The following is a 55,228-nucleotide window of genomic DNA, read 5'->3' on the forward strand; positions in this document are numbered from 1 at the left end:
TCGGCGGGGACTGCACAGCCTCCGTCACGGAGGATGCCCCCATGAGGCGATCGCCCGACCAGCCCGCGACCTTGCGGGACGACGGCTCGCATGCGCAGCCGAAGCGCCGCTGGCTCGCGCTCGCCGTGCTGCTGCTGCCGACGGCGCTCACGCTCATGAGCGTCACGAGCATCAACGTGGCGCTGCCGTCGATCCGCGAGAGCCTCGGTGCCGGGCCGGTTGAGCAGACGCTCATCCTGACCTCCTACACGATCGCGTTCGCGCTCGTGCTGCTGCCAGCCGGGCGGCTCGGCGACCGCTACGGGCACAAGCGCGTCTTCATCGTCGGCGTCGCCGTCTTCACGCTCGCGAGCGCGTGGTGCGCGCTCGCGCCCGACCCGACGCAGCTCATCCTCGGCCGCGTGCTCTCGGGCGTCGCGGGCGGGCTCGTGCTCACGCCGCTCAACGCGCTCATCCAGCTGCTCTACTCGGGGCGGGAGCGGGCGCGGCCCTTCGCGATCATGGGCGCCGTCTTCGGCGCCGCGAGCGCGGTCGGCCCGATGCTCGGCGGGCTGCTGCTCGAGGTGGGCGGCGAATCGGGCTGGCACCTCGTCTTCTGGGTCAATGTGCCCTTCGGGGTCGTCGCGGCGATCGCGGCGGCGCTCGTCATCCCGCGCGGCACGCCGCTGGGCGTGCGCGGCCGGGACCCGCTCGGGCTGCTGCTGTTCAGTCTCGGCATCACTGCGCTCGTGCTGCCCTTCTCGCTCGGCAGCGGCGTGACGCCCGCGAACCTCGGCGTGCTCGCGACCGGGCTCGCACTGCTCGCGGGCTTCGCGCTGTGGGAGCGGGCGCGGGAGCGCGGCGAGCGCTTCGCGATCGTGCCGCTGCGGCTCTTCCGGCAGCGGGCGCTGCCGATCGGCATCATCACAACCTTCCTCGGCTTCGCGAGCTTCACCGCGTCGTTCCTCATGCTCGCGCTGCTGTGGATCGACGCGCTCCGCAACGCACCGCTCGAGGCGGGAATCGTCGTCACGCCGTTCGCGCTCGGCTCGGTGACCGGGGCGCTCGTCTCGCAGCGGCTGAGCCGGCGCTTCGGCGTGCGCACCGTCACCTTCGGGCTCGCGCTCGTCGGCGGCAGCCTCGCGGTCGTCGGAGTGCTCCTCGTCGCGCTGCCGCCCGCGGCCATCACGCTGCCGGTCATGGCAGCGCCGCTGCTCGCGATCGGACTCGGCGTCGGCCTCTTCGTCGGCCCCAACACCAACGCGGCGTTCGTGCAGACCGAGCCGCGCGACGCGGGCATCGCCTCCGCGCTCATCACCGCGGCGCAGCGCACCGGCACGGCCGTCGGCATCGGCGTCATCTCGGCGCTCTACGCGCTCGGTCCCGGCGGCTCGAGCGAGGTGGTGAACCACGCCGCCGCGACTTTCACGACTGCCGCGATCGCGGGTGCGGCCGTCGCCGTGATGGTCCTGAGTCGACGGAGTCGGCTCGAGGTGCCGGAGCGGCGCTGACGCGGACGCCCGTCAGCCGGCGTTGGGATCGAGCGCGTTCGCCCCGTACCGACTGAAGTCACGATCGCTCAGCCCGTCGACCTTGTGGCTCTGCAGCCCCGTGTCTAGGCGCGCTCGTCTCGGTACGAAGCCGCAGCCAGGAGAGGCGTGCACAAAGGCGTACGCATTCGCGCACGCATCGGTATGATTAAGCATGTCAAAATATGCGCCTCAGATCGTCAGGACGAGTCGCGAGGCTCGAGAAGAGCTCGGTGACTTGGTGCGTCAGTTCCGCGAGCGAGGGGCGGGCGCCGCGCCGCTGATCTTCGGAGCGCACCGTCGCCCAGAGGCGGCCATCATCCCGTTCGATCTGTACAGAGAGATCGTGCCGGTGCTCGAGGATCTCGAGATCGCGCGGATCGCACGAGCACGTCTGGCGAGCGGCGAGACGGAGTCGCTCGATGAGCTCGCCACGGAGCTCGGCGTGGCGCTGCCGCAATAGTGGCGCTCAAGCTCGTCGCGGCTCCTGGTTTTCAGCAGGACGTCTACGACCTTCCGACGCTCGCGTTGCGGAAACGAGTGACGGAGCTGTTGGCGAGCGTCGCGAACGGCGAGCTTCACGGCATGCCGCTCGATCGTCGAGTGGCGACCGGCGACCTCTCGGACTGCCGCAAGCTGTACTTCGACGAGGACCCTCGCAACCAGAAGTCGAACTACCGACTTGTGTACCGCTTGACCCCGGACGAGACGACAGCAGTCGCGGCGCAGGCGGTCGCCGTCGGCGAACGGTTCGAGCTCGACGCGTACCTGCCCGCCCAGCGCAACCTCGGGCGGGACGGCGCATAGCGAGCGATGAGATCCTGGGTTGGTGACCCCCGCGGAATCTGACATTGCCGCATCGACGGATCGCGACCTCTCGACCAACGATGCTGTGGCCGACGATGCCCCGGCCACGAGCGTCGACCCGTGGATCCTCGAGGCCGAGCGCAGCGCATCCGCACCCCGGTTCCGCCCGCCCGCGCTCGGTCCGGTACCGAAGGGGCCGGTCTACCTGCTGGGACTGCTCGCGGCCCTGCGTGCAGCCGGGCTCGTGCTCGTCGCCGAGGCGATCGCGCGCGGCATCGGCGCGCTCGCGGCGGGCGACCTCGCGGCCGAGACCACGCGGCTCATCGTCGTGCTCGGCATCGCCGGCGCGCTGCTGCGCGCGGGCGCCGAGTGGGCGACGTCGGTCGTCGCGCGGCGCATCGCGACGTCGGTGAAGCAGCGCATCCGCGGGCGGCTGTGGCGGCAGATCGCGGCGGGCGACGCCACGGGCGGCGGCACCGCCGTGCTCGCCGCCGACGGGCTCGACGACCTCGACGACTACTACGTGCAGTCGCTGCCGGCGACGATCGCGGCAGCCGTCGTGCCGCTGCTCGTCGGCGTGCGCGTGCTCGGCGCCGACTGGCTGAGCGCCGTCATCATCGTCGTGACGATCCCGCTCATCCCCTTCTTCATGATCCTCATCGGCCACCACACCCAGCAGCGCACCGACGAGGCGCTCACGGCGCTCACCCGCCTCGCCGACCACCTCGCCGAGCTCGCGCGCGGCCTGCCGGTGCTCGTCGGCCTCGGCCGCGTCGACGAGCAGGCGAAGGCGCTCGAGCAGCTGCAGGGCCGCTACCGCGAGCGCACGCAAGAGACGCTCCGCTGGGCTTTCCTCTCGGCGCTCGCGCTCGAGCTCGTCGCGACCATCTCGGTCGCGATCGTCGCCGTCTTCCTCGGCTTGCGGCTCCTCAACGGCACCATGGAGCTCGAGCCCGCCCTCGTCGCGCTCATCCTCGCCCCCGAGGCGTACGCGGCGCTGCGGCAGGTGGGCACCGCCTTCCACGCCTCGCAGGACGGCCTCTCGGCGCTCGACCGCTCGCGGGAGATCCTCGAACGGCCCGCGCCCGCCGACGTGCGTGCCGCATCCGACTCCGGCCCCATCCGCCTCGAGTCGCTCTCGGTGCAGTACGCCGGCCGCGACGCCCCGACCCTCGCGGGCATCAGCGCCGAGCTCACCGGCATCGTGTCCATCGCGGGACCCTCCGGCGCCGGCAAGTCGACCCTCCTCGGCGCGCTCGCGGGCGCGCTGCCCGCCGACGCCGTCGTCAGCGGCCGCGTGCACGGCGTGGGGGCGGATGCGGTGGGCTGGGCCCCGCAAGCACCTCGCGCGTTCGCCCGCTCGCCCCGCGCCGAGCTCGCGCTCTACGGCGCCGATCCGCTCGCCGCGCTCGACGAGCTGGGGCTGGGTCACGTCGCCGACGCGGCCGTCGCGGAGCTCAGCCCCGGCGAGCAACGGCGCCTCGCCGTCGCGCGGGCGCTCGCGCGAGTCGATGCCGGAGCCCGACTGCTCGTGCTCGACGAGCCGACCGCGCACCTCGACCGCGCCTCGGCCGAGCGGGTGCGCGCGGCGATCCTGCGACGCGCCGACCGCGCCGTCGTGGTGCTCGCGAGCCATGAGCCCGAGACGACGGCGCTCGCGACGATGACCGTGCCGGTCGGCGCCTCTCCGCTGGCTGTCCCTCCGCTCGCTGAGGAGCGGGCGGCCGCCCTCCCGCTGGCTGAGGAGCGCGCAGCCGCAGGCCGCGTGCGTCTCGAAGCCATTGCTGCCGCGGACGGTCTCGATACGCCCAGCGAGAAGCGTGGGCCGCGCCTCACCATCCGCTCCCTCATCCGCCCGCACTTCGCATCGTGGGCCGGCTCGATCGCGATGGCGGTCATCGCCGTCTCGATGGGTCTCGCGCTCACGGCCGTCTCGGGCTGGCTCATCGTGCGGGCGAGCATCGAGGAGCACATCATGATGCTGCTGCTCGCGATCGTGGGCGTGCGCGCGTTCGGCATCTTCCGCTCGGTCGGCCGCTACGCCGAGCGCCTCCTGACGCACGACGCCGCCTTCAAGGTCGTCGACCTGCTGCGCGTGCGGCTCTGGCGGTCGATCGCGGCGCGCGGCGCGGGCTCCCGGCGGCTGCTCGAGGGCGGCGCGCCGCTCGACTACCTCGTGACGCTCGCCGACGAGCTGCGCGACCAGCTGCCGCGCGTGCTGCCTCCCATCGCGGTCGGCGTGCTCGTGATCGCCGGCACCGGCGTGACGACGGCCTTCACCGCGCCGCAGCTCACGTGGATCGTCGTGGCGACGCTCGCGATCGCGACGACCGTGGCGTCGGCGCTCGCCATCTGGTCCGAGCGCGGCGCTGCCGCCGCTCGCGTCGGCGCCAAGTCGCGGATCGTGCGCGGCACCGCTGCGCTCGCCTCCGCCACCCCGGACTTGCGCGGCAACGGCGTCGAGGGCGCGGCGCTCGCGCAGCTCGACGACGCGAGCGCCGCGCTCTCGACCGCCGAGCGGCGCGGCGCGTGGGCCGCGGGCCTCGGCTCGGCCGTCGTCACCGCCGCGCTGGCGGCGCTCGCGTGCCTCGTGCCCGTGCTGGCTCCGACGTTGACGGCCGAAGCCGCATCCGTCATCGCCCTGCTCACGCTCGCGCTGCTCGAGCCGCTCGGCGACCTCGTCGCCGCCGCGCACCGCGTGCCGGCGCTGCGCGCCGCGCTCGCGCGACTCGCGCCCGTGCTTCGGCCCGCGCCGCAGCCGGAGTGGGGCGACGCCGAGCCGCCTTCGCCCATCGCCGCGGTCGAGCTCGACGAGGTGAGCGTGCGCTACCCCGGCATGTCGCACCCCGCCGTCGCCGACGTCTCGGGCCGCGCGGAGCGGGGCCGCTGGCTCGTGCTCGACGGCCCCTCGGGCTCGGGCAAGTCGACGCTGCTCTCGGCGATCATGGGTGCGCTGCCGGTGGAGCGCGGCGCCGTGCGCGCCGCTGCCACCGCCACCGCCTCCGCCACCGCCTCCGCCACCGCCTCCCCCGCCGCGCCCGCCACCGTCTCCCCCACCGCCTCCGCCTCCCCCACCGCAGATGTAGGGCGAGTCGCTGACATGGCGGACGCTTCGCAGCGACACGCCCTATACGCGGCTGCGAGCGCGGCGGGCGGCGTGCCGCTCACCGAGCTCGACGAGCGCGCGTGGCGCTCGCGCGTCAGCTGGTGCCCGCAGGACGCTTACGTCTTCGACTCGACGCTCCGCGGCAACCTGCTGCTCGCCCGCACGCGCGATGATGCGCCCGACGAGGCCGCGATGCGCGCGGCGCTCGAGCAGGCCGGGCTCACGCGGCTTGTCGACTCGCTCGGCGACGGCCTCGACACGCGCGTCGGCGCGGGCGGCTCGGCGCTCTCGGGCGGCGAGCGCCAGCGGCTCGCGGTCGCCCGGGCGCTGCTGACCCGCGCGGACGTCATCCTGCTCGACGAGCCGACCGCCCACCTCGACGCTCCGACGGCCGCGGCGATGATGGCCGACGTGCGCGAGGCGACCGCCGATCGCGTCGTGGTGCTCGTCTCGCACCGCCACGACGACCGCTCCCCGGTCGACGCGGTCGTCACGCTCGCGTGAAGCGTCGCCAGCGCGACGGGGTGCCTCAGAAGGGACGCAATCCGAACGCGTCAGCTACCGCCTGCAACTCGGGATCCTCCAGTCGGATCGGCTGGCGCTCCCGCTCCGCAATCGCAGTACCGTCGAAGATGGCGAAGCACTCTCCGCCGGCGATCCTCGACTCGTAGCGGATGCCGCCGTACAGCGGGCCTTCGTCGTCACTTGCGCCATAGGCCCACGCGGCAATGAGCCGCGTCACTCGACGGTCGCGCCCGCGCACAGTGCCGAGGTCGAGATCAGGCACGTCGAGGGCAGCCAGCTCTGTCGCGAGCTCGCGCTGCAGCGCCTGATGGGTCCTGATGGCATCCGCGTCGACGAACGGAAGCGGGTCGATCAGCTCGAACCTCACGATCGAGCGCTGTGCGCGCCAGTCTCCCGGGACTCCGCCGACAACCATGAAGCTCGCGTCCTCGCGCTGCATCCTGGCGAGGATGCCGGTGGAGGGCCTGAACCTCGCGAGCGTCTCTTCGAAGCAGGTTCGCAGTTCGGTCGATGCGTAGAGGACTCCGCCGCCGGGCACGTCGAATCGATTGCCGCTTGACGAGCTCAACGCGTCGATGGGATCGAGCCTCGAGAACCTGAGAGGGTCGGCGGACCGCCCGATCCTGACGAGCGCGCGGCTGGCGACTTCGACGAGCGCCGGCGCTGAGGGATCAGCCACCCTGCACGAAGGCTCGGGCTGCCGCGATGGCGTCGCGCGACCGATCGTCCGCAATGGCCTCGGCAGGCGACAGGTCGTCGAGCTGCGGGTTCATGCCCATGAACCACGCGCGCACGGTCGCCGGCGCCTCGACCTCCGCGACGACCTGCCAGACGGCGTAGGCGGCGAGAAGTCGACGCTCTGGGGCGAGCTGCGGCTTCGACGTGCCCCTCGCCCAGCGATCGACGCTGCTCGGGTCAGCGCCGACGGTGATTGCCAGCAATTGCCGCCCGAGGTGCTCCGCGAGGAACCCCGCCGCCTCCTGCGCCGTGACAGCTGCCGCTCGAGCCGCCGTCGACCGGTGCGTGGCCTTGATGTTCATCCTGACCCCCTCGTCGTCGTTCCCTCAGTCTACGTCTCTTCTGCGCGCTCGGTGCGCGTTTTTTGCCGCTATGAACGTCAACGCTGTTCGCGCGATGCAACTGCGCCGGACAACGTGCCGCGATACCGAGGTACCGAATTGTCACCTGCCGTCGCTCCGAGCGGCACATCGGTACTACCCAAGGGGATGGGTGGTACCAATCTGTCGCATGACGCGCCCGTCAAGCGACCATTCGGCGCCACCCTGCCGAGCGCAGCCGCCCTAGCGCATCCGTGGCCGATGTGCGCGAGGCGACCGCCGATCGCCTGGTCGTGCTCGTCTCGCACCGCCATGACGACCGCACCTCCGACCACACGGCGCTGCGCCTGCGCTGACCCGCGCGTCGCAACGATGTGCACGGTGCTGCGGTCGGCCCCGCCTCGAAGCCGCAAGAGCGTGCACATCGAAGTTCGAGGCTGGTCGCGAGCCGCAGCCATGTGCACCGACGTGCGGGCTGCGGCGCGTCCGAGCCGCAAGAGCCTGCACACGGATGCGCGGGCCGGTGCGCCGGCAGCTGGGCGCCCGCAGCTGCGCGGCAACGCCCTACGCGACGAGCCGCTTGAAGCGATCGCTCCCCCGCGACGAGCCGGTCGCATCGACCTCGGCGCCCGGCACGCCGCTCGCGCCGACGTGCAGGATCGCCCGCGCGAGCACCTCGTCGCGCACCTCGCGGCGCGCGTGGTCGTCGGCGAGCATCTCGACGAGCGCGGCGACCTCGGCGTCGGCGAGCGCCGCGACCGGGAACCACGGCAGCGCCGAGCGCCACGCGCGGAACGCGAGCAGCAGCAGGTCGTGCCGCTGCTCGACGTGCGCCCGCTCGTGCGCGATCACCGCGACGAGCTCGTCGGCGTCGAGCCGGTCGAGCAGCCCCTGCGAGAGCACCGTCACCGAGCCGGCGCCGCGCGGCAGGCAGTAGGCGACCGGCACCGCATCGTCGAGCACGCGGGTGCGCGCCCGGGTCGGGTGCGGCGACGAGAGCATGTCGAGCAGCTGCAGGTGGCGGCGGCGCTGCGCGGTGACCTGCACGATCGTCACCGCGAGGTGCGAGAGCAGGTAGATCGTGAAGACCGCCGCCGGGATCGCCGCGAACCACGGCTGCCCCGGCGCGATCGCGAAGCCGGTGAGCGCGAGCGCGCCGATCATCGACAGCCCTCCCGCGAGGCCCACGGCCTGCCACACGAGCAGCGCGATGACGGGCGCGCGCATCGGCCACGCCGCGCGCGAGAGCCACACCGGCACGGGCCACGCGAGCATGAGCGCGACGAGCCACAGCATCGCCGCACCCCAGACGATCGCGCCGTGCGGGATCACGAGGGCACCGCCGGGCACCGCGGCAGCGGCGATCGGCGGCACGGGCACGAGCGGTCCGCTCAGCTGTCGCCGCGGAGGAGCTTGCGCAGCACGGCCGCATCCTCTTCCGACACCGCGCCGACGAAGCGCTCGAGCACGGCCATCCGGTCGCGCGACTCGCCCAGCACCTCGTGCATGAGCTCGGCGACGTGGTCGGCGCGCGAGGCGACCGGCGAGTAGCGGTAGGGCCGCACCGTGCGGTCGGAGGCGACGAAGCCCTTCTTCTCGAGCCGCGAGAGCACCGTCAGCAGCGTCGTCGCCGCGAGCGGGCGGCCGGCAGCTTCGAGCTGCTGCTGCACGTCATACGCCGAGAGGGCCTCCGTCGAGTCCCAGACGGCGTCCATCACGACGCGCTCGAGCTCGCCGAGCGCGGGCATGTTCTTCCGCATCGTGCCTCCCGGCCCAGTGTGACGCATCCGTCGTGATTCCGATTCTACAACGAGTCGAACTTCTTCTATGCTGTGTAGAAGAGGTTCTACGCGCCGTAGAACCCAGCGCAGCAGAGGAGAGCCGGCGTGGAAGCGCTCGACATCGCCCGATGGCAGTTCGGCATCACGACCGTCTACCACTTCATGCTCGTGCCGCTCACCCTCGGGCTCGGCATGGCGATCGCCGTCATGCAGTCGATCTGGGTGCGCACCGGCGACGAGAAGTTCCTGCGCATGGTGAAGTTCTGGGGGAAGCTCTACCTCATCAACTTCATCCTCGGCGTAGCCACCGGCCTCGTGCAGGAGTTCCAGTTCGGCATGGCGTGGAGCGAGTACTCGCGCTTCGTCGGCGACGTCTTCGGCGCCCCGCTCGCGCTCGAGGGGCTGCTCGCGTTCTTCGCCGAGTCGACCTTCCTCGGCATCTGGATCTTCGGCTGGGGGCGCCTCCGCAAGGGCCTGCACCTCGCGGCGCTCTGGTGCGCGGTGATCGGCTCGTGGCTCTCGGCCTACTTCATCATCGTCGCGAACTCGTGGATGCAGCACCCCGTCGGCGTCGAGATGACCGCCGAGGGCCGCCCGGTCATGACCGACATCTGGGCGGTGCTGACGAACAACACGGCGATCGCCGCCTTCACCCACACCATCTTCGGCGCCCTCATCGTCGCCGGCATGTTCCTCATCGGCATCTCCTGGTACCACTTGTGGCGGCGCCGCCACGACGGGATCGACACGACGGATGCGTCGGGTCGCGTCATCGTCGGCGAGGCGGCCTCGGTGCCGGGTCGCGACCGCACCGACCACGGGGTGTGGCTCTGGTCGCTGCGCGCCGGCGCGGTCGTCGCGATCGTCGCCTTCGGCGGCACCGCGCTCACGGGCGACTGGCAGGGCAAGCTCATGTACGAGCAGCAGCCGATGAAGATGGCCTCCGCCGAGGCCGCCTGCCACACCGGCTCGTCGTTCTCGGTGCTCTCGATCGGCGACCCCGGCACGACCGATTGCCGCGACGTCATCACGCTCATCGAGATCCCCGGCGTGCTCGGCTTCCTCGGCACCGGCGAGTGGGGCGCCGACATGCCCGGCATCGTCGACCTCGAGCCGCAGTACATCGACCAGTACGGCGAGACGATCCCCGACGACGAGCTCTACGGCTCGTTCGCGGGCACCGAGGTGAAGTACGTGCCGCCGATGTGGGTGACCTACTGGGGCTTCCGGCTCATGATCGGGCTCGGCGGCATCACCGCCTTCGGCGCGCTCGTCGCCCTGTGGCTCACGCGCCGCGGCACCGTGCCGTCGTCGCCGTGGATCATGCGGCTCGCGATCCTCGGGATCCTCGCGCCGTTCGCCGGCAACATCGCCGGCTGGATCTTCACCGAGATCGGCCGCCAGCCGTTCGTCGTCGCGCCGAACCCCGACCCCTCGGGCATCGACGGGGTGTTCATGTTCACTGCCGCAGCTGTCTCCCCCGGCGTCACGGTCGGCGAGCTGCTCTTCTCCGTCATCACGCTCACCGCGGTCTACGCCGTGCTCATGGTGGTCGAGATCTTCCTGCTCGTGAAGTACGTGCGCGGCGGGGTCGCGAGCGCCATGCCCGAGCTCGCGCCGCGGCACGACCGCGGCGACGACCCGAGCGACCGACCTGGCGGCGAGCGGGACGACGTGCTCGCCTTCGCCTACTGACCGCCCGACCGCACTGGAGGCATCCGCCATGGAACCGCTCACCATCACCTGGTTCGTGCTCATCGCCGTGCTCTGGATCGGCTACCTGCTGCTCGAGGGCTTCGATCTCGGCGTCGGCATGCGCATGCTGTTCGCCTCGCGCGACGAGCGCGAGCGCCGCGTCATGCTCAACACCATCGGGCCCGTGTGGGACGGCAACGAGGTGTGGCTCATCACCGCCGGCGCCGGCACGTTCGCCGCCTTCCCGGAGTGGTACGCATCCCTCTTCTCGACGCTCTACGTGCCGCTCACGCTCGCGCTCGTCGGGCTCATCCTGCGCGCCGTGTCGATCGAGTGGCGCGGCAAGGTGCACACGCAGCGGTGGCGCTCGGCGTGGACGGCCGGCATCGGCATCGGCTCGCTCATCGCCGCCTTCTGCGTCGGCGCGATGCTCGCGCTCACGACGCTCGGGCTGCCGATCGACGGCAACGGCGACCGCGTCGGCGGGCCGTTCGTGTGGTTCGGCTGGCCGGCGATCGTCGGCGGCCTCGCGGTCGTGGGCTTCTCGCTCGCGCACGGCTCGACGTTCCTGGCGCTCAAGGCGGATGGGTCGGTGCGGTCGCGCGCGGCCGTGTTCGCCGAGCGGTGGTCACCCGTGTGCCTCGTGCCCGCGGCGATCTGGGCCGTCTGGGTGCAGCTCGAGCATGGCGGCAACCCGCTCTCGTGGGCGCTCGTGCTGCTCGCGGTGGTCGGCGGCGCGTGCGGCTGGGTGCAGGCGCGGGCGCGGCGCGAGGGACTCGCGTTCACGGGCTACGCGGCGTTCGGGCTCTTCGGGGTCGCGGCGATCTTCGCGGGCGTCTTCCCGAAGGTGCTGCCCTCGACGATCGACCCGGCGTTCGACCTGACGCTCATGAACGCGTCGAGCAGCCCGTACACGCTCGGCGTCATGACGGTCATCACCGCGGTGAGCCTGCCGATCATCCTCGGCTACCAGGCGTGGAGCTACTGGGTGTTCCGGCGCCGCGTGACGCCCGGCATGATCCCCGACGCGCACATCGTGCTGCCGGCGATCCTGCGGGACCGCGACCAGGCGTCGCCGACGGCGTAGCCGCCCCTCCACCCGGCGGCCGTGCCGCAAAGTGCCAGCACTTTGCTGTTCTGAAGCGTCCAGACCGCAGAGTGTCGGCACTCTGCCGTGAGCGCGGCCGTTGATTCGAGCCGACACATTGCGTCTCAAGATCAGCGCGACGATGATCGACGCCGGAGGTGATCCATCCTGTCCACTTCGGAGGCGATAACGCTCCACGAAGCGATGCGGCTCGTGCTGGCGGCGGATGGACGCCCGATGAGCAGTCGTGAGATCGCGGACGCGGTCCACGCGCGCGGCCTCTCCTCGCGGCGAGACGGCAAGGCTATCGGCGCATCCCAGGTCAGCGCGCGTGCGCGCCAGTACTCAGACTTGGTCGCACGGAGCGGGGGTCTGCTCCGGTTGCGCTGAGGCGCCGGGAGCTCCGCGGTCGTCGCGCTCGCCGCGCCGCGCCGCGCCTGACCCGCCTCGCTACACGGACGTGTTCTCGGTAGCCGGACCCGATATCTCGGGTCCCGCTGCCGAGAAGGGGTCCGCTCCGCCTAGCAGCAAGAGCCGCAGCAGCCAGCACGAGCCGCCGCGTCAGGCCTGCGACGCCTCGGTCAGCTCTTCAGCTTGCGCAGCGCTGAGCCCTTGTGCGCCGCCAGGTGGTCGGTCTTGTCGCTCTTGATCTCGTACTGCGGCTCGTCGCTCGACGCGCGCCGCGTGCGCCCCATGAACTCGAAGTCGCGCTTGTGCACCTTCGTGATCGTGCCGCGCACGCGGCCCGCCTCGGAGTTCCAGCTGACGTGGTCGCCGACCTCGAAGTCGCTCATGCCGCCATGGTGCTCCGCGCGGCTGGGAGGGCGCCGTCAGTACGCGCGCACTGCTGCGCGTGCCGGCCGTGCGCCATGAGACGGCGGGCGACTCAGCGCTGCTCGAAGGGAAAGCCAGGAGCTTTGACGTGCTCGTTGAAGTAGCGGCCGACGCTCTCGCCCGCTTGCGCCGCCGCCATGAGCCCGGTGTAGACGCGCGCTGGCACGAGGAAGTAGCGGTAGACGTCGCCGTCCTCGAACTCGACCTCGAGCGTGCTCGAGCCCTTGTCGTAGCCGATCGAGCGCAGCACGCTGCTCGTCACCGGCGCTCGCTCCACCACGCCATCCTGCACCGCCCCGCGGGACGCGGAAAGCCCCGCCGAAGCGGGGCTCTCCAGGATGTGGACCCGGGGGGAATCGAACCCCCGACCTTCTCATTGCGAACGAGACGCGCTACCAACTGCGCCACGGGCCCGGACTGGAACAGCGTATAGGACGCTGGGCCGCTCGACGAAATCGAGCCGAGCGCGGCCCGGCTCGTCCTCGGGAAACGCTGAGCGCACCATTGTCGACCGGTGTTACCGAACACTGTTGCATGAGGCCATGGACCGAGCGATCCCTTTCGTCGTCAGCACCGTCGCGATCGTGAGCGGGCTCGCGCTCGCCGCGATCGTGCTCCTCGCGTGGCAGCCCTGCGCCGGCGTCGGCCTCCCGGCCACCGGTGAGAGCGCACCCGCGTGCGCGGCGATCGGCGACGCGGGCCCCACGGGATGGATCGGCGGGCTCTGGCCGTTCGCCCTGATCGTCGCGCTCTACGCCGCCTTCCGGGCGGTCGCGACCCACTGGACGGCGGGCACGATCGCCGCCGTGCCCGTGCTCGTGCTGCTCACGATCGCCGCGAACCCCGCGGTCGAGTCGACGCTGCTCGGCCTCCGGGCGACGTCGACCGGAGAGCCGCCCTGGACGGGCTCGCTCACCGCGCTCGTGCTGCTGCTCGCCGGGCTGCTGCTCTCGTCGACCGTGCCGCGCCACGTCGCCGCGCGCCGGCCCGGCGCCGCACGCGTGCAGCTCGTGCAGGCCTGAGCGACAGACCTCTCGCGTCAGCCCACGCGGCGCGCGAACGCCGCGTGCACGTCGACGCCCGCGAGGTCGTCGTCGATGAGGCCCATCGAGGCGAAGCGCGACCCGCTCGTCGCGGGTGCCCGGCGGACGGGCTGCTCGCGGCGGATGGGGTGCTCGTCCTGCTGCGTCTCGAGCGGCAGCTCGGCGCGCACGACGTCGAGCGCCTCGGCCTGCGCGACCGCCTCCTGCACCGGCAGCTCGCGGATCGGCACCGCGGGCTGCGTCGGCGCGAGCCGGCGCTCGGTCTCCGTCTGCGCGATCTCGCCCGTGACGATCTCCTCGAAGCTCGGCTCGAGCCTGGTGACGCGCGCGACCGGGCCCGAGAGGGCGCGACGGTCGGCGGCGAGCTGCTCGCGAGCGCGCTGCAGCAGGTCGTCGCTCGCCTTGTACTCGACGCGCACGCGCTGCTCGGGCACGGGCTGCGGCGACCACGAGCGCGACTCGAGCACCTCGGCGGTCGCGAGCCGCGCGATGCGCCCCGACTGGCGCGCGACGACCTGCTCGGCCATCCGCTCCTCCGCCGCGACCGCCTCGGCGGCCACCTTGCGCGCCTCGACGACCGTGCGCACCTGGGGCGCCGTCGACGCCGCGACCCGACGCATCCGCTGCGCCGACGCGTTGACCGCCACGAGCCCGACCACGCCGAGCACCGCGACCACGGCCCCGACCGCGACGAGCACCTGCATGCCGGGCAGCAGGGCGCCGGCGACGACGCCGAGCAGCGCGACGAGCACGAGCGCGAAGCACGCGAGGCGCGTGCGGCGCAGGCGCTGGGTGCGCGACATCGACGACTTCACGGCCGCGCGCACCTCGCGCTCGACCGCCTTGATCTGCTCGTCGAGCTCGCGGGCGCGAGCGACGGCCTTCGCGTGCTCGAGCGCCTGCTTGAGCCGCTGCTCCTTGGCGACGGCCTTCTGCTGCACCGCGACGGTGCGGGCGTCGACCTCGAGCCGCACCTCCTCGGGCGCCTCCTGCGACTCCGCCATGATGCGGAGCGTCTGCTGCAGCCGGATGGCGTTGCGCTCGGTCGCGAGGTACTCGCGCTTCCGCGTCCACACGGGCACGAGGTAGGCGACCCAGAGCACGACGGCGACGATGAGGACGAGTGACGTCCCGAGACCTGCGAACTCTGGCATGGCCAGCACGGTATCTTTCCGCGACCGCAAGACCGGGGAGGTCGCGCGGCGGTTCGCGACGCGTCGCGCGCGGATCTACGCGGAGCGGTCGGCGCGCGGGTCGCCGCCGACCTCGACCGGATACACCGAGCGGTCGAACGGCGGCACTCGGCCGGCGAGGAAGCGCTGCAGCACGGGCTCGGCGAGCTCCTCGCGCACGAGCGCGAAGCACAAGTGGTCGCGCCAGTCGCCGTCGATGTGGATGTAGCGGCGACGGCAGCCCTCGTAGCGGAAGCCGAGCTTCTCGACCACGCGGAGGCTCGCGAGGTTCTCGGGCCGGATGCACACCTCGACGCGGTGCAGGCCGAGGCCGAGCATGAGGTGGTCGGTGACGAGCGCGACCGCGATGGTCGTCGCGCCGCGGCCCGCGAAGCGGCGCGCGACCCAGTAGCCGAGGGTCGAGGAGGAGAGCGCGCCGCCCGAGATGTTCGCGACGTTCAGCTGCCCGGCGAACTCGCCGTCGACCTCGATCGCGAAGGCGAGCCCCGTGCCCTCGCGGTCGGATTCGAGCAGCGAGCGGATCGACGACTTCGTGTCGAAGCGGCCGCTCGGCCGCGAGCCCGGGAGCGTCGCCTCCCAGCGCTCGAGCCACGGGCGATTGGCGATGAGCTCGCCCTCGAGGGCCTTCGCGTCGCGCAAGCGGATGCCGCGCACGGTCACCGGCCCGTGCGAGAGGCGGGGCGCGCTGTCGAACACGAGACCGAGCCTAGACCGGCGCGGGCGGATCGGCGCTCGATCGACGGCGGCGCGGGTTGACCAAGCGGATAGGCTAACCACGGAGGTGGTCGCATGGCGACGGTCAACATGCACGAGGCCAAGACGCACCTGTCAGCGCTCGTCGCGCGCGCCGAGCGCGGCGAGGACGTCATCATCGCGAACGCCGGCACGCCCCGAGTGCGCCTGGTGCCCGTGCGACCGGCGGCGCGCGCCTTCGGGCGAGTCGCGCTCGACGTCCCGGACGACTTCGACGACCCGCTGCCCGAGGATGCGCTCACCGCATGGGAGTGAGGCGACTCCTCGACACGCATGTGCTGCTGTGGCTCGTGAGCACGCCCGGACGCGTGCCCGAGCCGCTGCGCACCGAGCTCGCGGAGCAGGAGGAGACGATCCTCGTCTCGTCGGCGAGCGCGTTCGAGATCGCGACGAAGCAGCGGATCGGCAAGCTCGACGCGAGCGCGCTGCTCGACCGGTGGGACGACGAGCTGCGCTCCGCAGGACTCGCCGCCCTGGCGATCACGTCGGAGCACGCGCTCGTCGCGGGGCGCCTCGAGTGGGAGCACCGCGATCCGTTCGACCGCCTGCTGGCAGCGCAGGCTCTCGTCGAGTGGCTCGAGCTCGTCACCGTCGACCCGGCGTTCCGCGCCGTGCCCGAGCTGCGGACGCGCGGGTGGTGAGCGCCGAGCATCTCGATGCGGCCCTGCTGGCCTACGCGATGACCGGGAGCACGCTGAAGTTGTCGCGGAAGAGGTTCTCGGGGTCGACCTCGGCCTTGAGCGCCCGCAAGCGCGCGAGCGTCGCGGGCGGGAACGCATCCTCGAGCCGTCCCGGGCGCTGATCCGTCTCGAACGAGAGGTAGAGCCCGGTTGCGTGGGGTGCGACGAGCGTGTCCCATGCGGCGTCGAGGCGCGTGCGGTCCGCCCCGAAGGCGATGACCGAGAACTTCGCGTCGCGGTGCGCGAACGCCGTGGCATCCGCCGGCACGTCGGCGATCGCGCCGCCCATCGCGCGGATCTGGAAGAAGTAGTGCGCGCCGGCTTCGAGGAAGCGCGCGAGCGCTCGCGCGACCTCCGGCGTGATCGAGCCGATGAGCGCCGAGCGTGTCGTCGGCTCCCCCTGCCCCCGGTGCGCGCCGACGGGGGCGTTGTCGATGACGCCCGCGTAGCTCGACCGCACGACCTGCTGGCCGACGAGCGGCGCGATCGCGGCGAAGGGCTGCAGGTGGCCGACGATCGACTCGGGGTCGGATGCGTCGACCGCGATCATCGCCTGCGCGATGCGCGGCTGCCGGGGCCGGTCGCCGCCGAGCAGCAGGAACGGCGTCACGATCCGGTCGCTCGCCTCCGTCACCGCGCCGAAGCGCTCGAGGAAGTCGGCCGTCTCGCTCGCGTCGAAGGCGAGCTGGGCGAAGCCGATCTCGCCGACCGGCTGCGCGACCATCTCGAAGGCGACCGCGACGCCGAGGTTCCCGCCCGCCCGCGCATCCCCCAGTAGAGCTCGGGGTGCTCGTCGCGGGACGCGCGCACGAGGCTGCCGTCGGCGAGCACGACCTCGACGGCCTCGATGTGGTCGATCGTGAGGCCGTGCTCGCGGCCGAGGAAGCCGACGCCGCCCGCGGTCGCGAGCCCGCCGACCCCGACCCCGCCGTAGTCGCCCGAGGAGATCGCCCAGCCGTGCTCGTCGAGCACCGTCGCGACCCGGCCCCACGTCGCGCCCGCGCCGATGCGCACGAGGCGACGCGACGCATCCACGACGTCGATGCGGTCGAGCGCGCTCAGCTCGATCACGATGCCGCCGTCGTTCGTCGAGCGGCCCGAGATGCCGTGCCCGGCCGAGCGGATGCTGAGCGGCACGCGCTCGCCCGCGCCCTGCTCGCGCGCCCAGGCAAGGGCCTCCGCGACCTGCGCGGGGCTCGTCGGGCGCAGCACGACGCCCGGCGCACCGCCGCGGAGGTAGGTGTTCTGCAGCTCGGGGTACTCCCACGAGCCCGGCTCGACCGCCGTCGCCGTGAGGCTCGCGGGGATCGACGCGTAGTCGAGCGCCTCGGAACGCAGCCGCAGCGCCGCCGCCGGGAGCGAGCCGGCCGGCTCGGTGCCGCGCTCGCGGCGCTCGGCGGCGACCGCCGCGCGCACCGCGGGCGCGACCTCCTCGATGAATCGCTGCATGAGCGCCGGGTCGTCGGCCATGACGATGAAGGTGCTCATGCCGTCCTCGAGCGCGAGGTCGGTGAGCTCGCGCACCCACTGCGAGGGCGGGCCCTGCAGCGGGCTGCCGGCCACGTCGCGGAACGCACCGCCGATGTTGAGCAGCCGCTTGATCTCGCGCGGGTCGCGGCCCGCCTTCTCAGCCGCCGCGTCGATCGTGGCGTTGCCGCGCGCGAGATCGCCGGGCTGCAGGTAGCCGAGGCTCGGCAGCCAGCCATCACCGAGCCTGCCGGTGAGGCGCAGCATGCGCGGCTTGTAGGCGCCGATGTGGATCGGCAGCCGGTGCGCGGGCCGCGGCCCGCGCTTCGCGCCCGCGACGCGGTGGTGCTCGCCGTCGATGCGGAGGCCGCCCCGCTCGGTCGTGTCCCAGATGCCGCGGATGATCGCGATCGCCTCCGCGAGCGCGTCGACGCCCTGCCCGGGCGTGAGCCTCTCGCCGCCCATCGCGGCGATCGCGTCCCAGAAGCCGCCGGAGCCCAGGCCGAGCTCGAAGCGACCGCCGGTGAGCAGGTCGAGGCTCGCGGCGCTGCGGGCGAGCACCGCCGGCTGCCGCAGCGGCAGGTTCGCGACGTTCGGGGCGAGGCGGATGCGCTCGGTCGCGGCACCGAGGTACGACAGCAGCGTCCACGTGTCGAGGAACGCCGGCTGGTACGGATGGTCCTGGAACGTCGCGAGGTCGTAGCCGAGCTGCTCCGCGAGCTGCGCGAGCCGCACGGGCTGCTCGGCGGGGGCGTTCGTCGGCGTGATGAAGACGCCGAACTCGATCTCGTGGCCGTAGTCCATGCAGGGTGCAACTCGGAGTGGGCCTGGAAGCATCCCGCGCTAGATTCACCGGCATGAGCGAGCACGATGACGAGACCGCGGTCGAGGACGCCAAGCGCGCGCTGCGCCGCCGGCTCCGCACCGAGCGGGCCGAGCGCGGCGAGGACTTCGCCGCCGAGCGCTCCCCCGGCCTGACGGCCAACCTGCAGCGCCTCACCGAGCAGCTCGGCGCCCGCACGATCTCCGCCTACCTGTCACTGCCGCAAGAGCCCGACACCCGCGAGTTCCTGCAGTGGGCGGCGAGCGCGGGCGTGCGCGTGCTGCTGCCGGTGATCCGCGCCGACGGGCTGCTCGACTGGGCCGAGCACGACGGGACCGAGACGGTGGAGGCGACCCTCGGCATCCCCGAGCCGACGTCGCAGTCGCTCCCGCCGACCGCCGTGGAGTCGATCGACCTCATGCTCATCCCCGCGACGGCGGTGGGTCGCGACGGCTCGCGGCTCGGCGGCGGGCGCGGATTCTTCGACAAGACCATCGCCGCCATGGCAGAATGTCCCCCGGTCTATGCGGTCGTGCACGATGAGGAGCTCTTCGACAGCGTTCCCCACGCGGCGTACGACCAACCTGTCGACGGCGTGGTCACGCAGTCCGGGATATTCACCACTTCGAGGAGCTGAGCCTTGCCCGTCTACGCCTACGCCTGTGCCGCTTGCGGCCACGCCTTCGACGCACGCCAGAGCTTCGACGAGCCCGCCCTCACCGTCTGCGAGCGGTGCGGCGGCGCGCTGCGGAAGCAGTACGGCTCGATCGGCGTGACCTTCAACGGCCCCGGCTTCTACCGCACCGACTCGCGCTCGACGGGCTCGTCGACCTCCCCCGCACCCGCCGCGACTGGCGCATCCAGCAAGAGTGCGTCAGGCTCGACGGCATCGAGCACCGCGTCCAGCGGCTCGAGCGGTGCGGGCACCGCTGCCTGAGCGCCGCCACTCACGAAGAGGAGGACCCCTTGGAGGGCTTCAAGAAGTTCCTGCTGCAGGGCAACGTCGTCGAGCTCGCGGTCGCGGTCGTCATCGGCACCGCGTTCACCGCGATCGTCGCAGCATTCACCGAGGCGATCATCACGCCGCTGCTCGCCCAGGCGTTCAACGCCGACGCGATCGCCGACGCGACGATCGGCCCGTTCAAGATCGGCCTGCTCATCGCGGCGATCATCAACTTCGTCATCATCGCGGCGATCGTCTACTTCGTGCTCATCCTGCCGATGGCCAAGCTCAAGGAGCGCATGGACCGTCGCAAGGGCATCACGCCCGACGAGCCGGTCGAGACCGACGTCGAGATCCTGCACGACATCCGCGAGCTGCTGCGCGCGCAGCAGGCAGGCCCGCCGCGCACCTGACCCGGCGAGTCGACCAGGGCGGTCCCCGACGGGGCCGCCCTGCGTCGTCCCCGGATGCGTCAGCCCCAGTGCGGGGGGACGTCGCCCTTGAGCCGCGCGTCGTTCTCGCTCGAGGACTGCTGCCGCTCGGGCTCCGGCTCCCCCGTCCAGCCCGGCACCGGCTCGGTCGTCACGCGCCGGCCGCGCTTGCGGATGACCAGGCGCGCGGGCTCCGCGCGCTCGGCAGGCGCCGCGGGCGTCGCCTCGGCGCGCTCTGCCGGCTCGGCTTCCCGCTCCGGGCCGTCAGCGGTCGGGCCGTCGGCGGTCACGACCGCGACGCATCCGCCCCGACGAGCTCGGCGATGCGGTCGGCGACGCCCTCGGGATCGGTGAAGAGCTCGAAGGCGTGCACGCGCATCGTGTGCCAGCCGAAGCGGCGGAGGATCTCGGGTCGCAGGCGCAGCGCCTCGCGCAGCGTGCGATCGCCGTCGTCGTGGTCGGCCTCGATCGCCGCGCACACGCCGCCGTTCGCGACCACGAGCGGCAGCTGGCCGTCGTAGGAGACGTCGGCGCGCAGCCCGCGGCGGCGCAGCCGCGTCGCGAGGTCGATCATGAGCGGATCGCCGCCGAAGAACGACTTCCGCGGCGCCTCGGCGGCCGCGTCGAGCAGGATCTCGCGCAGCATCGCCGCGCCGTGGTCGAGCCGGTCGGGGTCGAGCTCGGCGGCGTCGAAGGCGGTGACGATCTGCAGCGCCTTCCGCGCGCGCGTCATCGCGACCGCGAGCAGCCGCTCGCCGCCCGGCTGGCCGAGCGTGCCGAAGTCGACGTTGCGGCCGTGCTTCGTGTGCCCGTAGCCGACCGAGAAGATGACCCGGTCGCGGCTGAGCGCTGCCGCGTGCGTGATGTCGACGATGACGAACTGCTCTTCGCGGTCGGCGACGACGAAGTCGGTCAGCTGGCTCGAGCCCGCGAGCGCCGCCATCACGGCCTGCTGCACCCGCACGGCGTGCCGCTCGTTCGCCGTCACGACCATGAGCGACTCCTGCGGCCGCGAGCGCGCGTGCTGCGTGACGAGCTGCACGACGCGGTCGACCTCGCCGTCGGGGCTCTCGACCGTCGCCGCGCCCTGCTGCGGCAAGCCGTGCGCGCCGTGCACGATCGAGGTGGTGAGCGAGCGGTGCCCGAGGTAGGCGCCGGCCCACGGCAGCGCCTCGATGCGGCTCTCGTAGAAGCGCTCGTTCACGGCCGTCACGAGGTCGGCGCCGCCCGTGCGGTACGAGCGGGTGAGGCGCAGCATCGGCAGCACGGCGCCGAGCCGTGACAGCGCCGACTCGGCGTGGAGCTCGTCGGGGGTCGCGAGCTCCTCGCTCGGTCGCACGCCGAGCGTCGAGATGCCGACGTCGAACGGGGACGGCGTCTGCGTCACCGAGTCGCCGACCGCGATCACCTGCCGTGCGCGGCTGATCGCGCCTGCCGCCTCGGCGATCGTGATCGCGCCCGCATCGGCGATCACCACGGCGTCGAAGGGGATGCGCTTGGGCACCCGGTGCAGGTCGTAGGGCGACGAGAGCCATACGGGCGCGACCGAGCGGGTGAGGTGCGGCGCGAGCCGCTGCAGCTCGTCGGCGTCGACCGGGCCCGCCTTGATGAGGCGACGCAGCGCATCCGCCTCGTCCGCGTGGTCGTCGACCGCGAGCCGCCAGCCGCGCGCGATCTGGTGCGCGAGCCGGGCGCTCGAGGCGTCGACGTGCGCCTCGTCGACGAGCGCGAAGTCCTGCTCGAGCCGCCGCAGCACGTCGGTGTTGCCGCGCAGGAGCGCCCGCTCCTTCGCGATCATCGACTGCAGCGCCGACTGCCACCACGCGAGGTCGAGCTCGTGCTCGACCTGGTCGTCGGCGACGTGCCGGTCGGCGAAGTCGGCGAGCAGCGCGTCGAGCCCGAGCCGCTCGATGCCCGTCATGAGCTCGGCGCGCTCGGTGATGTTCTGCAGCGCGTCGCTCGGGGCGGCGAGCTCGGCGATGCGCTGCTCGAGGTCGGGCAGCGGCAGGTCGACGCTCTTGGTCTCGGGGCTGAGCGCCGCGTCGAGCCGCGCGAGCTTGCCCTCGACCTCGCGGAGCGTCGCGTCGAGCGCGCCGAGGCCCGCCGGCACCGTGGGGATCGAGCCGTCGGGCGCGAACTTCGCCCAGAGCCGCCGCTGCTGCTGCGCGGCGATGAGCACGTCGTGCAGGTCGGGCACGTGCGCGCCGGGCCGCACGTACTCCTCGGCGAGCTTCTTGAGCCTGCGCCGCTGCATGCCGCCGAGCGACTGGATGGCCTCGCGCCGCGGGCCGGTCGCCGCGATGAGCTCGCCGAGCGGGCGGTCGTAGATCGACGGAGTCATGACGTCGAGCGTCGCGCGCACGTCGGTGAGCAGCGCGACCTGGATCGCGAGCTCGGCGAGCGTCGCCGCGGGCCGCAGCTTCGTGTCGCCGATCACCTTGCGGGCGCTCGCGACGAGGGCCGCGAGCTCGCCGTCGCCGGCGGTGCCGGCGAGCGCCTGCGCGTCGGCGAGGGCCGCGGATGCGTCGCTCGAGGTCTGGAAGGACGCCCCGTACCACGGCGTGTCGCTCGGCCCGTACTTGAACTGGCCGAGGGCCGCGGCCTTCCGCATCGTCGCCGCCACGCGCGGCCGGTCGGTCGCGAGCGTGCGGGTCGCCTGCTCGCTCAGCCGCGCGCGCGTCGAGGGCGGTGTCGGGAGCATCGCGAGCCGCGAGAGCTCCTTGAGCGCGTCGAGCACGCTCACCTGCAGCTGCGGATCGACGCGGCGGAGCGCGGCGCGGTAGTCGAGCAGCACCTTCCGCAAGCGCAGCATCGCCTCGTCGATCTCGGCCGTCTCGGGCCGCTGCGACTGCTCGATGCGGCGTATCGCGGCGATGAGGTCGCGGCGCAGCGTCGCCTCCGAGACCGCGAGCGCCTCGAGCTTCGTGCTCGCGAGCCGGTCGGCGATGTCGCGGAGCGTCGCGCGGCGGGGGCTCACGACGAGCACGCGCTTGTCGTCGCTCACGAGCGCGGCGAGCACGTTGACGACGGTCTGCGTGAGGCCCGTGCCGGGCAGCGCCTCGACGACGATCGAGTTGCCGGCGGCGGCCTCGGCGATCACGGCGTCCTGCTCGTGGTCGGCGTCGAGCACGAGCCGGTCGACCTCGGGGTCGCGCTGGTCCTGCGGCGTCTCGTCGATGCCGCTGCGGCCCTCGCGCACGCGCCAGCGGGCCTGCTCGTCGCCACGCACGGCGTCGAGCACGTCGTGCGGCGCCTGCTGCAGGTCGACGGCCATCGGCTCGCCGACGTCGGCGAAGGTCGAAGCGAGCAGCCGCGCCTCGACGGTGAAGCCCGGGACGTGGGCGGCTGCCTGCCGCACGGCGTCGAGCACCGCGTTGGGGGTGAAGGTGCCCTCGCCCGAGCCGAGCTCGATGAGGCGGCGCTCGTCGAGCTGCACACCGTGGTGGCCGCGCAGGATGCTCGCGAGCCGCGGGTTGACGAAGGGCTGGCCGAGCAGCTGCAGCTCGAAGTCGCGGCCGCGCCGGCGCACGATGAGCGGGCGCAGCAGCACCGGCCCGTAGACCTCGCGGCTCTGCCCATCGGCAGTGGCGTGCGGGAAGCGCGCCATGCCGATGCCGAGGTGCACGGCGTCGATCGAGCGGGCGGCGGCGAGCTCGATGCCCTTCGAGGCGATCGCGGCGGCGGCCGAGCGGGCGGCGCGGAGCGCGAGGTCGTCGCGGATGAGGCTCGAGAGCGCCGTCGGGCGCCCGGTGATGAACTGTGCGAGGCCGCCCGGATGCGTCGCGGAGAGCTCGATGCGCGTCGCGGTCGTGTCGATGAAGTCGGTCAGCGGGCTCCGCCCGCCCACGCGCCGCAGCGCATCTGCCCACCCGGCCCACTCGCCATCGCGACGGCTGACGACGGGCTCGGGCGCGGCGACGGGCGCCTCGCCCGTCAGCGAGCGGTCGGGGCCGGTCGCCGGCTCGTCGGCCGGCTCCGGCGTCGCGGCGTCGACGGGCTCGTCGCCCCGGATCTCGATCTCGTCTTCGCGCACGCAGTCACGATAGCCGCGGGGTCCGCACCCGCCCGGGTGACACTGCGGCGAACCGCAGAATCGCGCCGCCGCGCGCCCGCCACGAGCGAGCGGGGGAACCCTTGTCACATCGTTATCAGATCGTTATGATTGATGCTTCGACGTGCCGCGAGCGCACCTCCGCCCGGGATCGCCCGGGAGCGCTCGGACCTTCGCGCGCTCGAGCGGAGGGCCGCCCGCGCCCCTGGTCTCGACCCCGAAGGATGACGCTCCGCGTGATGCAGCACCCCGCCCGCACCCGATCGACGCGCCTCGGCGAGCCGGCCCCCGGAACGGCGGTCCGCCTCGCGCGGAGGATCAGCGCGGGCGCATCGCTGCTGCTCACCGGCGCCCTGTTCGTCACGTCGGCGCTGCCCGCCGCGGCCGTGCCGGCGCAGGGCGACCTCGACGCCGCCGCCCACGCGCAGCTGAGCGCGCAAGCGCTCGAGCCGGTGTCGGCCGAGCCGACGAGCATCCTCGCGCGAGAGGACGTCTCCGCCGCCCGCAAGGCCGAGCGCGTGCCCGCCGAGACCGGCGCGGCAGGCATGTCGCCCGAGCGGCTCGCCGAGCTGCAGGCGGTCGCCGACGCCGAGCCGGCCGGCTGGTCCTACGGCGGCACCCCCGCCTTCCCGCGCGTCTGGAGCATGCTCGAGACCGGCTACACCCAGACCCGGTTCCCGAGCGTCGCGCAGCTGCCGCTCTCGAGCGGGTTCGGCTACCGCACCGGCGGCTTCCACGGCGGCACCGACGTGCCGCTCCCGGCCGGGGAGGACATCCGGCCGATCGCCGAGGGCGTCGTCTCCGAGGTGTTCCACGGCGACAACCCGGGCGGCGGCGGCTACTCGGTCTTCATCGACCACAACGTCGACGGGCAGTTCGTGCAGTCCTGGTACGGGCACATGCTGCCCGGCTCGATCGCGGTCGAGGTGGGCCAGGTGGTCGACGCCACGACGGTGATCGGGCAGCTCGGCAGCAGCGGCCGCTCGACCGGCCCGCACCTGCACCTCGAGCTGAAGAACAGCGACTACGTGTCGTTCGACCCGGTGCTGTGGCTGCAGACGCGCCAGATGGACCTCGAGACCAGCTACTAGCGACCTCGCACAGGCTCAATCGAGCCGGGTGACCGTCCCGGCCGCGGCGATCAGCTGCGGGTCATGCGCGGCGACGAGCACCGCGACCCCGTGATCCGCGAGCCCCGCGAGCAGCGCGATGACGACGTCGGCGCTCTCCCGGTCGAGGCTCGCGGTCGGCTCGTCGGCGACCACGACCGCCGGTGACATCAGGAGCGCGCGGGCGAGCGCGACCCGCTGCCGCTCGCCGCCGGAGAGCCGATCCGGAGTGTGCTGCATGCGGTGGTCGACCCCGACGTGCTCGAGCAGCTCGACTGCGCGCGGCACGAGGCGCTTGGCAGAGCGGGTGGGCACGGCCGGCAGCAGGACGTTCTCGAGGGCCGTGAGGCCCGGCAGCAGCTCGCCGCCCTGGTCGAGGTAGCCGAGGAAGGTGTTGCGGCGGTCAGCGAGCTCGGCAGGCGAGAGTGCGGCGAGAGGGTCGCCGGCCCAGCGCACGCTGCCCGCGGACGGCGTCGCGAGCCCGGCGGCGACCCGGAGCAGGCTCGTCTTGCCCGAACCCGAACGGCCGGCGAGGCAGTGGAAGCCGCCCGGCTCGAGCTCGAGGTCGTAGTCCTCGGCAACCGTCACGGTGCGGTCGCTCGAGACGCGGTAGCTGATGGTGACGCCTGCGAGCGCGAGCACCGGCGGCGTCGGCTCCACGAGCTCGGGCGCCTCGAAGACCTCGGTGGTGGTCATGCGCGTCCCTTCGATGCGGTGCGCTGCAGCGCGAGCAGCAGCAGGAGCGCGGCCGCGGCGGCGCCGCCCGCGATGAGGGTGACCGTCCGCGGCTCGGCCCCGTCGACGAGCGCGGCGCCGAACCAGCCGAGCGCGGCCGCGATCGCGATCGCCGGCACCGCGACGGTGACGAGCTCGACCGCTCGCGCCGCCCAGATGCGGCGGCTGCTCCAGCCCATCGCGCCGAGCGCCCGCCACTGCCCGGCGCGCACGCGCGCGTCGAGGCGGCGGGCGAGCACCACGAGCACGACGCCGGAGACGACGCCGATCGCGGCCAGGAGCGCCTGCACGCCGATCGACTGCAGCGTGGCGGCGTTCGCGAGCAGGGTCGCCCCGGCAGCGGCGATGCCCTGCTCGACGACGAGCCAGGCGCCGGCCGTCGCGAGGCCGATGAGCGCGATCGCGAGAGCCACGGTGATCGCGTGCCCGGGGTGCAGGCTCGCCTGGCCGATGCCGAAGCCGACCGTGGATCGCGCGAGCAGACGCGCCCGCGGTGCGGCTGCGTGGCGCCCACCTCGGAGCGCCCGTGGCGCCGCCGACACCACTCGCGACCGCGGCACGGAGGCGGTCAGCGCCGCGGCCGCGAGCACGAGGGCCGTGAGCACCGCGGCCCCGACGATCATCGGCGTCGACTCGTGCACGCGGCCGACCGTCTGCGTCGCCATGAGGGCGATCGCGCCCGACGCGGCGACTGCGAGCACGCCGAGCACGAGGGCGTCCTCGGCGGCGAAGCGCCGCAGCACCCGCGAGCGGCGCCAGCCGAGGCGCGACAGGAGCGCAGCGTCCCGACGCCGGGGCGCGATGCCGGCGAACTGCACGACCCCGAACAGCAGCGTCGCCGCGCCCACCGCGAGCGCGAGCACACCGGTCGTCGCGCCGGCGACGGCGCCCTCGACCCGCTGGGCGGCGCCGAGCGAGGGCCACTGCTGCCGCACCGTGCCGAGCGGTCCGACGGTTTGCGTCGCCGACGCATCCGTCACGCCGAAGGCGTAGCCGTCGAGGAAGACGCCCACGTCCTGCCTGGATGAGCCGGCCGCCATGGTCACCGTGAAGCCGGCGTCGACGAGCGACTGCGCGACGGCGGTGACGCGCGCGACGTTCTCTGGGCTGTAGCCCCCGTCGACGCCCTCGACCTTCACGCGGATCGACGAGATCGGATCGGTGACGCGCAGCCGCGGCGCGTTCGCGACATCGGCGACGATCGTGGGCACGGCGCTCGCGAACCCGAAGCCGGTGACCGACGGCGCGAGCTCGACCGGCTCGAGGGCAGCGCCATCGCCGTCCGCGACGAGCGTCGTGTCGACGGTGTCGAACGAGCCGAGCGGCGCGTAGCCGAGCGACGAGTCGTCGACGGCGATGGCGGATGCGTCGAAGTCGTCGATCGGGACGAGCGTCGGCAGCATCGCGGTCATGCCGCCGGTGACCTGATCGTCGAGCAGCCGGTACATGGCCTCGGCGCCCGGCACGGTGCCGTTGTCGGCAGGACGGAACGGGTCGCGGGTGGGATCGTGGTCGTGCCAGTCCTGCCGCACCCGGAGGTATTCCTCCGCCGTCAGCGCGATCCCGTCCCCGCGCTCCGTGAACGGCAGCGACTCAGGGATCGCCACGCCCATGGGATGGAGCTGCGGGCTCGGCGGGTAGCCGATCGAGGTGAAGTCCGGCACGGGGCCGTCGCCGAGCAGGGGCAGCACGATGCCGCTGCCGTCGCTCACGGGATCGAGCAGCAGCGACACGTCGGCGCTCGCCTCGTGCACGAGCGTGCCGGGCGCATCGCCGAAGACCTCGGGCGTGACGGTCGTCCAGCCGAACTCGGTCGTCGGTGCGGGGAAGCCACCCTCGACCGTCACCGTGAGCGTGAGCGAGCCAGGGCGCTGCGGCGAGACGAGCACCGGCACGACCGGCTGCGGCTCGACCTCGCCCATCGTCGCGCCCGCCCCTGCCTCCTCGAGCGCCCGCCGCACGAGCTCGTTCTCTGCTTCGTGCTCGGCGAGCGCCCGCTCCCACTGCTCGTGCACGGCGCGCAAGTGCTCGAGCCGCCGGGTGGGTGCGGTCTCGGCGAGGGCGAGCAGCGACTCGTCCGTCTGCTCGGTGCCCGCGAGGGCGACGAGCGGGGCGAGGAACGCGCCGCTCTCGCCGAGGAGCGCCTGCTCGGCGACCGGGTCGATCAGCAGCGCGGTCGGGGGCGTCGCCGGCTGCCCGTCGATGTAGCCGACGGCGAAGCCGTCGACGATCTCGGCGCCCGACATCCCCGAGCCGTTCGACATCGACACGCCGATGGGCTGCCGCTGCTCGGTGCGGCAGACCGCCGACGCCGGATGGTCGAGCGCGAAGTCGATGCCGTTGATGTTGCAGCTCGTCTGGCCGCGCTCGGCGAGCTCGGCCGCGGTGAGCTCGCGCTCGAGCGGCAGATCGGCGTCGTCGACGACGACGCCGAGCACCTCGCGGTTGACGATGCGCTCGCCGATCCCGTCGTGAGACGTGTACGTGAGCGTCACCCTGTAGCTCTGCGGGTCGGGTTCGACCTTCGACGCGTCGAGCGGCACCGCGAACTGCAGCCGCGAGGTGGAGCCGCCGCCCGCGACGACCATCGTGCCCAAGGGCGCCGCGACCGCGACCCCGTCGACGGCGCGCACCGCATCCAGATTGCGGAGCGTCATGCGCGAGCCGAGCGAGGCGAGCGCGGTCGGGGCGATGAGCCCGTCGAGCTCCGCCTCGGTGCCGGGCGCGGTGACGAGCAGGTCGTAGAGGCCGCGCCAATTGGCGTCGAGCGTGTGCTGCAGCTGTGCCGAGGCACCCGCGCCGGTGCCCGCGCTCGCGAGCAGGCTCAGCGCGAGGAGCGCGGTGGATGCGGTAGTGAGGCGGGAGCGCAGCACCCGGCGCAGGGCGCCGGGCGTCGTCGTCGGCGGCACGCCTGCATCCTCACACGCGCGTCACCCCGCCGCGCGCGGCGTGACCGAAACGTTATCGAGCGACGCTCAGAACCACGCGTCGCCCGTCCGGCGCGTGTAGACGGCGCGCAGCCAGCGGCCCGCCTTGTGCCAGAGCTTGTAGCGGCCGTTCAGCGGCAGCTCGAAGGTGGGCATGTACTTGACGGGCTCGGGCGCCCACGCGGTCTTGAACGTGTAGAGCCCGCGGATGTCGCTCGTCTCCCACTCCGCCGGGTCGGGGATGTTCGCGAGCTCGTAGAGCGTCACGCCCTGCGCGTGGAGGTCCTGCATGATCTTCCACTGCATGAGGTAGGGCGCGAAGATCTTCGCGTTCTCGCGGATCGAGCCCGCGTCCTTGTACCAGGCGGTGTCGCCGAAGCGGATGACGAACGCCATCGACTGCACCTCGCCCTCGTACTCGGCGACGTAGAAGTGGCCCTGCCCGACGGTCTTGTAGACGTCCCAGATGCGCTGGAAGTACTCGGGGTGGCGGAAGTAGCCGCCCGAGCGCTCCTTCGTCTCGCCGATGAGGCGGTGCATCTCCGCCTCGTTCTCGGCGGTCATCTCGGTCTTGCGCACGGTGACGCCGAACTTGTTCTCGGCCGCGCGGTAGCTGTTGCGGGCGCGCTTCTTGAAGCGCGCGGCGACCTCGTCGAGCGAGCCCGACAGGTCGACCGCGACCGCGTGCTGGTACTGGCTCGAGGCGGCGCGCACCCAGCCGTTGCGCTCGAAGGCGGCGATGAGCTCGGGATCCTCGGTCTGGAAGGTCTCCATCTTGAGGCCGAACCAGCGCTTCGGGTAGGCCTTCGCGCGCGCCGTGATCGCGTCGACCGCGGCGGCGTCGATGCCGCTCACGCGCGGGAGGAAGAGGATGCGACCGGCGAGCGGCGCGGAGCGCTCGAACAGCTGGATCGGCAGCTCGCGCGTGCCGCCGCCCGTCGTCGGCACCGTCACGACGTCGCGCAGCGCCCTCCAGGGGCTCTCCTCACGGGTGCGCGCCCACGCATCCGACTGCATGTAGTGCGCGCGCGGCTGCCCCTCGAGCACCTGCGCGTCCCACGCGACCCCGTCGGTGGCCTTCGCGGGCGTGGGCTCGGTCGCGGAGATGCTCATGCGCTCGCTCTCGGGTCGATGGGGGCGGATGCGGTGGGGCGCTCGGGCGGATGGCCCCGGCGCGCTCGCACCGCCCTCGATGGTACCCGCGCCGAGCGCGGGCGCCCGGCTCACGCGGGCTTCGTCGCCTTGCCGTCGAGCCAGAGCACGTCGCTCTCGTCGCGGTGCGAGCCGGTGGAGCCGACGTGCTTCGCGTCGATCTGCGGGCCCTTCTTGATGACGTGCACGAGCGCCATCCCGTGCCCGCGGCCGAGGCCGTAATCGGCCTGCAGCCACTCGAGGATCTGGCCCGCCTTGACGTCGGGGGCGTCGAAGCCGCGCTCCTTCGCGAGCTCGACGAGCTCGCGGGGCGTGAGGCCGGTCTTGTCCTCGATCGCGTCGAGGTACGCCTGGAAGGACATGCCGGCATTCTGCACGCCGCAGGCCCGCGCGTCACGCCCCGTCTCGCTGCGCGCTCAAGGGCAACATCGTTGTACCTCAAGGACCGCGCGCACCGCACCGCGAGCGGGCCGCGCTCGCTGGGCTCCATGACGATCGCGCAGGGCATGGAGGGCGGCGCTGGAGACGAGGGCGTGCGACTGCGCAGCCTGCTCGAGGAGCCCCAGCACCTGGGACCTCGACCGCGATCCGGCCCGATCGCCGAGCTCCACCAGCAGCTCTGCGCCGAGGTCGAGGCGATGCTGCACACCCGGCGAGACGCTCGCGACACGCGCCGCTCGGCTTGATGCGGCGCGCGGCCGTCGACGGCCGCGCCTTCGCGGGCGGACATTCGGTCGCCGACATGCGCATCCGCCCGCTCTCGGGTCGATGGAAGCGGATGCGGTGGGCACCCGAGTCGCGACCGCACCGCGCCCGGTGGTCCCATGGTCTGGTCGCCGCGATTGCGGGCCTTGCACACGACCTGCCGGGCAATGGTCAGCGGACGAGCCGCTGGATGGCCTGCGATGCCTCTCTGATCTTCTCGTCGGCCACGTCGCCACCCGAGCGAGCGGCATCGGCGATGCAGTGCCGGAGATGATCCTCGAGCAGCCCCACGGCGACGTTCTCCAGGGCGCCCGTCAGGGCGGAGATCTGCGTGAGGATGTCGATGCAGTACCGCTCCTCGTCGACCATCCGGTGGATGCCTCGAGCCTGCCCCTCGATCCGCCTGAGCCGAGCGAGGTATCGATCCTTGTCGGTGATGTAGCCGTGCTCTCCCTCGTCGCACTGCGAGAGGCCCTGACCGGGTTCCTTCATGTTCGCCTCTCGCTCTGTCGTGCTCATCGCTGGAGCACTGCGCGCGCAGTGGACTCGGGCCGCAGGTCCAGGCGGCGCAGGAGCTGCGCGTTGAGCGCGACGATGATCGTGGAGAGCGACATCAGGATGGCGCCCACTGACATGGGCAGCACGAATCCGATGGGGGCGAGCACGCCCGCCGCGAGCGGAACGGAGATGAGGTTGTAGCCCGCCGCCCACCAGAGGTTCTGCTTCATCTTCCGGTACGCGGCGCGCGACAGCTCGATCACGGAGAGCACGGAGCGCGGATCATCGCTGGCCAGGATCACACCGGCTGACGCGATCGCGACATCGGTGCCGGCGCCGATCGCGAGTCCGACGTCGGCCTGCGCGAGTGCCGGAGCGTCGTTCACACCGTCACCGACCATCGCCACCTTCCGCCCCTCGTGCTGCAGCTCCTGCACCTTCGCCGCCTTGTCCTCCGGGCGCACACCCGCGAAGACCCGGTCGATGCCGAGCTCTTGCGCCACCGATTGCGCGACCGCCTCGGCGTCGCCCGTGATCATGACCACCTGGGCGCCGAGCGCGTGCAGCGCGTCGATGGCCTGTCGGGATTCCGAGCGGATCTCATCCGCGAGCCGCAGCGCACCGATGACCGCGCCGTCCTGGACGACGTGCAGGATGATCGCCCCCTGGGTGCGCCACTCGTCGGCGATGCCGAGCTCGCTCGCGGATTCCTCGGCGAGCATGTAGGGACCGCCGACGCGGACGGTCGTCCCGTCGACCCTCGCGGTGACGCCCACTGCCGCGGAGGAGGAGAAGTCGCTGCTGCGCGGCACCGCGAGCTCTTTCGTGGCGGCGGCTCCGACGATGGCCTTGGCCAGCGGGTGCTCGCTGTCGGACTCCGCGGCCGCCGCGAGCGCGAGCACGCGATCCGCGTCCTGTCCATCGACGACGGCGACCTCGGTGACCGTCGGCTCGCCCTTCGTGAGGGTGCCGGTCTTGTCGAACAGCACGGTGTCGACCATCCGCATGCTCTCGAGCGAGAGGCGGTCCTTCACGAGCACGCCGCCTCGCGCCGCTCGCTCCGTCGCGATCGAGACCACCAGCGGGATGGCGAGGCCGAGCGCGTGGGGGCAGGCGATGACGAGCACGGTGATGGTGCGGATCACGGCCGCATCCGGGAGCCCCACGACCGACCAGACGAACGCCGTGATCGCTGCCGCTGCGATCGCGAACCAGAACAGCCAACCCGCAGCGGTGTCCGCGAGGCGCTGCGCGCGGGAGGTGGAGTTCTGCGCCTCCGTGACGAGGCGCTGGATGCCTGCGAGCGCGGTGTCGTCGCCGGTCGCGGTCACCTCGACGCGGATGCCTGAATCCGTGGCGACCGTACCCGCGGTGACCGGATCGCCGACCGCGCGAGTGACGGTGCGGGACTCTCCGGTGACCATCGACTCGTCCATGGCGGCTCGGCCATCGACGATCTTGCCGTCGGCCGGCACGCTGCCGCCCGGGCGGACCACGACGACGTCGCCGACGACGAGCTCGGAGGGGGACACCACGACGACGCTGTCGCCGTCGACGCGGTGCGCCTCGTCCGGCAGCAGGGCGGCGAGCGAGTCGAGAGCGGAAGTGGTCTGCGCTAGGGAGCGCATCTCGATCCAGTGCCCCAGCAGCATGATGACGATCAGCAGCGCGAGCTCCCACCAGAAGTCGAGCTCGTGGTGCAGCACGCCGAGGCTCGCGCCCCAGGAAGCGACGAACGCCACCGTGATCGCGAGCCCGATCAGCAGCATCATCCCCGGCTTGCGCGCGCGGATCTCGCTCAGCGCACCGACGAGGAACGGCTTGCCGCCCCACACGTACATCACCGTGCCGAGCACCGGGGAGACCCACGCGAGCCAGGAGACGTCCGGCAGCTCGTAGCCGAGCACGATGGCGAACATCCCAGAGAGCGCCACGGTCGGGATCGCCAGGGCGAGCATGATCCAGAACAGCCGGCGGAACTGCCCGACGTGATCACCGTGATCGCCATGATCACCGTGGCCGCGGTGCTGCTCGTGCCCGCTGTGCCGCTCGTGGCCACCGTGGCCGGCGTGCGACTCGTCGCCGTGAGCCTCGCGGACCACAGCACCGTCGGTCGCTGCCGACGCGTGCCCACCCATCCGATCGTGCGCACCATGGGACTGATGCTTGGGGTGCGCGGTGCCCTCCGAGGGATCCGTCGGGTGGCCTTGATGCGCGTGCGGGTGGGTCATGGTCTCATCCTCTCGAGTTCGAGGAAGCCGTGCCGGACCTCTCTCGCAACAGGTCCGGCACGACGCGGCTCAGGCTACGGAAGCGTACTTCGCGGGATCGGCGTCGAAGAGCGGTCCGCAAGCGGCGCAGCACAGGTAGTAGCGCTCGCCGTCGTGGTCGCGGACGAGGCCGGCGGCCTCGGCGTCGCCCTTCAGGATCGTGCTGCCGGGCATGACCGGGCACTCGGCGATGTCACCGGCCGCGGCACCTTGCCCGTGCGCATCGGCGCTGTGGCTGTGGCTGTGAGCCGCGTGGTCGCCGGCGTGGTCATGGTTGCCGTGGCTGTGAGCCTCGTGGTCGCCGGCGTGGTCATGGCTGCCGTGGCTGTGGTCGTGACCGGTGTCGCACATGGAGTTCCTCTCAGTGATGGGTGGTGACGGCTGCCGACCGAGCTGCAGGCTCCGGCTCGGTCGTGGCTGTCGGTGTGGGGTCCACCGCCTCGCTCTTGAAGCGGCGGAGGCGGAGGCTGTTGCCGACGACGAAGACGCTGGAGAACGCCATCGCCGCGCCGGCGAGCATGGGGTTGAGCAGGCCGAGCGCCGCGAGCGGGATCGCCGCGACGTTGTAGGCGAAGGCCCAGAACAGGTTGCCCTTGATGGTGGCGAGCGTCTTCCGGGAGAGCCGGATGGCGTCGGCGGCGCTGCGCAGGTCGGCGCGGACGAGCGTGAGGTCGGATGCTTCGATCGCGGCATCGGTACCGGTGCCCATCGCGAGACCGAGGTCGGCCTGGGCGAGGGCAGCGGCGTCATTGACGCCATCGCCGACCATCGCGACGGACTTGCCCTCTCGCTGCAGCTGCGTGATGACGTCGACCTTGTCCTGCGGCAGCACCTCCGCGATCACCGAGGTGATGCCGACCTCGGCCGCGATCCGCTCGGCGACCGCCTGGTTGTCGCCGGTGAGCAGCACCGGCGTGAGCTCGAGGCGCTTGAACTGCGCCACGGCGGCCGCGCTCGTCGGCCTGACGGTGTCTGCGACGACCAGCACGCCGCGCGCCTGACCGTCCCAGCCGGCGGCGATCGCGGTCTTCCCCTGCTGCTCGGCGGCGTCCTTCGCCTCAGCGAGATCGGCAGGCAGATGCATGGACCAGTCGGCTAGCAGCGAGGGGCGTCCGACGATCACCGCATGTCCATCGACGACGCCCTGCACGCCCTTGCCCTCGATGTTCGTGAAGCCTTCCGGGGTGGACAGTGCGCCGAGCTCCTGCGTGGCGGCCTTCGCGATGGCCTGCGCGATCGGGTGCTCGGAGGCGTCCTCCAGCGCGCCGGCGAGACGCAGCAGCTCGCTCCGGTCGGTGCCGACGGCGGTGTGCACATCGGTGAGCGTCATCTTGCCCGCGGTCACGGTGCCGGTCTTGTCGAGCACGATGGTGTCGATGCGGCGCGTGGACTCGAGCACTTCGGGTCCCTTGATGAGGATCCCCATCTGCGCGCCGCGGCCGGTCCCGACCAGCAGCGCGGTCGGGGTCGCGAGCCCGAGGGCACATGGGCAGGCGATGATGAGCACGGCGACGGCGGCGGTGAAGGCGGCCGCCGCGGGGAACCCCGCCCCGAGCCAGGCGCCCAGTGTGCCCACGGCGATGACGATCACGATCGGCACGAAGATGCCGGAGATCTTGTCGGCCAGGCGCTGCACCTCGGCCTTCCCGGACTGCGCGTCCTCCACGAGCTTCGCCATCTGGGCCAGCTGCGTGTCGGAGCCGACGCGCGTCGCGCGCACGACGAGTCGGCCGCCGGCGTTGACGGTGGCTCCCGTGACGGTGTCGCCCTCCCCGACCTCGACAGGCACGGATTCGCCGGTCAGCATGGAGGCATCGACGGCCGACGTGCCGGAGATGATGGTGCCATCGGTGGCGATCTTCTCGCCCGGCCGGACGACGAACTCGTCGCCGACCACGAGATCCCTGGTCGGGATCCGGATCTCCACGCCATCGCGGAGCACTGCGACGTCCTTCGCGCCCAGGTCGAGCAGCGCGCGCAGCGCGGCGCCGGCCTGCCGCTTCGAGCGCTTCTCGAAGTAGCGGCCAGCCAGGATGAACATCGTCACCCCCGCGCCGACCTCGAGGTAGATATTCGCGGCACCATCACTGGGTGCGACGGTGAGCTCGAACGGGTGCGTCATGCCGGGTATGCCCGCGGTGCCGAAGAACAAGGCGTAGACCGACCACAGCAGTGCGGCGCTCGTCCCCATCGAGATGAGCGTGTCCATCGTCGCGGCTCCGTGCCGCAGGTTCGTCCACGCCGCCTTGTGGAACGGCCATGCTCCCCACACGATGACCGGCGCCGCCAGCGCGAGCGACAGCCACTGCCAGTAAGTGAACTGCAGCACCGGCAGCATCGCCATCGCGATCACCGGGACGGTGAGCACAACCGACCCGATCAGCCGGTGCCGCAGGCTCATCAGCTCCGCATCCGGCGTCTCGCCGTCGTCGTCTGACGCGGCGGGCTGCTCAGGGGTGGGAAGCGCTGCGGTGTAGCCGGTCTTCTCCACCTCTGCGATCAGCACCGCAGGGTCGAAGTCGGCGGGCGCCGAGACCTTCGCCTTCTCCGTCGCGTAGTTCACGGTCGCGGTGACACCCTCGAGCTTGTTCAGCTTCTTCTCGATCCGCATCGCGCAGGACGCGCATGTCATCCCGCCGATCTCCAGCTCCACGCTGGAATCCGCGGCCGTCGGCTGCAAGTCGGTCATGAACGTCTCCTCGTCGGTGCACCGGGCGCAGCGCGCATCCGGAACGGATTCCTAGTCAGTGCTCGTCGTGCTCAGCGTCGCCGTCGGTGTCTTCCGGACCATCAGTGCCAACGGGTTCCTCCGTGGCGACCGCGGTGTCCGTCGAAGCGATCGCGTCGAGCACGAACTGCGCAGTGTGCACCTGTCCATCGACCTGGAAATCGAGATACAGCAGATACCGGCCGACGGTCGGCGTCTCTGCGGTGAACGCCACCTCCGGGCCCGCGACATCCCCGGGCTGCGGCTCGTCGCCGTGGGCATGCACGTGCAGATAGGCGAGGTCGCCCTGGCGGAGCGCCACCAGATGGCCAAACGCTCCGAGATACGGTTCGAGGTCGGTGACGGGATCACCGTCTCGGGTCACTTCGACGCTCAGGTCGCTCGCACCGCCCGCCGCGAGCTCGCCGGTGATCGTCACGTCGAAGCCGTCGACGGTGTCGCGCTTGCTGACGGCGGCCGCAGGCTGCGGCTCGAGGGTGCCTGCGACGTCGACCATGCGGGAGAGCGTGACGGCTGTGCTGTCAGCGGTGACGAAGTCCGCGTACACCCGATAGCTGCCAGCGCTGTCCCAGCCCCACGGCAACGACCAGGTCCCCGTCGTCCGATCGAGCTCCGGATGCACGTGACGGTACTCGCTGCCGTCGGCGCGGACCGTGATCAGATGCAGGTCCTTCCCGTGAGCGGTCTCGAACTCGGTCAGCGGTTCGCCGACGCGGTCGAGGATCTGGAACGAGAGCGAGCCCGTCTCGCCCGTCGCCGCAGGCGCTTCGATCGGCCCGATCGTGAAGCCCGATCGGGCAATGGTCGTGCCGGTCACGCCCTCCTCCTGCGCTTGCTGCGGGGCTCGCGACGGTGTCGCCACACCGGCGGCTGGATCACCGTGACCGGCCCGGCTGCCGTGTGACCAGCTCTCGACAGCGTCATCGGGAGCCAATGCGCCGGCGATGGTGAACGTCGCACCGAAGGCGAGCACGAGGCCAGCTCCGTACATGCCCAACCGGGCCGGTGCATTCATCGCAGCGGGGCTGCCTCATAGCCGGCCTCGTCGACCGCGGCGAGGATCGCTGCGTCGTCGATGGACTGCGAGCCGGTGACCACCAGCCGGCCGGTCTGCGCACTTACCTGGACGTTCTCGACCCCCGCGACCTGCTCGACTTCCCCACGGATCGCGACCTCGCAGTGGCCGCAGGTCATGCCGGTGACCTTGAACTCGGAGCTGCTCACGGTGTCTTCCCTCTCGCTTGACAAGATACCCCTAGGGGGTATTGATTCGTCTTGACCATATACCCGGTCGGAAATGCGGTCAAGGGGTGACCATGATGTCGATGCTCGAGCCTGACGTGCTGATCGTTGGAGCCGGGGCCGCCGGTCACTCGGCAGCGGTGATGTTGCGCGACCTCGGCTTCGCCGGCTCTGTGCACGTCGTCCATGGCGAGCCGCATCCGCCATACAACCGCACCCTGGTCGACAAGGGGATCTTGCCCGGCCTGCTCACCGTGGGACAGGCTGCGCTCAAGGATCTGTCACCGCTCGGTGTCGAGCTCGAGCACGGGCGCGCAACCGCAGTTGACGCAGGTCGGTGCGCCGTCCGCCTGCAGGACGGCCGGACGCCGACCTACCGCGCCCTGCTGCTCGCGATGGGAAGCACGCCACGACCGCTCCTCGACCGCGAACGGACAGGCGTCTTCCAACTGCAGAGCCCGGACGACGCCATGCGGATCCGCGACCACGTCGGCGGCGATCCAACCGGGCGCACCGTGACGGTGCTCGGCGCCGGGCTGGTGGGGTCGGAGGTCGCGAGCTACTTCGCCACGGCAGGAGCCGACCTGCATCTGGTGGCGCGATCCGACGTGCCACTCGCGCGCGTGCTCGGGCGCCCGATCGCGACGCGGCTCAGCGACCTGCACGCCGAGCACGTCACCACGCACTTCGGCCGTGCCGTGATCGTCCTGCAGCCGTCGGGGTCGCGAACCCGCGTGCGGCTCGACGATGGCAGCGAGCTGCGCTCTGAACTGGTGATCGTGGCCCAGGGGACAGTGCCCGATACGTCATGGGCGTCCAGCGACGCCGAGGGCATCAGGGTCGACGACCGCCTGCGGTCGATCACGATCCCCCGGGCGTACGCGGCCGGCGCGGCCTCGGCGCACACGATGCCGGACGGCACATTGCGCCGCATCGACCACTGGGACGACGCAGTTGCGCAGGGCGCGCATGCCGCGCGGACGATCATGCACGATCTCGGTGAAGGTGAGGACCCCGGCCCGTATCGCCCGGCATCCGGCTTCAGCTTGCAGGTGCACGGGCTGTCGATCATGGGTGTCGGCGCCGCGGCTCCGGATCCGGTCATCGATACGGCATCGTCCCCTGACGGCAGCCTCATCACGACCTTCCGTGACAGGCAGGGCAATCTGACGGGCGCGGTCGGGCTCTCGACCGCACCCGAGATCCTCGCCATCAAGACCCAGCTCGCGGGCGGCCGGTAGGCACCGACCGCACCGCGGCCTGCGCTCACGGGATGAGTGACTGCCAGGTCTGGCCGAGGTCACCGGTGCGCTGCAGTCCGGACTCGGTCGCCACGATCACCTCGCCGTCGGGCAGGAGCGTGAGGGCGTGGATCTGCTCTGGAGTCGTGCCCTCGGCCGTCCACCGCTGCGCAGGGCCGGATCGCCACAGCGTGCCGGCGAGGTCGACACCGATGACCGTGTCCTCGGAGTCGGCGAGCAGCACCAGGGGCGGGGCGCCCTCGACCGGCTGGAAGCTCTGACCCATGTCGGTGCTGACGCCGAGACCGGCGATGCTCGTCATCAGCAGTCCGTCGCTGGTGGCCAGCAGGTCGTAGGGTTCCTCGGCGGCGCCCTCGCGCCAGGACACGCCCATATCGTCGCTGATCAGGATCTGACCCGCGTGCGCACCGACGACCGCACCCGCGAACCGGTCGTACGTGAGCGCGTGGAAGTCAGCCACGCCCTCGAGCGCCACGGCCTCCCAGCGCTCGCCCTCGTCGGAGCTCCTGATCAAGCCGAGGTTCGGCCCCTGCAGATGCTGTGGCCCGGAGGCTCCGGGATGGCCGGAGGCGAGCAGTTCACCATTGGCGCGGGTCAGGCCCATGAGGTCGATGACGTGCTCGCCCATCGGGCCGACCACATCACCGGAACCGAGGTCGACGGTGAACAGTCCGTTGTGGGTGCCGACGAGCAATGACAACCCGTCCTCGCTCGGGATGAGCTTATGGATGTGGTTGTCCGTCGTGAGGGACGCCGCGGTCGCGCCCGTGGCGGCGCACGCAGTGGCGGCCAGCACGATCGCGGCGGAGAGCGCAGCGGCCGCACCGACGCGCCGGCGGCTCGGTGATCGATGATGCTGCACAGACCCATCCTTCTCGAAGCGGTTGCTGAAAGGGGCGGGGGCGCCGGCGCCCTACTCGGCATCAATGCCTGCATGGTGCAGGAGCAGAGCCTTGCGCCAACCACGCGGTCGATGCTGCAGTCAGCTCGCGCACTGGCGCTCTGCCGGCTCCTCATATGCCGGCACGGGACGAGCCTCGGCCTCTTCCTGCGTGCTCGCCACGCCATTGGTCTCGATGTCTCCGATGAGCCAGTCCATCTCGAAGATCTCCCGCCGCTGCGCCTCGCTGATCTCGACCGCCAGCTCGCACACCCGCACGTCTTCGATGCCGGCGCGCTCGGAGCGCGTGATGGCAAGGGAGTGGTGCGGGATCATCGCGCTCATGAAATCAGTGTCATCGACCGTGGCCTGCGTGCGGTCGAGGACGATGCCACCCCCGAGCAGCAGCACGCTGACCGCGATCACCGCGATGTTGCCCTTCGGGTTCTTGTACATCCGCAGCATCCACGCGAGCATGACGAGCGCCATCGCGCCGCCCATGGTCAATGCCATGAACAGGCGGCTCTCGCTCCAGCGGACGTCGCCCCACTCCCAGGAGCCGGCGTACATCGCCCCGTACATGATGACCATGCCGGTAAGGATCATGGCGGCGAAGCGGAGGTATGCCTTCGCACCGGTGCTGGACTGATGCTTGTCCTCGACGTGACCTCCTCGCTCATGCTGGTGCTCATCGTCGTGCTTCATCGTCGCCATGATCGGCACTCCCTTCTCGTCTTCGCACCGACGCCGAAGACTCCCGGTCTCCGGCTCATAGGCTGGAACCGGCGGTTCCTGGGCCATCGGAGCTCATGCCGTGGGCATGCCTCCACCATCCCACGGAACGAGCGACCCGCCAGCGCCGAGTGTTCGCGGTGCAGGCTCGCCGGTCGATGTCGCCGCAGCTGTTCGGACCGGGCTCCAGCATGGTGCTCTGGCTGCAGATAGGCGAGGTGAACCTCGAGTAGCACTCGACTGACAGCGTCGCCCTGGTCGCGCGGGGGCTTCACCAGCGTGCCCCAAGCGCATCTGCGAGGGCAGCTCGCTCTCGCGCGCCTCTTGCGCTTCGCGCTCATTTCGAAGCCGCTCCTGGTCGGCTCACCACGATCGCGCAGCGATCTACGACGAACACTGAGGCTGCGCTTCATTCCTGTGGGCGTCTGGGCTGTCGCACGGCTTGAATACCCGCCGTCTGGCTTCGATTCCGAAGCCCAGCAGCAGCCCGCCGCGACTCGTCGTCGGGAGCTCGCAACGCGCGATTCGATCAGATGCTTCGCATTCTTCGTGTTCCCGTGTACCGTCGTGGCATACCCCCGGGTGGTATCAAGCAAGCGGCTCGATGACGAACCGAATGTTCGCTGGACGAGCCGGCTCGACACGAGCCCGATCTTCGAGATGCAAAGGACTGCGATGCTGAACCCGGAAGCAGATGCGTACTCGACGACAGCGCTGGCTCACCGCCCCGTGGCGTTGGAGATCACTGGTTTGAGTGTTTCCTTCCACACCGGCGGCGAAGAGATCCACGCTGTGCGCGACATCAGCATCAACGTCCGTGCCGGCACGACGCATGCGATCGTCGGGGAGTCTGGATCCGGCAAGAGCGTCACGATGATGAGCGTGCTCGGACTGCTGCCGACTGAAGCGCGCGTCACCGGCTCGATCCGGTATCAGGGAGCGGAGCTGGTGAACGGCACCGATGCCGAGCTGCGAGCGGTGCGCGGCGCCGAGATCGGCGTGATCTTCCAGGATCCGCTCTCGTCCTTGAATCCGGTCAAGACCGTCGGAGCGCAGATCCTGGAATCCATGACCGCGCATCGTGGCACGGCGGCGCGGGCGACCTGGAAGCGGGCCGCTGAACTGTTGGCGGAGGTGGGCATCCCAGAGGCGGAGCGGCGCGTGAAGGAGTATCCGCACCAATTCTCTGGCGGCATGCGCCAGCGCGTCATGATCGCGATGGTCCTCGCCGCGGAACCGAAGGTGCTGATAGCCGATGAGGCAACGACAGCTCTGGACGTGACGGTTCAGGCGCAGATCCTCAAGCTGGTGCAACGCATCACAGCGGAGCGGTCCATGACGACCATCTGGATCAGCCACGACCTCGGCGTGGTGGCGCAGATCGCCGATGAGATCACCGTCATGCAGAGCGGGCGCGTCGTCGAGCACGGGACGTGCGTCGACATCTTCGCCAACCCACAGGAGCAGTACACGTCCGAATTGCTTCGGAGCATGCCGCGCCTGGACGCGCCGCTGCGCGAGCTGCCCACACCGAGCACGGCCGCCGCAGCCGCGTCAGTCGAGGTCCGAGATCTCGAGGTCGCCTACCAGATGAAGCGCAGCCTGCGCGGAGGCGATCGCGTCGTGCGAGCGGTCGACGGCGTCTCTCTCTCGATCGGGGCCGGTGAGACGTTGGGGCTCGTAGGAGAGAGCGGTTCCGGCAAGTCGACGTTCGCGCGAGCGCTCCTGGGCCTGGAGCCGACGCGTCATGGCACCGTGCGAGTCGCCGGGAACGACATCGTCGGCGCCAAGCGGGCGTCCCTGAGCGCCCTCCGGCGGAACGCGGGCGTTGATGGGCGCGGGGAACGCCTGCATCCTCACAGCCGCGCCCCGACTGGTTCGTCGCAACGCCTCGACGCCCGAACGTCCCGCAGCCTTCGCCGCTCAGTTCGCACTGTCGCACGCATGCTTCATCGCGACCTATCCCCTTGCGGGCTTCCTCGGCTCGGCGATCGGCGTAGGCTGGACGGCGCTCTTGCTCGGCATCGTCACCGCGGCCGCTACCGCCACCGCCGCGCTTCTCTGGCGCCGCCACTCCATCGTCCATCCGCAGGCCTGACCACCATGGTTCGCCGGTTCGGGCCGATGTTGCCGACCTGAGTGACCCATCGCCGGGCGTCGTGCGCTCGACGTCTGACTCTTGGCGGCTGCGCCGAGCAGGACGGAACTGGTGCAGCTCTATCCTGATCGCCAGCGCGGCGACTTCGGCGCACTTGAGCACATCAGCACGGGTTGCGCGCAACCGTTGGCGAGGCTCCCGCCTGCGTAGGCGATCGCGACATCGGTGCGTCGGCCCGCGCAAGCGGGGCGTCGTTGCCTCCTTCGCCGCCCTGCCCACTGCTGGGGCCTCCGCAACTCGTCCCTTCGCGTCAAGCCAGCGAGCGCAGTCACCTTCGTAGAACCATCGCTGCGAGCGGAGACGCTGGAGGGCGGTCGCTTCAGCCGAGCGCGGCCAAGAGATCGGCGCACGCGCGCTCACAGCGTCGGCACGCCTCCGCGCACACGCGGCAGTGCTCGTGCATCTGCGCGTGCTGCTCGCACTCATCCGCGCAAGCCTTGCACGCCGCCCGGCATGCCTCCAGGAGCGCGCGGATGACGGCTGCGTCGGAACCGGTCTGACGCGAGAGCACTCGGCCCGTCGTCTCACATACGTCAGCGCAGTCGAGGTTGATCCGGATGCACTTGGTGAGCTCAGCGACCATGTCCTCCGCCAAGCAGGCGTCAGCACATGCCGTGCATGTCTGTGCGCACTCGAAGCACGCCTCGATGCAGGCTGCGAGCGCTTGCTTGTCGATGCCGCCGAGATCGCTCGGGTAGGTGTCGAGCATCGCTTCTACGTGGTGAGTCATGGTTCTCTCCTTCTAGCGTGGTGAGTGATGCAATCCATCCAACCCACCGGGGCGGTGCTCGTCACCCCGTGAACTCACAGGGTCCGTTCCCACTCGGGCGCCCAAGCCACCCAGGTGGCGAAATCGTTACCCATCCGTTACATTTGAGCGGTTCGCGCGCTCTTCGACTGCCTGGAGCGTCGCATGCGCCGACAGCTCGTGCGGCTCGCGAACTCTGCCTGACGCCGATCGAGGACCCGCCCAGCGTGACCAACCCCGCCCCAGAACCGTCGGTCGAGTCGTGCGCTCCCGCCGAGGGCGCAACCACCCGCCGAGCGCTGCGCGAGCGCGAGCGTGCCGCCCAAGCCATCGCCATGACGGGCGCCGAGGCTCGCGCGAGTGCACGAGTCACCGTGCGTCACGGCGCTCCGCCCCTCTACACGACTCGTGCGGCGCTGCGAGCGCGAGCAACGCAGACCGCGCGTGAGCTGCACGTCACCATGGCGGAAGCCGTCCCGGCGCAACGGGCGGCATCGGCCCCGAACCCCGCTCTCGGCGCCGACGAAGCCCCGTCGGCGAGGGCGCCGGCCCGACGCCCCGTGCGGCTGACCGCGCGCGAGGTACGGCAGACGCCCCACGCGTCCCCACGCCCGCGGCGCATCGGGAGCGCTCGAGGAATCGCGAGGAAGGTCACCGCTGCGAGCGCGCTCGCGTTCATCGGAGCACTCGTCGTGGTGACGACGCTCCCGGCGCAAGCGATGCAGGCGCCCGACCGGCTCGATCCCCAGGTGGCATCGATCGAGCCGGAGTCGCAAGAGCTCGCACCGATCGATGCCGAGGGCGAGACCGTGTTCACGCGCGACGACATCATCGTCACCGATCCCGTCGCGGCCGCCACGATCTCCGACGACGAGCTCGCGCGGTACCAGTCGGTGGCCGATGCAGAGCCCCGCGGATCCTCCTACGGTGGCGACCCGGCGCTGCCCGACGTCTGGAGCATGCTCCAAACGGATTACGTGCAGAGCCCGTTCCCGGGCCTCGCGCAGCTGCGGATCACGAGCCCGTTCGGCAACCGGGCCGGTGGATTCCACGGAGGCACCGACATCGCGCCGGGACTCGGCACCGAGATCCGACCGATCGCGAACGGCGTCGTCTCCGAGGTCTGGCAGGGCGACAACCCCGGTGGCGGCGGATACGTCGTCTTCATCGATCACAACATCGACGGCCAGTTCGTGCAGTCCTGGTACGCGCACATGGTGCCCGGCTCGATCCAGGTCGAAGTGGGTCAGGTCGTCGACGTCACGACCGTCATCGGCCAGGTCGGGAACTCCGGCCGCTCCACCGGTCCCCATCTGCACCTCGAGCTGAAGAACGCGGACTACGTCTCCTTCGACCCGATCCTGTGGCTGCAGACTCGAGAGCTCAGCCTCGAGCGGCCCTGAGCGACCGCTGCCCCGGCTGGTCGTTGCACGTCAGGCGTCCGTGATCGACGTCTCGACGTCGAGCTCCTCGCGGTTTCGTCGCGTGGCGCGGAACTGGCGCAGCTCGAGCTCGATCGGGAGGTCGGCGATTCCTGGCCCTCCCGATCGGACGTACTCGCAGAGCGCCGCGTTGACATCCGAGTCGTTCACGTCCCCGATCCACACCGGCTCGCCCTCCGATGCCGCGGCCGCTGGGACGACGACCACGACGTTCGAGTGCTCGCAGGCATCCAAGCACTTGCTCGGCGCGACCTGCGCCGACCGCCCGACCAACTCCCTCGTCTCGCGCAGGAGTCCGACGTGGTCCACGCCGGGATGCTTCGCTCGACTTCCGCAGTCGCCGCCCCTGCACACCACCACGGTGAGTGCGTGCCCGTCAGCTGCACGCTGCCGCCGCTTGTTCCTCGCGCGTGTCATGACGACACCGTATTGGTCGTGGCTGGTCAGCGGCACGCTGGCGGACCTCATAGGCTCACCCGGTAGCGTCTCCGATGCAGATCGGAGGAGGTGGCCATGGATGCCTTGCGCAGCATGACCATGCCCGCTCCGATCCGAGCCCGCACGATGCTCGCCATGGCCGTCGCCGTGGCCGCGGTCATCGCGGGCCTCCTGGCCATGCACGTGCTCGGCGGTGGATCGCACCATTCCCCGCACGCGAGCGCGCCCGCGGTCGTGCACACGACGGCGGCGGCAGAACAACCTGCTCCCGTCGGGCTCGATTGCGGCATGGTGGCATGCGATGAGCTCGGTCTGATGGTGGTGACTTGCGTCATCGCCCTACTGGCCGTCGTGGCGCTACTTCCGCTGGCCCGCGTTCGATGGACGATCCGGGCTGGCGCGCCGCCTCTGCGAGCGACTGCTGCTGCAGCTCGTGCAGTGCCGGGACCGTCCCTCATCCTGCTCTCGATCAGTCGGACATGATCGCGCGACTCGGTTGCCCTGTGCATCCGAGCTCCGAACCGACCATGCTCCACCACTGAAAGAGATGCAAGACATGACCATGAAGTTCCGCGCGCTCGCACTGAGCGCCGTCGCGATCCCGCTGGTGCTCACCGGCTGCGCGACCAGCAGCAACCCGGCTCCGAGCAGCGAGCCGACGACCCCTTCCGCCTCCGCGACGGCGCAGGCGGCCTTCAACCAGGCCGACATCGTGTTCGCGAGCGGCATGATCGTGCACCACCAGCAGGCGATCAACATGTCAGAGATGGTGCTGGCGAAGGACGATGTCGATCAGGGCGTCCTCGAGCTGGCAGAGCGGATCCGAGCCGCGCAGCAGCCGGAGATCGAGACGCTCGAGGCGATGCTCGCCGAATGGGGAGTGGATTCGTCTGAGCACGCCGGCATGGATCACGGCGGTGACAGCGGGATGATGTCGGAATCCGACATGGCACTGCTGGAGGAAGCCCCGGGGCCCGAGGCGTCGCGGCTCTTCCTCGAGCAGATGATCATGCACCACGAGGGCGCCGTGGAGATGGCGCGCACCGAGGTGACCGACGGCCAGGACGCCGAGGCGGTCGAGATGGCCGAGCGGATCATCGCCGACCAGTCCTCCGAGATCGCCGAGATGGAGTCGATGCTCTCCGAGCTTTGACCCTTCGCTGATCGGGGCGGCGGGTGTCGCCGCCCCGATCAGTCGTGCGGGCGGTGACGCCTGCCGCCGCGCCGCCATGCGCGCTTCAGCTTCCGGATGCCACGAAGGACACATCATGCCCACCAATATTCGAATCGGTCGCCGCCTGCTCGCGGCCGCCGCCCTCTCGACCTCGATCGGCGCTCTCGCCTCCTGCGCCGCGCCCCCACCCTCGGTTGCCCTCACCGAGGACAATCACGTGCACGAGCTCGCCACCAGCCCTGACGGCCAGTCATTGCTGGTCGCGACGCACAACGGACTGTTCACCGTCGACCTCGCCGACGGTGATGTCCGCGGTCCCGCCGGGGACCTGAGGATCGACCTCATGGGGATGGCTGTCGCCGAGCACGCTCTCCTCGCGTCGGGCCACCCCGGCACGAGCGGACCTCAACCCCTCCGCGGCCCCAATGTGGGCCTCATCCGCAGCGACGACCTCGGCGAGAGCTGGGATGCCGTCTCGCTCGAGGGTGTGGCCGACTTCCACGCGCTGACCTACGATCCGAAGGCGGAGACGATCGTCGGATCGCACGCCGGACAGCTGCTGATCAGCGAAGACATGGGTGTCAGCTGGCGCGAGGGCGCTGCCGTCGACACGTACGACCTGCTCGCCGCCGACCGAGGCCTGCTGATGACGAGCTTCGCCGGGCTCTCGAGCAGCCTGGATGGAGGCGGGACCTTCGAGCCGGTTGCCGATGCCCCGGCGCTCGTGCTGCTGGGCGGCTCAGGCGACGCCATCGTGGGCGTCGACCAGCAGGGCGCGCTGTGGGAGTCCGGCCCTGACGAGGCGTGGCGCGCGATGGGAACAACGCCGGAGCAGGTTTCCGCGCTCACGCGACTGCCCGATGGCGACGTCGTGGTCGCCGGGGAGTCAGGACTTCAGCGGACGAGCGACCAGGGACAGACCTGGCGTCCGTTGCAGTCCTGACCGCTGCTGAGAGCCGATCGGAGGAAGCATGCTGGGTTCGATTCGTCGGGGTCTTGTCGCGGTCGGCGCAGCCGCCGCGCTGCTGCTCAGCGGCTGCGCGGAAGGGCCCGCGGGGCAAGCGGGCGACGCGGGCTACATCGCGGGCGACGGCATCGTCACGGAGATCCCGCTCGACGAGCGCACGAAGCCCGGATCGTTCAGCGGGCCGGTCGCGACCGGCGGCGAGTTCGACTCGGCGGAGCTCGACGGGGTCGCGCTCGTGAACTTCTGGTACGCCGCCTGTCCGCCCTGCCGCGTGGAGGCTCCCGTGCTGGCTGAGCTCCACGCCGAGTACGGCGACCAGGTGGACTTCATCGGCATCAACGTCCGGGACGGCGGCGCGCAGGCGACGGCGTTCGAGGAGGAGTTCGCGATCGAGTACCCGTCGGTCCTCGACGACGTCTCCGCGCAGGGTCAGCTCGCGTTCGCAGGCGTCGTGGCCCCCAACGCGGTCCCGTCGACGATCATCCTCGACGCCGAGGGGCGCGTCGCCGCGCGCGTCTCGGGCGCGGTCAGCGACACCAGCATCCTGTCGACGCTGCTGCGGGAGGAGCTCGAGCGATGATCCAGATGCTCGCGCAGCGAGCGCTCGACCCCGCCGCGGCGGTGCTGAGCGGCGAGCTGCTGCTCTCCGTGCCGGTGGCCCTGCTGGCCGGCATCGTGTCGTTCGCCAGCCCGTGCATCCTCCCGCTCGTGCCGGGCTACCTCGGCCTGATGGGATCGCTCGTCGGGGAGGACGGCGGGCGCGGTCGGCTCCTCGCGGGCGTGGCGCTGTTCGTCGGCGGCTTCTCCGCGGTGTTCGTGCTCGGCACCGCGCTCGTCGGTGCGGTGAGCTCGTTCCTCCTCGTGTGGTCCTCGCTGCTCGTCCGCGTGCTCGGCGTGCTGCTCATCGTGCTGGGGCTGGTGTTCGTCGGTCAGATGCGCTTCCTGCAGCGCGTCTGGAAGCCGCAGCAGCTGAAGGCGGGCGGCATGTGGACGGCGCCGCTCGTCGGCGTGATCTTCGCGCTCGGGTGGACCCCCTGCTCCGGCCCGACGCTCGCCGCGATCAGCGCCCTCACGGTCACGACGGGCAGCGCGGGGCAAGGGGCCGTGCTGGGACTCGCGTACGCGCTGGGCCTCGGCATCCCGTTCCTGCTGCTCGCGGCCGGACTCGGGTGGATGGGCTCCACGATCGCGTGGATGCGACGCCACGTGCGAGCGATCAACATCGCGGGGGGCGCGATGCTGATCCTCATCGGCCTGCTGATGGTCACGGGCGTCTGGGACCTCATCATGAACGAGATGCAAGGGTGGATCGCCTCGTATGCCACGATCATCTGAGTCGGGCCCGCTGCGGCCGGGAGACCACGTGGATGCGCCCGGCCGTGCTGCGCCGACCGCCGGGGGGCCGCGTCTAGGGCCCGCGGGCTGGGCGCGATTCCTGTGGCGCCAGCTGACCTCGATGAGGACCGCGATCGTCCTCCTGCTGCTGCTGGCACTCGCCGCGATCCCGGGCAGCCTCGTGCCTCAGCGATCGAGCGACCCGAACGGAGTCATCCAGGTCCGCTCCGACAATCCGGGGCTCGTCTGGCTGTACGACGCGCTCTCGTTGCACGACGTCTACACGAGCCCGTGGTTCTCGGCCATCTACATCCTGCTGTTCACGTCGTTGGTGGGATGCGTCATCCCCCGGCTCGTGCACCACTCGAAGGCCATGCGAGCCGCACCGCCGAAGACGCCCGCGCGACTGTCGCGGCTCGTCGGCTTCCAGACCGCGCCGGGGACCGCGGACGATCTAGATCGCGCGGAGCGCATGCTGCGGCGCCTTGGGTACCGCACCGCGCGATACGGGCAGAGCGTCTCTGCTGAGCGCGGCTACCTCCGCGAGACCGGCAACCTGCTGTTCCACACATCGCTGCTCGCGATGATCCTCGTCATGGGCGTCGGCTCAGGCTTCGGCTACGAGGGGCAGCGCCTCCTCGTCGAGGGTCGCGGCTTCGCGAACACGCTCTCGAGCTACGACACCTTCTCGGCTGGGCAGTGGTTCGACGACGGCTCGCTGGAGCCGTTCGCCGTCCGTCTCGACGACCTCGAGGTGGAGTACGAGACCGAGAACCGTCACGCGGTGGGCGCTCCGCTCGACTTCACCGCGCGAGTCGCCGTCAGCGAGCCGAGCGGTGAGCGGCCCGCCCAGATCAAGGTCAACGAGCCGCTCTCCGTCGCAGGCGCCGATCTCTACCTGATCTCGAACGGCTACGCGCCCCGCATCTCGGTGCGCGACCCCGACGGGAACGTCGTCTACGACGAGTACACGCCCTTCCTCGCCCAGGACGACCTGATGACGAGCCTCGGCGTGATGAAGCTGCCCGACGGCCTGCGGCAGCAGCTCGGGTTGCGCGGGTTCTTCTACCCGACAGCCGTGGAGCTGAGCAGCGGAGCACTCGCCTCCGGCTACACCGACGTGCTGAATCCGGTGCTCTCCCTGCAGGCGTTCACGGGAGACCTGGGACTCGATGCAGGCATCCCGCGCTCGGTCTACTCGCTCGCGACGGACGAGATGACGCAGATCGCCGGTGGCGACTCGGGAGCGGAATCCCTGATCCTCGTGCCCGGCCAATCGCTCGAGCTCCCCGGCGGGCTCGGCACGATCGCGTTCGAGGACGTCCTGCGGTACGGGGTCATCGAATTGCACGTCGACCACACGCAGACCGCGGTGCTCTGGATCACGATCGCGCTCATCCTCTCGCTGCTCGCATCGCTGCTCATCCCACGTCGCCGGATGTGGGTCAAGGCGACCGATGCGGGACTCGAGCTGGCAGGACTCGCGCGCGGAGAGGACCCGATGCTCGAGCGCGCGGTGGACGCCCTCGCGGTCCGCCTGCGTGACCGGGCCGCAGCGACGCATCCACCCGGAGAGAGGATCACGACGTGACGATGGATCAATGGGACGCGGCAGCGCTGCTGGCCGTCTACTCGGCGATGGCGGTCTACACGCTCGCCTTCGCGGCGTTCGCCATCGATGTGGCGAAGCGATCGGCAGCCAGGTCCGCCGCTGACCGCGAGCTGGTGAGCGTCGGCGGCGGCTCCTCGGTGGGCGGGCAGACATCGCCCTCGATCGCTGCGGCCGAGGCTGGCCGCGGCGCTCGGATCGGCTTCGTCCTGACGGTGATCGGCTGGACTGTGCATGTCGCGGGCGCCGTCTTCCGGGGACTGGCCGCCGGCCGCGTCCCGTGGGCGAACATGTACGAGTTCGCACTGACGGGCGTCGCGATCATCGTGGGCGTCTTCGTCTTGTCCCGGCTGTGGCGAGACCTCAGGTTCCTCGGCGTCTTCATCACCGGTCTCGCCGTGGTGTTCCTCGGCACCGCGACGGTCAACTTCTACGTGCCGCCGGTCCCCCTCCCTCCGGCCCTCCAGACATACTGGCTCGTCATCCACGTCTTCGTCGCCACGCTCGCGACAGGGTTCTTCGCCCTGGGCGCCGGATTGAGCGTCGTCCAGCTCGTGAAGGAGCGGCGGACCAACGGCTTCCTCCGATCGCTGCCGAGCGCTGAGCAGCTCGAGGACCTGGGCTACCGCGTCGGCGTGATCGGGTTCATCTTCTGGACCTTCACCCTCGTGGCAGGCGCGATCTGGGCGGAGCACGCGTGGGGGCGCTACTGGGGCTGGGACACGAAGGAGGTGTGGACCTTCATCATCTGGGTGCTGTACGCCGGCTACATCCACGCGCGAGCGACTCGCGGTTGGCGCGGCTCCCGCTCCGCCTGGCTGCAGATCATCGGCTTCGCGGCCGTGGTGTTCAACTTCACGGTCGTCAACCTCTTCTTCAAGGGTCTGCACGCGTACTCCGGACTCACCAGCGACTGACGAGGACTGCTCGGAGGGCAGAGCGATCCGCGCTTGTCGGACGCGGATGGCGCCGCAACCGCGGGCACCGCCAGTCTGGTGGCGAGGCACCGAACTGCCGCGGAGTTCTGCTCCGCCGCCTCCATCAGGTGGCGGGTGCCCAACCGCCTTCCCGCTGCGCTCCGACGATCATTACGCTGGCGAGGTGCTTCCTGGCCGGGAACCGGGCGATCGCCATGGGCAGCCCGATCGGACAGCGAACGCTATCCCGCTGGGAAGTGTCGCCATGGGCCGCCGACTCCTCGAGCGAAGCTCGCACGCGACTCACCGCAACGGTGCCCCTGGAGGTGTCGGGGTTCGTGACATAGGTCTCACTTGATAGGTCCCTGATGAGTCGCGACATCGGTCACAGTCGCTGGCATGTCTCGCGCTCGCGTCGCCGTCCTGATGATCGTCTCGAAGCAGCTGACGGTGACCGCTGCGGCGGCCGAGTACGGCATCACCCGCCGGCACCTCCATCGACTCCTGGCCCGGTACCGGGAAGGCGGCATCGACGCGATCGAGCCACGCTCCCGCGCGCCTCACAGCAGCCCGAGACGGACGCCGCCCGAGGTCCGCGAGCGGATCGTGCAGCTGCGGCGGCAGCTGAGCGCCGAGGGCCGCGACGCCGGCCCGGTCACCATCGGCTGGCACCTCGAGCGAGAGGGACACCTCGCGCCTTCGACGTCCACGATCCGCCGCATCCTGCACGAGGCCGGACTGATCACCCCCGAGCCGCGCAAGCGCCCCCGGTCGTCGTGGATCCGGTTCGAGGCGGCGCAGCCCAACGAGACCTGGCAGTCCGACTTCACCCACTGGCGACTGGCCGACGGCAGCGACGTCGAGATCCTCAACTGGCACCCCACCGCGCCAACAACCGCGCAACACCCGGCGACACCTTGAACCGTCCCCGGTTTGATGCCGGTTCCTTTCGAGTCTGGAAGGAAGATAGTCATCATGCCGAAGCAGATCCCGGAGGAGACGAAGCAGCGAGCGGTCCGGCTCGTGCTCGACCATCTCGATGAGTACCCGAACCTGACGACCGCGTGCGAGACGGTCTCGAAACGGCTCGGCTTCGGTGCCGAGTCGCTGCGCCGCTGGGTGCGGCAGGCGCAGGTCGACGCCGGCGACCGGCACGGTGCCTCGACGAGCGAGTCGGAGCGGGTGCGGCGGCTGGAGCGGGAGAACCGTGAGCTGCGCGAGGCGAACGCGATCCTGCGGGACGCGGCGGTTTTCTTCGCCGGGGAACTCGACCCCCGACGCCGCTGATCGTCGGCTTCATCGACGGTCAGCGAGCCAAGGGCCGCGCGGTCGAGTCGATCTGCCAGGTCCTGCGTCAGCAGGGCGTGCGGGTCGCCGCGCGGACCTACCGGGCGTGGAAGCGCGCCGAGCCCAGCAGCCGAGACCTCGCCGACGCGGTCGTGATCGACGCGCTCCTGGCGACCGTGGGCACGCCGGAGGGCATGTACGGGCGGCGGAAGATGACGGCGCATCTGCGCCGGCAAGGCCACGACGTGTCCCAGCGGCGCGTGGACCGGCTCATGCGGGATCTCGGCCTCAACGGCCGGGTCCGCGGACGCGGCGTGCGCACGACCGTCCCGGATCGGAACGCCGAGCGCGCGCCGGATCTGCTCGAGCGCGACTTCACCGCGCCGGCCCCCAACCAGCGCTGGGTGGCGGACTTCACCTACGTGCGCACCTGGGCCGGGTTCGTGTACGTGTCGTTCGTGATCGACTGCTTCTCGCGCGCGATCGTCGGCTGGCAGGCCGCGACCACGAAGACGACGCCGTTGGTGACCACCGCGCTGCGCATGGGCCTGTGGCGACGCGACCGGACCGGACGTGCGGCCGGCGACGGCTTGATCCATCACAGCGATGCCGGGTCCCAATTCACGTCCGTGAGCTTCGCCGAGACGCTCGCGCTCGAGGGCATCGCCGCCTCGATCGGGTCGATCGGCGACGCCTACGACAACGCGCTGGCCGAGTCGACGATCGGGCTGTTCAAGACCGAGGCGATCCGCGACGACTCGCCGTTCCGGACCGGGCCGCTCAAGCAGCTCGAGGACGTCGAATGGGTCACCGCCGAATGGGTCGACTGGTACAACGCCAGACGCCTGCACTCGACCCTCGGCGACGTCCCGCCCGAGGAGTTCGAGACCGCGTACTACGCTCACCTCGAAACGCCATCCCACCCGGTGCTGGCACCCGCATAGGAGCGGCAGAGAACCGGGGACGGTTCACCTACCGCGCCACCCCGAAAGCGCTCGAAACCGGCGAAGTCCTCGCCACCAACGACATCGACCCCGACCGCGCCTACTGGCGCAACACGAGAAGAGCCCCCGGCCGATGGCCAGGGGCTCTCTCTTCGTGACCTATGTCGCGACTCAGGTGAGACCTATGTCACGACTCATCACACGGTGCCCCTGGAGGGACTCGAACCCCCAACCAGCTCCTTAGGACGGAGATGCTCTTCCATTGAGCTACAGAGGCAGGCCCGACGAGTCTAGCGCCGGGCAGAACGCGGAGCGCCCGCCCCAGCGGGACGGGCGCTCAACGAGTCGACGATCAGGTGATGTCGATGAACACCGGGGCCGAGCCGCCGATGTTGACGCCCGCGACCACCGTGTTGTAGCCGGACCAGCCGCCGTGCACCGCACGGCCGCCACCGATGTAGATGGCGATGTGCGCGCGACCGGTGCCGCCGTTCGAGTAGTAGATGACATCGCCGGGCGAAGCCTGCGACATCGGGATGGTCGGACCGAGGTTGAAGAGCGACTGCATGCCCGAGTACGGGAGACCGGCGGCAGCGATCGAGCGACGCACGAGCTGCACGCAGTCCTGCGACACCCCGACCTGCGCGAGCGCCGCGTTGGCGATCGCGCTGCCGGTCGCGCCCGCCGGCGCTGCAGCGGCAGGTGCCGGCGCCGACGAACCGCCCGCGGTGCCCGAATTCGTCGTGGCGCGCTCCTGGCGCTCCGCGGTCGCACGCTCCTCCGCCGCCGCTGCCTGCTCGCGACGCTCGGCCTCTGCAGCCGCCTCGAGCTCTGCTCGGATCTCCTGCAGCTCTGCCGCAGTCGTGGCGGACACCTCGAGCCGCGAGCCGCTCAGCTCGCTCTCGCCGGCCGTCACGATGCCCGAGACCGACTGCGCATCCTGGGCGACGAACGCCGAGTAGGACTGACCGGTCTCGCTGTCGCTGCTGGACGCGAAGGCCGGGAGTGCGAGCGGGGTGGCCAGGGCGGCCGCCACGGCGATCACGCCGACGCGTCGCGCGTTCCGGACCACGGCAGCGCGATCGATGCGCTTCTTGCCGGGCTGGTCGGTCGACATCTCGGTAGGACTCGTCACAGGCTGATACTCCAAAACTTCCGTGAGAACGATGCGCCGCCGGGCGGCACTTCGGGCAACGTTACCAAACCGTTACCTCTTTGTCACCCTCTGCAGAGCAACTCGTGAGAGCGGCTCAGAACCGCCGCACCTGCGGAGTCCCGAACGCGGCGACCATCGCCGAGTAGCTCGAGTACTTCACAGGCTTGCCGCTCGTGGCCGCGTGGATGATCTGATTGCCGCCGACGTAGATGGCCACGTGGCCGCTCCACACCAGCAGGTCGCCGGCCGCGACGGCCGACGCCGACACCGGCGAGCCGTAGCCCGCCTGCGCGTTCGAGGAGTGGGGCAGGTAGTGGCCGGCCTGGCCGTAGACCCACTTCGTGAAGCCCGAGCAGTCGAAGCCCGTCGCGGGGCTCGAGCCGCCCCAGACGTAGGGCACGCCGAGCTGCGACTGAGCGATGCCGACGATCGAGCCGTTGGCAGGCGGCGCGTTGACCGGCAGAGCGGCCGCAGCGGTCGTCGCCGTCGATGCCGTGCCGGCGGCGGCAGCGGTGGTCGCCGCCGATGCCGTGCCAGCGGCGGCAGCCGTGGCGGCGAGTTCCGCGCGCGCCTCGGCGAGCTCGGCCTGGCGGGCCTCCTCCGCCTCGCGCGCCGCAGTGCGGATCTCCTCGAGCTCGGCAGCGGTCGTGCCCGAGATGCCGTCGCGGGCGACGAGCTCGACCCTCGCGTCCTCGGAGACCGACACGCTCTGCGAGTTCTCCGCGACGATGCTCGCGAGCTCGGCTTGACTGTACGACTCCGACTGCGGCGCGAATGCGGCGGCGGGGAGCGAGAGCGCTCCCACGAGGCCCGCAGCGACGCAGACGACGCCGAAGCTCTTCGCGCCCTTGCGGAGCGAGCTCGTCATCGCCGACGCGGGCGCTCCACGCTCGGCCATCGGTGAGACGGCGATGGCCGTCGTCGAGTGCTGTCCCATGCGTTCGTGTTCCCCCAAGCGGTGCAGTTCCCGCACCGCGAGGTGCAGGGCTGACCGTGCGAGAGTACCCGAGCGTTACCGAATCGTCACA

The 55,228-nt window shown here is 71.3% G+C and carries 54 protein-coding genes, 2 tRNA genes and 1 pseudogene; 27 read left to right on the forward strand and 30 right to left on the reverse strand.

The genetic code is table 11. The annotated features are described in order from the left end of the window. Window positions 1–41 precede the first annotated feature (41 nt). From JSQ78_RS05880 to JSQ78_RS05895, 4 genes are all read left to right on the forward strand, one after another. A complete protein-coding gene (locus tag JSQ78_RS05880) occupies window positions 42–1,490 on the forward strand; it encodes an MFS transporter (protein ID WP_211450161.1) in 1,449 nt (482 codons plus the stop codon). A 259-nt stretch (window positions 1,491–1,749) separates the two neighbouring features. Beyond that, window positions 1,750–1,971 carry a hypothetical protein gene (locus JSQ78_RS05885; protein WP_211450163.1) on the forward strand — a complete coding sequence of 74 codons (222 nt, stop codon included), beginning with the start codon at window positions 1,750–1,752 and terminating at the stop codon, window positions 1,969–1,971. Then, window positions 1,971–2,315 (forward strand): hypothetical protein, encoded by a 345-nt coding sequence (locus JSQ78_RS13820; RefSeq protein WP_249295946.1) that lies wholly within the window; start codon window positions 1,971–1,973, stop codon window positions 2,313–2,315. Before JSQ78_RS05885 ends, JSQ78_RS13820 begins: the two co-directional genes overlap by 1 nt. Window positions 2,316–2,400: 85 nt before the next feature. After that, complete coding sequence (locus tag JSQ78_RS05895; RefSeq protein ID WP_211450165.1) at window positions 2,401–5,925, forward strand: ABC transporter ATP-binding protein/permease; 3,525 nt, start codon at window positions 2,401–2,403, stop codon at window positions 5,923–5,925. A 25-nt stretch (window positions 5,926–5,950) separates the two neighbouring features. Here the strand turns inward: JSQ78_RS05895 and JSQ78_RS05900 are convergent, their stop codons facing one another. The 4 genes from JSQ78_RS05900 to JSQ78_RS05915 form a co-directional block, all read right to left on the reverse strand. Further along, the gene (locus tag JSQ78_RS05900) at window positions 5,951–6,625 is read right to left on the reverse strand and encodes an RES family NAD+ phosphorylase (protein WP_211450167.1); all 675 of its coding nucleotides are present in this window, start codon (window positions 6,623–6,625) and stop codon (window positions 5,951–5,953) included. After that, window positions 6,618–6,986 (reverse strand): hypothetical protein, encoded by a 369-nt coding sequence (locus tag JSQ78_RS05905; protein ID WP_211450169.1) that lies wholly within the window; start codon window positions 6,984–6,986, stop codon window positions 6,618–6,620. Before JSQ78_RS05905 ends, JSQ78_RS05900 begins: the two co-directional genes overlap by 8 nt. 582 nt (window positions 6,987–7,568) lie before the next feature. Beyond that, entirely contained in the window at window positions 7,569–8,384 is an 816-nt protein-coding gene (locus JSQ78_RS05910; protein WP_211450171.1) for a M56 family metallopeptidase, read from the reverse strand. 11 nt (window positions 8,385–8,395) lie between these two features. After that, entirely contained in the window at window positions 8,396–8,752 is a 357-nt protein-coding gene (locus tag JSQ78_RS05915) for a BlaI/MecI/CopY family transcriptional regulator (RefSeq protein WP_211450537.1), read from the reverse strand. 138 nt (window positions 8,753–8,890) lie between these two features. Between JSQ78_RS05915 and JSQ78_RS05920 the strand changes: the two genes are divergently transcribed. From JSQ78_RS05920 to JSQ78_RS14110, 3 genes are all read left to right on the forward strand, one after another. After that, the gene (locus JSQ78_RS05920) at window positions 8,891–10,480 is read left to right on the forward strand and encodes a cytochrome ubiquinol oxidase subunit I (RefSeq protein WP_211450173.1); all 1,590 of its coding nucleotides are present in this window, start codon (window positions 8,891–8,893) and stop codon (window positions 10,478–10,480) included. A gap of 28 nt (window positions 10,481–10,508) precedes the next feature. Further along, window positions 10,509–11,567 (forward strand): cytochrome d ubiquinol oxidase subunit II, encoded by a 1,059-nt coding sequence (cydB, locus tag JSQ78_RS05925; protein WP_211450175.1) that lies wholly within the window; start codon window positions 10,509–10,511, stop codon window positions 11,565–11,567. Window positions 11,568–11,804: 237 nt separating this feature from the next. Next, complete coding sequence (locus JSQ78_RS14110) at window positions 11,805–11,957, forward strand: hypothetical protein (protein WP_502756141.1); 153 nt, start codon at window positions 11,805–11,807, stop codon at window positions 11,955–11,957. Between the two features lie 191 nt (window positions 11,958–12,148). Here JSQ78_RS14110 and JSQ78_RS05930 read toward each other — a convergent pair whose 3' ends face one another. From JSQ78_RS05930 to JSQ78_RS05940, 3 genes are all read right to left on the reverse strand, one after another. After that, window positions 12,149–12,361, reverse strand: a complete 213-nt coding sequence (locus tag JSQ78_RS05930; RefSeq protein WP_211450177.1) for a hypervirulence associated TUDOR domain-containing protein — start codon at window positions 12,359–12,361, stop codon at window positions 12,149–12,151. Window positions 12,362–12,453: 92 nt separating this feature from the next. Then, window positions 12,454–12,678 (reverse strand): KTSC domain-containing protein, encoded by a 225-nt coding sequence (locus JSQ78_RS05935; protein ID WP_211450178.1) that lies wholly within the window; start codon window positions 12,676–12,678, stop codon window positions 12,454–12,456. A gap of 64 nt (window positions 12,679–12,742) precedes the next feature. Beyond that, window positions 12,743–12,815 (reverse strand) — tRNA-Ala (locus JSQ78_RS05940). Window positions 12,816–12,943: 128 nt separating this feature from the next. On the opposite strand from JSQ78_RS05940, the gene JSQ78_RS05945 reads away from it, so the two are divergent. Continuing rightward, window positions 12,944–13,423, forward strand: a complete 480-nt coding sequence (locus JSQ78_RS05945; protein ID WP_211450180.1) for a hypothetical protein — start codon at window positions 12,944–12,946, stop codon at window positions 13,421–13,423. Window positions 13,424–13,440: 17 nt separating this feature from the next. Here JSQ78_RS05945 and JSQ78_RS05950 read toward each other — a convergent pair whose 3' ends face one another. Both JSQ78_RS05950 and JSQ78_RS05955 read right to left on the reverse strand, forming a co-directional pair. After that, window positions 13,441–14,598, reverse strand: coding sequence for a hypothetical protein (locus JSQ78_RS05950; RefSeq protein WP_211450182.1), 1,158 nt, complete (start codon window positions 14,596–14,598; stop codon window positions 13,441–13,443). 75 nt (window positions 14,599–14,673) lie between these two features. Continuing rightward, complete coding sequence (locus JSQ78_RS05955; protein WP_211450184.1) at window positions 14,674–15,333, reverse strand: GNAT family N-acetyltransferase; 660 nt, start codon at window positions 15,331–15,333, stop codon at window positions 14,674–14,676. 93 nt (window positions 15,334–15,426) lie between these two features. On the opposite strand from JSQ78_RS05955, the gene JSQ78_RS05960 reads away from it, so the two are divergent. Beyond that, complete coding sequence (locus JSQ78_RS05960) at window positions 15,427–15,645, forward strand: type II toxin-antitoxin system Phd/YefM family antitoxin (RefSeq protein ID WP_211450186.1); 219 nt, start codon at window positions 15,427–15,429, stop codon at window positions 15,643–15,645. Then, entirely contained in the window at window positions 15,636–16,031 is a 396-nt protein-coding gene (locus JSQ78_RS05965; protein WP_211450188.1) for a type II toxin-antitoxin system VapC family toxin, read from the forward strand. Before JSQ78_RS05960 ends, JSQ78_RS05965 begins: the two co-directional genes overlap by 10 nt. A gap of 31 nt (window positions 16,032–16,062) precedes the next feature. On the opposite strand, the gene JSQ78_RS14065 is transcribed toward JSQ78_RS05965, so the two are convergent. Then, window positions 16,063–16,794 (reverse strand): BBE domain-containing protein, encoded by a 732-nt coding sequence (locus JSQ78_RS14065; protein ID WP_349305136.1) that lies wholly within the window; start codon window positions 16,792–16,794, stop codon window positions 16,063–16,065. Continuing rightward, window positions 16,701–18,341: an LLM class flavin-dependent oxidoreductase gene (locus JSQ78_RS05970; RefSeq protein ID WP_349305137.1), complete on the reverse strand. Its 1,641-nt coding sequence runs from the start codon at window positions 18,339–18,341 to the stop codon at window positions 16,701–16,703. The genes JSQ78_RS14065 and JSQ78_RS05970 overlap by 94 nt, the downstream gene beginning before the upstream one ends. A gap of 53 nt (window positions 18,342–18,394) precedes the next feature. Here JSQ78_RS05970 and JSQ78_RS05975 point away from each other — a divergent pair, with 53 nt between their 5' ends. The 3 genes from JSQ78_RS05975 to mscL are packed head-to-tail and all read left to right on the forward strand — an operon-like array spanning window position 18,395 to window position 19,716. Further along, window positions 18,395–18,997: a 5-formyltetrahydrofolate cyclo-ligase gene (locus JSQ78_RS05975; protein WP_211450190.1), complete on the forward strand. Its 603-nt coding sequence runs from the start codon at window positions 18,395–18,397 to the stop codon at window positions 18,995–18,997. A 3-nt stretch (window positions 18,998–19,000) separates the two neighbouring features. After that, entirely contained in the window at window positions 19,001–19,297 is a 297-nt protein-coding gene (locus JSQ78_RS05980) for an FmdB family zinc ribbon protein (RefSeq protein WP_211450197.1), read from the forward strand. Window positions 19,298–19,326: 29 nt separating this feature from the next. After that, the gene (gene mscL / locus JSQ78_RS05985) at window positions 19,327–19,716 is read left to right on the forward strand and encodes a large conductance mechanosensitive channel protein MscL (RefSeq protein WP_211450199.1); all 390 of its coding nucleotides are present in this window, start codon (window positions 19,327–19,329) and stop codon (window positions 19,714–19,716) included. Between the two features lie 59 nt (window positions 19,717–19,775). On the opposite strand, the gene JSQ78_RS05990 is transcribed toward mscL, so the two are convergent. Then, window positions 19,776–20,024 carry a hypothetical protein gene (locus JSQ78_RS05990; protein ID WP_211450201.1) on the reverse strand — a complete coding sequence of 83 codons (249 nt, stop codon included), beginning with the start codon at window positions 20,022–20,024 and terminating at the stop codon, window positions 19,776–19,778. Further along, complete coding sequence (locus JSQ78_RS05995; protein ID WP_211450203.1) at window positions 20,021–23,767, reverse strand: AAA family ATPase; 3,747 nt, start codon at window positions 23,765–23,767, stop codon at window positions 20,021–20,023. The genes JSQ78_RS05990 and JSQ78_RS05995 overlap by 4 nt, the downstream gene beginning before the upstream one ends. A gap of 257 nt (window positions 23,768–24,024) precedes the next feature. On the opposite strand from JSQ78_RS05995, the gene JSQ78_RS06000 reads away from it, so the two are divergent. After that, window positions 24,025–24,876 carry a M23 family metallopeptidase gene (locus tag JSQ78_RS06000; protein WP_249296002.1) on the forward strand — a complete coding sequence of 284 codons (852 nt, stop codon included), beginning with the start codon at window positions 24,025–24,027 and terminating at the stop codon, window positions 24,874–24,876. A 15-nt stretch (window positions 24,877–24,891) separates the two neighbouring features. Here JSQ78_RS06000 and JSQ78_RS06005 read toward each other — a convergent pair whose 3' ends face one another. The 4 genes from JSQ78_RS06005 to JSQ78_RS06020 all read right to left on the reverse strand — a co-directional run bounded on the left by JSQ78_RS06005 (window position 24,892) and on the right by JSQ78_RS06020 (window position 30,070). After that, on the reverse strand, window positions 24,892–25,590 hold the full coding sequence (locus tag JSQ78_RS06005; protein ID WP_211450206.1) for an ABC transporter ATP-binding protein: 699 nt from the start codon (window positions 25,588–25,590) through the stop codon (window positions 24,892–24,894). Then, the gene (locus tag JSQ78_RS06010; RefSeq protein WP_211450208.1) at window positions 25,587–28,538 is read right to left on the reverse strand and encodes a hypothetical protein; all 2,952 of its coding nucleotides are present in this window, start codon (window positions 28,536–28,538) and stop codon (window positions 25,587–25,589) included. The genes JSQ78_RS06005 and JSQ78_RS06010 overlap by 4 nt, the downstream gene beginning before the upstream one ends. A gap of 66 nt (window positions 28,539–28,604) precedes the next feature. Further along, window positions 28,605–29,669, reverse strand: coding sequence for a lipid II:glycine glycyltransferase FemX (locus tag JSQ78_RS06015; protein ID WP_211450210.1), 1,065 nt, complete (start codon window positions 29,667–29,669; stop codon window positions 28,605–28,607). Window positions 29,670–29,779: 110 nt separating this feature from the next. Next, window positions 29,780–30,070, reverse strand: a complete 291-nt coding sequence (locus JSQ78_RS06020; protein WP_211450212.1) for a DUF4287 domain-containing protein — start codon at window positions 30,068–30,070, stop codon at window positions 29,780–29,782. A gap of 126 nt (window positions 30,071–30,196) precedes the next feature. Between JSQ78_RS06020 and JSQ78_RS06025 the strand changes: the two genes are divergently transcribed. Then, on the forward strand, window positions 30,197–30,394 hold the full coding sequence (locus JSQ78_RS06025; RefSeq protein ID WP_211450214.1) for a hypothetical protein: 198 nt from the start codon (window positions 30,197–30,199) through the stop codon (window positions 30,392–30,394). A gap of 190 nt (window positions 30,395–30,584) precedes the next feature. On the opposite strand, the gene JSQ78_RS06030 is transcribed toward JSQ78_RS06025, so the two are convergent. From JSQ78_RS06030 to JSQ78_RS06055, 6 genes are all read right to left on the reverse strand, one after another. Then, the gene (locus JSQ78_RS06030) at window positions 30,585–30,905 is read right to left on the reverse strand and encodes a metal-sensitive transcriptional regulator (RefSeq protein ID WP_021009501.1); all 321 of its coding nucleotides are present in this window, start codon (window positions 30,903–30,905) and stop codon (window positions 30,585–30,587) included. 23 nt (window positions 30,906–30,928) lie between these two features. Then, window positions 30,929–33,142 (reverse strand): heavy metal translocating P-type ATPase, encoded by a 2,214-nt coding sequence (locus tag JSQ78_RS06035; RefSeq protein ID WP_211450215.1) that lies wholly within the window; start codon window positions 33,140–33,142, stop codon window positions 30,929–30,931. 69 nt (window positions 33,143–33,211) lie between these two features. Continuing rightward, window positions 33,212–33,532 carry a hypothetical protein gene (locus JSQ78_RS14070; protein WP_208063772.1) on the reverse strand — a complete coding sequence of 107 codons (321 nt, stop codon included), beginning with the start codon at window positions 33,530–33,532 and terminating at the stop codon, window positions 33,212–33,214. A gap of 10 nt (window positions 33,533–33,542) precedes the next feature. Then, window positions 33,543–35,870, reverse strand: a complete 2,328-nt coding sequence (locus JSQ78_RS06045) for a heavy metal translocating P-type ATPase (RefSeq protein WP_211450217.1) — start codon at window positions 35,868–35,870, stop codon at window positions 33,543–33,545. Window positions 35,871–35,925: 55 nt separating this feature from the next. After that, entirely contained in the window at window positions 35,926–36,882 is a 957-nt protein-coding gene (locus tag JSQ78_RS06050) for a DUF8832 domain-containing protein (protein ID WP_211450219.1), read from the reverse strand. 38 nt (window positions 36,883–36,920) lie between these two features. Further along, window positions 36,921–37,103: a heavy-metal-associated domain-containing protein gene (locus JSQ78_RS06055; protein WP_502756142.1), complete on the reverse strand. Its 183-nt coding sequence runs from the start codon at window positions 37,101–37,103 to the stop codon at window positions 36,921–36,923. A 122-nt stretch (window positions 37,104–37,225) separates the two neighbouring features. Between JSQ78_RS06055 and JSQ78_RS06060 the strand changes: the two genes are divergently transcribed. Further along, the gene (locus tag JSQ78_RS06060) at window positions 37,226–38,392 is read left to right on the forward strand and encodes an FAD-dependent oxidoreductase (RefSeq protein ID WP_211450221.1); all 1,167 of its coding nucleotides are present in this window, start codon (window positions 37,226–37,228) and stop codon (window positions 38,390–38,392) included. Window positions 38,393–38,417: 25 nt separating this feature from the next. Here JSQ78_RS06060 and JSQ78_RS06065 read toward each other — a convergent pair whose 3' ends face one another. Together JSQ78_RS06065 and JSQ78_RS06070 are read right to left on the reverse strand one after the other, a co-directional pair. Next, entirely contained in the window at window positions 38,418–39,275 is an 858-nt protein-coding gene (locus tag JSQ78_RS06065) for a WD40/YVTN/BNR-like repeat-containing protein (RefSeq protein ID WP_211450223.1), read from the reverse strand. A gap of 120 nt (window positions 39,276–39,395) precedes the next feature. Further along, the gene (locus tag JSQ78_RS06070; protein ID WP_211450224.1) at window positions 39,396–39,998 is read right to left on the reverse strand and encodes a DUF305 domain-containing protein; all 603 of its coding nucleotides are present in this window, start codon (window positions 39,996–39,998) and stop codon (window positions 39,396–39,398) included. Between the two features lie 609 nt (window positions 39,999–40,607). Between JSQ78_RS06070 and JSQ78_RS06075 the strand changes: the two genes are divergently transcribed. After that, entirely contained in the window at window positions 40,608–42,164 is a 1,557-nt protein-coding gene (locus tag JSQ78_RS06075) for an ATP-binding cassette domain-containing protein (RefSeq protein WP_211450226.1), read from the forward strand. Window positions 42,165–42,502: 338 nt separating this feature from the next. Here JSQ78_RS06075 and JSQ78_RS06080 read toward each other — a convergent pair whose 3' ends face one another. Then, window positions 42,503–42,913, reverse strand: coding sequence for a four-helix bundle copper-binding protein (locus tag JSQ78_RS06080; RefSeq protein WP_026374351.1), 411 nt, complete (start codon window positions 42,911–42,913; stop codon window positions 42,503–42,505). A gap of 710 nt (window positions 42,914–43,623) precedes the next feature. Between JSQ78_RS06080 and JSQ78_RS06085 the strand changes: the two genes are divergently transcribed. Further along, window positions 43,624–44,334, forward strand: a complete 711-nt coding sequence (locus JSQ78_RS06085; protein ID WP_211450228.1) for a M23 family metallopeptidase — start codon at window positions 43,624–43,626, stop codon at window positions 44,332–44,334. A gap of 30 nt (window positions 44,335–44,364) precedes the next feature. Here JSQ78_RS06085 and JSQ78_RS06090 read toward each other — a convergent pair whose 3' ends face one another. Continuing rightward, on the reverse strand, window positions 44,365–44,790 hold the full coding sequence (locus JSQ78_RS06090; protein ID WP_026374349.1) for a hypothetical protein: 426 nt from the start codon (window positions 44,788–44,790) through the stop codon (window positions 44,365–44,367). Between the two features lie 96 nt (window positions 44,791–44,886). Here JSQ78_RS06090 and JSQ78_RS06095 point away from each other — a divergent pair, with 96 nt between their 5' ends. The 9 genes and pseudogenes from JSQ78_RS06095 to JSQ78_RS06135 all read left to right on the forward strand — a co-directional run bounded on the left by JSQ78_RS06095 (window position 44,887) and on the right by JSQ78_RS06135 (window position 53,044). Then, window positions 44,887–45,294: a DUF6153 family protein gene (locus JSQ78_RS06095; protein ID WP_026374348.1), complete on the forward strand. Its 408-nt coding sequence runs from the start codon at window positions 44,887–44,889 to the stop codon at window positions 45,292–45,294. A 13-nt stretch (window positions 45,295–45,307) separates the two neighbouring features. Then, entirely contained in the window at window positions 45,308–45,964 is a 657-nt protein-coding gene (locus tag JSQ78_RS06100) for a DUF305 domain-containing protein (RefSeq protein ID WP_349305138.1), read from the forward strand. Between the two features lie 115 nt (window positions 45,965–46,079). Continuing rightward, complete coding sequence (locus JSQ78_RS06105) at window positions 46,080–46,928, forward strand: WD40/YVTN/BNR-like repeat-containing protein (RefSeq protein ID WP_211450230.1); 849 nt, start codon at window positions 46,080–46,082, stop codon at window positions 46,926–46,928. A gap of 28 nt (window positions 46,929–46,956) precedes the next feature. Next, complete coding sequence (locus JSQ78_RS06110; RefSeq protein WP_211450232.1) at window positions 46,957–47,532, forward strand: TlpA family protein disulfide reductase; 576 nt, start codon at window positions 46,957–46,959, stop codon at window positions 47,530–47,532. Continuing rightward, window positions 47,529–48,287 (forward strand): cytochrome c biogenesis CcdA family protein, encoded by a 759-nt coding sequence (locus JSQ78_RS06115; protein ID WP_249295947.1) that lies wholly within the window; start codon window positions 47,529–47,531, stop codon window positions 48,285–48,287. Before JSQ78_RS06110 ends, JSQ78_RS06115 begins: the two co-directional genes overlap by 4 nt. Before the next feature lie 121 nt (window positions 48,288–48,408). Next, the gene (gene resB, locus JSQ78_RS06120) at window positions 48,409–49,878 is read left to right on the forward strand and encodes a cytochrome c biogenesis protein ResB (protein WP_249295948.1); all 1,470 of its coding nucleotides are present in this window, start codon (window positions 48,409–48,411) and stop codon (window positions 49,876–49,878) included. A gap of 2 nt (window positions 49,879–49,880) precedes the next feature. Continuing rightward, window positions 49,881–50,813 carry a c-type cytochrome biogenesis protein CcsB gene (ccsB, locus tag JSQ78_RS06125; protein ID WP_211450540.1) on the forward strand — a complete coding sequence of 311 codons (933 nt, stop codon included), beginning with the start codon at window positions 49,881–49,883 and terminating at the stop codon, window positions 50,811–50,813. A gap of 399 nt (window positions 50,814–51,212) precedes the next feature. Further along, window positions 51,213–51,689: pseudogene (locus tag JSQ78_RS06130) on the forward strand (helix-turn-helix domain-containing protein); the annotation flags it as partial. Window positions 51,690–51,788: 99 nt separating this feature from the next. Continuing rightward, window positions 51,789–53,044, forward strand: a protein-coding gene (locus tag JSQ78_RS06135) for an IS3 family transposase (protein ID WP_211450237.1) whose coding sequence is annotated in 2 segments (ribosomal slippage) — window positions 51,789–52,059 and window positions 52,059–53,044 — 1,257 coding nt in all. Because the reading frame shifts where the segments join, the coding sequence is not laid out codon by codon here. Between the two features lie 205 nt (window positions 53,045–53,249). Here JSQ78_RS06135 and JSQ78_RS06140 read toward each other — a convergent pair. The 3 genes from JSQ78_RS06140 to JSQ78_RS06150 form a co-directional block, all read right to left on the reverse strand. Then, window positions 53,250–53,321: transfer RNA gene (locus JSQ78_RS06140), tRNA-Arg, on the reverse strand. 75 nt (window positions 53,322–53,396) lie between these two features. After that, the gene (locus tag JSQ78_RS06145) at window positions 53,397–54,179 is read right to left on the reverse strand and encodes an NlpC/P60 family protein (RefSeq protein WP_211450239.1); all 783 of its coding nucleotides are present in this window, start codon (window positions 54,177–54,179) and stop codon (window positions 53,397–53,399) included. Window positions 54,180–54,294: 115 nt separating this feature from the next. Continuing rightward, window positions 54,295–55,137: a C40 family peptidase gene (locus JSQ78_RS06150; RefSeq protein ID WP_211450241.1), complete on the reverse strand. Its 843-nt coding sequence runs from the start codon at window positions 55,135–55,137 to the stop codon at window positions 54,295–54,297. Window positions 55,138–55,228 lie beyond the last annotated feature (91 nt).

The sequence above is a fragment of the Agrococcus sp. Marseille-Q4369 genome (assembly GCF_018308945.1).
Taxonomy (GTDB): Bacteria; Actinomycetota; Actinomycetes; order Actinomycetales; family Microbacteriaceae; genus Agrococcus.

Bases quoted from the DNA above. Each gene is read 5' to 3' on its own strand.
- JSQ78_RS05965 (WP_211450188.1), top strand. From the start codon at position 15,636: ATGGGAGTGAGGCGACTCCTCGACACGCATGTGCTGCTGTGGCTCGTG.
- JSQ78_RS06080 (WP_026374351.1), bottom strand. From the start codon at position 42,913: ATGACTCACCACGTAGAAGCGATGCTCGACACCTACCCGAGCGATCTC.
- JSQ78_RS14070 (WP_208063772.1), bottom strand. From the start codon at position 33,532: ATGTGCGACACCGGTCACGACCACAGCCACGGCAGCCATGACCACGCC.
- JSQ78_RS05905 (WP_211450169.1), bottom strand. From the start codon at position 6,986: ATGAACATCAAGGCCACGCACCGGTCGACGGCGGCTCGAGCGGCAGCT.
- JSQ78_RS06110 (WP_211450232.1), top strand. From the start codon at position 46,957: ATGCTGGGTTCGATTCGTCGGGGTCTTGTCGCGGTCGGCGCAGCCGCC.
- JSQ78_RS05970 (WP_349305137.1), bottom strand. From the start codon at position 18,341: ATGGACTACGGCCACGAGATCGAGTTCGGCGTCTTCATCACGCCGACG.
- JSQ78_RS05950 (WP_211450182.1), bottom strand. From the start codon at position 14,598: ATGCCAGAGTTCGCAGGTCTCGGGACGTCACTCGTCCTCATCGTCGCC.
- JSQ78_RS06035 (WP_211450215.1), bottom strand. From the start codon at position 33,142: ATGACCCACCCGCACGCGCATCAAGGCCACCCGACGGATCCCTCGGAG.
- JSQ78_RS14110 (WP_502756141.1), top strand. From the start codon at position 11,805: ATGAGCAGTCGTGAGATCGCGGACGCGGTCCACGCGCGCGGCCTCTCC.
- JSQ78_RS05945 (WP_211450180.1), top strand. From the start codon at position 12,944: ATGGACCGAGCGATCCCTTTCGTCGTCAGCACCGTCGCGATCGTGAGC.
- JSQ78_RS06020 (WP_211450212.1), bottom strand. From the start codon at position 30,070: ATGTCCTTCCAGGCGTACCTCGACGCGATCGAGGACAAGACCGGCCTC.
- JSQ78_RS06090 (WP_026374349.1), bottom strand. From the start codon at position 44,790: ATGACACGCGCGAGGAACAAGCGGCGGCAGCGTGCAGCTGACGGGCAC.
- JSQ78_RS05960 (WP_211450186.1), top strand. From the start codon at position 15,427: ATGGCGACGGTCAACATGCACGAGGCCAAGACGCACCTGTCAGCGCTC.
- JSQ78_RS05930 (WP_211450177.1), bottom strand. From the start codon at position 12,361: ATGAGCGACTTCGAGGTCGGCGACCACGTCAGCTGGAACTCCGAGGCG.
- JSQ78_RS06150 (WP_211450241.1), bottom strand. From the start codon at position 55,137: ATGGGACAGCACTCGACGACGGCCATCGCCGTCTCACCGATGGCCGAG.
- JSQ78_RS14065 (WP_349305136.1), bottom strand. From the start codon at position 16,794: ATGGTCGCGCAGCCGGTCGGCGAGATCGGCTTCGCCCAGCTCGCCTTC.
- JSQ78_RS06055 (WP_502756142.1), bottom strand. From the start codon at position 37,103: ATGACCTGCGGCCACTGCGAGGTCGCGATCCGTGGGGAAGTCGAGCAG.
- JSQ78_RS06105 (WP_211450230.1), top strand. From the start codon at position 46,080: ATGCCCACCAATATTCGAATCGGTCGCCGCCTGCTCGCGGCCGCCGCC.
- JSQ78_RS06005 (WP_211450206.1), bottom strand. From the start codon at position 25,590: ATGACCACCACCGAGGTCTTCGAGGCGCCCGAGCTCGTGGAGCCGACG.
- JSQ78_RS06095 (WP_026374348.1), top strand. From the start codon at position 44,887: ATGGATGCCTTGCGCAGCATGACCATGCCCGCTCCGATCCGAGCCCGC.
- ccsB (WP_211450540.1), top strand. From the start codon at position 49,881: ATGGATCAATGGGACGCGGCAGCGCTGCTGGCCGTCTACTCGGCGATG.
- JSQ78_RS06115 (WP_249295947.1), top strand. From the start codon at position 47,529: ATGATCCAGATGCTCGCGCAGCGAGCGCTCGACCCCGCCGCGGCGGTG.
- JSQ78_RS06000 (WP_249296002.1), top strand. From the start codon at position 24,025: ATGCAGCACCCCGCCCGCACCCGATCGACGCGCCTCGGCGAGCCGGCC.
- JSQ78_RS06015 (WP_211450210.1), bottom strand. From the start codon at position 29,669: ATGAGCATCTCCGCGACCGAGCCCACGCCCGCGAAGGCCACCGACGGG.
- JSQ78_RS05975 (WP_211450190.1), top strand. From the start codon at position 18,395: ATGAGCGAGCACGATGACGAGACCGCGGTCGAGGACGCCAAGCGCGCG.
- JSQ78_RS05880 (WP_211450161.1), top strand. From the start codon at position 42: ATGAGGCGATCGCCCGACCAGCCCGCGACCTTGCGGGACGACGGCTCG.
- JSQ78_RS06030 (WP_021009501.1), bottom strand. From the start codon at position 30,905: ATGAAGGAACCCGGTCAGGGCCTCTCGCAGTGCGACGAGGGAGAGCAC.
- JSQ78_RS06025 (WP_211450214.1), top strand. From the start codon at position 30,197: ATGACGATCGCGCAGGGCATGGAGGGCGGCGCTGGAGACGAGGGCGTG.
- JSQ78_RS06045 (WP_211450217.1), bottom strand. From the start codon at position 35,870: ATGACCGACTTGCAGCCGACGGCCGCGGATTCCAGCGTGGAGCTGGAG.
- JSQ78_RS06060 (WP_211450221.1), top strand. From the start codon at position 37,226: ATGATGTCGATGCTCGAGCCTGACGTGCTGATCGTTGGAGCCGGGGCC.
- cydB (WP_211450175.1), top strand. From the start codon at position 10,509: ATGGAACCGCTCACCATCACCTGGTTCGTGCTCATCGCCGTGCTCTGG.
- resB (WP_249295948.1), top strand. From the start codon at position 48,409: ATGAGGACCGCGATCGTCCTCCTGCTGCTGCTGGCACTCGCCGCGATC.
- JSQ78_RS05915 (WP_211450537.1), bottom strand. From the start codon at position 8,752: ATGCCCGCGCTCGGCGAGCTCGAGCGCGTCGTGATGGACGCCGTCTGG.
- JSQ78_RS06070 (WP_211450224.1), bottom strand. From the start codon at position 39,998: ATGAAGCACGACGATGAGCACCAGCATGAGCGAGGAGGTCACGTCGAG.